Origin of the sequence: Kitasatospora sp. NPDC098652, assembly GCF_044760155.1 — a bacterium.
Classification (GTDB): domain Bacteria; phylum Actinomycetota; class Actinomycetes; order Streptomycetales; family Streptomycetaceae; genus Kitasatospora.
On the sequence record NZ_JBIWAQ010000012.1, the window covers coordinates 111487 to 165626 of the forward strand.

The following is a 54140-nucleotide window of genomic DNA, read 5'->3' on the forward strand; positions in this document are numbered from 1 at the left end:
CGGACGGACCGGAATCGGCTACTGGGGGCGGGCGCCGGTGAGCGGGGGTCGGACGTCGGTCGGTCTGCGCCAGAAGCCGGTGGAGCGGGTTTCGCAGAGCGCGCCGAGGAGGGCCGCGAGGAGGTTGACGATCAGGAGTCCGAGCATCGGTGGTGACCGCCGTCGCGGCTGCGCCTGTACTCGCGGAGGAGCGCGAGGAGGTTGATCAGGGTGCTCGCCGGGACGTTGCCGAAGTTGACGAGCCGACGGCCGGTCAGGTTGGTCTCACCCGGGTGGGCGGACGGCCAGAGGAGGCCGAACTCGCGGCCCTCGGTACGGAGTTCGATGATCAGTTCGGTGAGCTGGCGGCCGGTGAGGTGGAGCAGGGCCGGGTCGGCGGGGTGGATCGGGTGGTGGGCGGCGCTCACGCGGCACCGTCCAGCTCGAACCAGGTCGTCTTGCCGAGCTTCCGGGGTTCGACACCCCAACGGTGGGTGAGGCCCTCAACCAGCCGGAGGCCCCGGCCGGACTCGGAGCAGGGGTCGAAGGGACGCTGCTCGGGGAGGACGGAGGAGCGGTCGGAGACCCCGACCCGGAGGGTGTTGCCACGGAAGAGGATGACGACGACCGGGGCCGGGGTGTCGGCGTGGCGCCAGGAGTTGACGATGAGCTCGACCAGGGCGAGCTGGGCGTCGGCGATGAGCGACGGGGGCCAGTCGAGGCTGGTCAGGGCCTCGTGGAGGGCCTCGCGGGAAACCGCGAGGGAGGGGAAGGGGGAGTTGAGGAGGTTGCGCACAGGGATCTCCCAGAGGGGAACGGGTGAGATCGGAGGATGCGTCGCCGTGAACGAGCCCACTGGACATGGGTGTTCTTCGGAGCCCGAGCGGCGTTACTGACGATCCGTTCGGTGATCGGTGCATCACAGACTGTAGGGCAAGTCTTGGGACTTGTGCCATACGGTTGGGAACATGTCCCCAGAACGAGTGGCTGGACTCTCACCAGCGCCGCGTTAGATGCTTGGCCCCATGCCCCACACCTCGAGCGCACGCAAGCAGCGGATCGGTATCGAGCTGCGGAAGATGCGCGATGCCGCCGGCAAGACCACTGCCGAGGCAGCCGCAGTTCTAGGGTTGAACCGCACAAAGATCACGCTCATCGAACAGGGGATGTACGCGGTCACCGCCGAGCGAGTGATCGCCCTCGCATCCGAGTACGAGGAAGGCGACGCCGCGTACGTCGACGCCCTGGCAGAGATGGCAGAGGACAAGTCGAAGGGATGGTGGGAGTCCCATCGCGGACTCGTTTCGACCGGCCTGCTGGATATCTCAGAGGTCGAACACCATGCGCACGGCATCTCGACCTATCAGATCTGCCACGTGCCCGGCTTGATGCAAACCGAGGACACCGCCCGAGAGATATTTCGCGAGGTCTACCCACCCCTGAGGCCCCTGAACATCGAGGCGCGAGTAGAGAACCGCATGCGCCGCGCGCTGCTCCTCACGCGAGACGCTCCCATGCCCTATGAGGCAATCGTCCACGAGGCGGCCTTGCGAATGATGTTTGGCGGGGCGACTGTTGCTCGCGCCCAGCTCAAGCACCTACTCGGCCTGTCCGAACTCCCCAATGTGACACTGCGCGTACTGGAGTTCCGAGCTGGTGGATTCAAGGGCGCGGGCCAGGCAGTCATGTATGCACGAGGCCCAGTCGCTCGCTTGGACACCGTGCAACTCGACTCGATCGGAACACCCGCGTTCCTGACCGATGTTAACCAACTCAAGAACTATCAGGACGTCATTGCCGCGATGAGAGATCGGGCACTCAGCCCTGAGGATTCGCGCGACCTCGTCTCCCGCATAGTGAAGACCCTGTGAGAGGAACCATCATGGATGAACTCGCCTGGCAAAGGCCCACCGCTTGTGGAGACGGCAACAACTGCCCGGAGGTAGCCGTCACCCCCGACGCCGTCTACGTCCGCAGCAACCTCCTGCCCGAGGCCGTCGCCCAACTCACTCCCAGCGAGTGGCGCGACCTCGTCGCCGCCATCCGCAACGGGGAGTTCGACGTCTGACCTCCGACCGCACCGCCCGGCCGGACCGGTTTTGGATCATGCACTCTGAGCTGCTAACGTTCTTCTCGTCGCAAGGAACACAGTTCCTCGTCAGGCGTCAGCGGTACTACCAGAGTACGTCCTACTTTCAGTAGGAAGAGTCCGTGCAACCCGGGCCTGGCGCTCCACAGTCGGACGGCCCGGCACCTACCACAGGTGCCGGGCCGTCCGCATTCCCCGACAGCAACCGCCGCCCGCTCCCCGATTCGGATCATGGGCGCTGAGCTGCTAATGTTCTTCTCGTCGCGAGGGACATGAATCCTCGTCAGGCGTCAGCGGTACTACCAGAGTACGTCCTACTTTCAGTAGGAAGAGTCCGTGCAACCCGGGCCTGGCGCTCCACAGTCGGACGGCCCGGCACCTACCACAGGTGCCGGGCCGTTCGCATTCCCCGGCGGCAAGCGCGTTCCCGCGCACAACCCGTACTGGGACGGGCACCGGCCGTCAGCCGTCCTCCTTGCTGCCGAGCACCGCCGGACCGAGGCCGGCGGGCAGGTGGGCGACGGCCAGTGCGACGGCCTCCTCCGCCGTCCCGACCTCGGCGATCACCCCGCCGTGGGGGAACCGCTGCACCCGGTACGGGCAGCCGTCCTGCGCGGGAGCGATCGCGATCACCGGATCGGACGGGAAGCCGGTCCGGTCCCGGAGGACGAGCGTCCGGTGGCTGACGACCGGGGACAACTGCCGGAGCCTCGGCTCCGCATCAGCTGCCGCGACCAGCAGGCCGAAGCCGGTGAACTCCGGTTCCTGCAGGGCGCGTTCCCGGATCCAGCTCCACTGCAGCCCGACCACGGCGGCAACCCCGTGCTCATGGGCCTCGGCGAGCTCCGAGGAAGTGAGGAACGGGAACCGTTCGCGCAGCTCCGCGAGGCTCAGACCGCTCCCCCAGGCCACGGCGGCCCTGACGACGTCCCGGAGGTCGGCCGTCCACCCCGTGATCATCTCGGTGCCGAGGCTCCAGCCGGAGACGCCGAAGCACCGCTCCCCGGTGGAAAGGCTGACGTGCAACGGCCCCCGCCGGCCCCTGCTCGCGGGGCCCGAGGGCACCGTGCCCACCGGGGCGGCGATGCCCGCCGAGGCCGCGTCACCCCACCTTCCCGGCGCCAGGGTGATGTCCACGGCCAGTTCGGCGGCGGCCGACTCCAGTGCGGCGGCGAGGCTCCCGGCGGAGGCCAGGTCAGGGTAGAGATCAGGATTCACCCTCCCAGTCTGACGATACGAATTCCCCGAATCCAGAAAACGGCCTGATCCGATCACTTCCGAACGAACCGTACGGAAGCGGGTTTTCCGCTCTCGAAGGCCGGGGTAGTGCGGAGACGTTCGCACTCCGACGATCCCCGGGACCGAAGCGGCCCCGGGACCGAAGCGGAGGCGAATCCTCGGAATTCTCCCGGAAGGAATTCACATGAACAGGCTCGTCCGCAACGCCCTCGTCACCGTCGTCGCCGCCGGCGCTCTCACCGCCGCCGTCGCACCCGTCGCCATGGCCGCCGACCAGACCCGGACGACCACCGTCGCCCAGGCCCGGCTCGCCAACCCGAAGACGGTCAAGGCCGCCGCCTACAACCAGGCCCGCAGCACCCTCGCCCAGGCGGGCAGCCAGACGGCCGCCAAGTCCCACCCGGCCCACGGCACCAAGGACGTCCCGGTCTCCTACGGCACCAGCCTGCTCGCCGCCGCCCGCGACGAGTTCCGCGCCGCCGACAAGAACCTTCCGGCCGGCCAGAAGAAGTCCGACATGTCGATCCCGCACTACAACGCCATCCACAGCGCGGCGGCCACCATGGGCATCACCGTCTGGTGACCCCCGGCGGCCCCGCCGCCCCCGGCACCATCCGGCAATGCCCCGGCCGGCCCGGGCTGACGAGCGGTCCGCGCGCTCAGGCCCCCCTGAGCGCGCGGAGCCGCGTCGACGCACCGGTACCGGTCCGTACGGAGGAAGACCCGGCGCAGCGGGGCCGCGGTGACGAAGACGAACAGCCCAGGGGGGCGGTTGATCGCCCTCGGGGGGCAGTTGACGACCCTCGGGTCTAGGACCCGGCTCCGGCGGGCTCCGGCTTGGGGAGAACCCGGGGCTCGCCCGGGCTGCCGTCGGGGAGGATGTCGAAGACGGTGAGGGAGGTGCGGCCGGTGACGGTGATCCGGTCCGGCCCGGTCCAGTCGACCCGGATGAAGTCGCCGTCCCGGGTGTCCCAGGTGCCCATGCTCCAGTGGCGGGTGGACCAGCCGGTGCCGGCCTCCAACTCCACCTGGTAGACCGGGTCGATGGAGAAGCCGGAGACGTTGGTGACGCTCAGGATCCGGTCCGGGCGGTTCGGGCTGACGAAACGCTCCTCCCGGCCTCCGTCACCGCTGAACACGAAGGACAGGAACAGCACCGGCACCCCGGCGACGACGAGCGGAGCCAGCAGGGCCGCGCAGCCGATCTGCGAGAACCAGGTGCGGAAGTCCAGCTGGACCACCAGCGAGACCACGACCAGCACCACCGCCGACCCGATCAGCAGCACCGGCCGGTTGCACCAGTGCTCGACCACCACCAACCCGCCCGAACGGGAGGCGTGCCAGCCCGGCAGGTACACCAGCAACGCGGCGAGGGCCAGACCTCTGAGCACCCACGCGATCTGCTTGCGACGCCTCGCCGCCATCCGTCCCCCCGCGCGGTCCTTTGCCGAGCTTTGCGCGGACTTTACTACAGGGGTCCGGCGGCGGAGCGGGGCCGGAAACGCCACGGCGGCCCGGGCGGCGGGTGTCCCCGCGGCCCGGGCCGTCCGACGGCTACCGGCCGTACCCCCGTCACCGCCGGTAGAAGACGCTCCGCGACCAGAAGTAGCCGAGCAGCGTCAGCCCGGTGCACCAGGCGAGGGCGATCCAGCCGCTGTTGCCGATGGCGGTGCCCATCAGCAGGCCGCGCAGGGTCTCGATGATCGGGGTGAAGGGCTGGTACTCGGCGAACCAGCGCAGCACGGTCGGCATCGAGTCCGGTGGCACGATCGCGCTGCCGATGAAGGGCAGGAAGGTCAGCGGCAGCGGCGTGTTGCTCGCGCTCTCCGGCGTCTTGGAGACCAGCCCGATCCCCGCCGATATCCAGGTCAGCGTGAGGGTCACGAACAGCAGCAGGCCTGCCGCCGCCAGCCACTCCAGCGGCCCGGCGCTGGACCGGAACCCCATGGCGAAGGCCGCGCCGATCACCATCACCAGCGCGACGACCGTCTGGATCACGCTTCCGACCACGTGGCCGGTCAGGAACGCCGACCGCGAGATCGGCATCGTGCGGAACCGGTTGACGATCCCCTCGGTCATGTCGACGCAGACGCCGACCGCCGTGGCGACCGAACCCGCCGTCGCCGTCATCAGGACGATCCCCGGCGTCACGTAGTCGATGTAGCTCCCGCCCCCGATGCCGGCTCCCAACGCGCCCCCGAAGGCGTAGTTGAAGAGCAGCAGCATCATCACCGGCATCACCACGACCGAGAAGGTCATCGCCGGGTACCGCTGCGCGCGCTTGAGGTTCCGCCGCAGCATGGTCAGCGAGTCGCTGACCACGTACGTCGCCGTCGCCGTGCTCATCGTGCACCCTCTCCGGTGAGTTGCAGGAAGACGTCGTCCAGGTCGGCCGTCTCCACGACCAGTGACTCGGCCCGTACCGAGGCGTTGTCGAGCGTGTCCAGCACGGCCTTCACGGTGAGCACGGAGTTGTCCCCCGGGATGTCCAGCCGCAGGGCCTCCGCGTCGGCGGTGGCGTAGTCGAACAGCGCTGCGGCGGCGGCGAGTCGGTCGCCGTCCGAGAACTGGAGCCGGATCCGCCCGCCGGGGACGATCCGCTTCAACTCCTCGGCCGTGCCCTCGGCGACGATCCGGCCACCGTCCAGGACGGCGATGCGGTCGGCGAGTTGGTCGGCCTCCTCCAGGTACTGGGTGGTGAGGAAGATCGTCACCCCGTGGTCGGTGACCAGCCCCCGGATGATCTCCCACATGGTGCGCCGACTCCGCGGGTCCAGCCCGGTGGTGGGCTCGTCCAGGAAGATCACCTCGGGGTTGCCGACCAGGGTCATCGCCAGGTCGAGCTTGCGCCGCATGCCCCCGGAGAAGGTGACGGCGGGCTTGCGCGCGGCTTCGGTGAGCTCGAAGCGTCGCAGCAGTCCCTCGGCCCGCCTCCGCCCCTCCCGACGGGGGAGGTGGTTGAGGTCGGCCATCAGCATCAGGTTCTCCTCGGCGGTGAGGAGGTTGTCCACCGCCGAGAACTGGCCGGTGACCCCGATCGCCCTCCGCACGCCGTCGGCCTGGCGGACCACGTCGTGCCCGGCCACCCGGGCCGCGCCTCCGTCGGCGGGGATGAGGGTGGAGAGGATCTCCACCGTGGTGGTCTTGCCCGCGCCGTTCGGGCCGAGCAGGGCGAACACGCTGCCCGCCGGGATGGACAGGTCGACGCCTCTGAGCACCGCCTTGTCCCCGTAGCTCTTGGTCAGCCCGGCCACCGAGATCGCCGCGGTGCTCGCGAGCGGGGCCGTTGCCGGGTTCGTCGTCGCCATCAGGCCCTCCGGATGAGGATGCTGCCGACCTGGGTGGCGCCGCGGATCTCGACCGTCTCCCGGGCCTCACCCGGACCGGCCGCCGTGTCGAGGGCGTTGCGGACGGCGCCGAACTTGCTGTGCACGTCGAGCCAGGCCGCCGTACCCTCCGCGATGCCGACCTCGATGTCCCCGACGCCGGACTGGAGGCCGACCTTGCCGCGGACGACCTGGCCGACCCGGATGTGGCCGTTCGCCGTCTTGGCCTCGACGTCCCCCTCGGCGAGGCCGATGTGGATCCGGCCGTTGGAGGCGTTGGCCGTCAGCACGCCGTGCACCTCGTCGATCTCGGTGTCGCCGTTGCTGTTCTTGACCGTCAGCCGGCCGCCGACGGCGCCGACCTCGATCCGGCCGGAACCCGTCACCTCGGCGTCCCCGGAGACGGTGCCGAGCCGGATGTCGCCCATGTCGGTCTTGAGTCGGGCGCCCACGGCCCGGTCGACCTGGATCCGCCCCATGGAGGTCTTGATCCGGCAGTCGCCGAGCGGGCCCTCGGTGACGAAGTCCGCCATCGGGGAGTCGGCGTGCACCTCGGAGCCGGCGGGCAGCTCGACCGTGAGGTCGATCGAGCCCTTCTTGCTGGAGAACACCGTCCGCTGCTTGGGACCCTTGACGGTGAGCCGGCCGCCGGAGAAGTCGACCTGGGTCAGCTCGGCGGCCTTGACGTCCGCGTCCTTGGCGGCGCTGGTGGGCCGGACCTCGACGACCGTGTCGGTGCGCTTGGTCGCCCGGATCCACACCGAGCCGATTTCGAATTCCAGGGAGACGGAGATCTGTCCGTCGGTCTCGTACGTGGGCATGGCTGTGCCGTCCTCTTGACTCGTGTGAGTGTCCCCGCTGGTCGGAGCGGGGGTGACGTTGCAGGGGCGATCGGTCTGGCGGTACTGCGAGGCGCTACTGGACCCAGCCGGTGAAGCCCTGGCCGCCGACGCCGCGAACGGTGCGGGAACCGAGCTCGGCAGCCGGGCGGGCGGCCCGGGCGCCGCCGTCGACCGCACCGGCGACGGCCCGGACCAGCCAGGCGTTGAGCGAGAGGCCCTCCTGCCCGGCGGCCTCCTCCGCCCTGGCCTTGAGGTGCGCGGGCAGGCGCAGGTTGATCCGGGCGGTGCCGCTCTCGTCCGACTCCGACGTTGCAGCCGGGGGCGCCGACGGCGTTATCGGTGGCACCACGGGCGGCACCACCGGTGGCACCACGGGCGGCAGCGCATCCGGCAGCGCGGGCGACTCGTCACCGTGGAAGCCGCCGGAGCCCGGTGGCGCCGTCACCACGAACTCGGGATCGAGGCCGCGCAGTCGCACGTCCACCGAGCCCGGGGCGAGGTCGCGGGTGACTTCACCCATGGCGGCGGAGAGGGCGTTGAGCAGGGTGAGCCGCACGGCCGACTCCAGCGGGAGCGTCAGCCGGTCGGCCAGCGCCCGCGCTTCGTCCCCGCCGGTGGCGGCGGCCACCGCGAGCTCGTTCCGGAGGTTTTCGACGTACGGCGTGAGGTCCATGGCTAGAGCATGGCACAGCACTGGCGCCATGTCGAGCCATTTGTGGCACCACTTTGGCGCCACGCCCGGACGATCCGGCGCCAGGAACGGCGCCAGGAACGGAACCGCCCCGCCGACCAGGGGTCGACGGGGCGGTTGACCTGTGGGAACGTCAGCGCTGCTGCTGCCAGCCCGCCAGGTAGGAGTCGATCTCGCCGACCAGCCGCGCCTTGCCCGCCTGCTCCAGGAACGAGGCCTCGACCGCGTTGCGGGCCAGCGCCGCCACCCCGGTCTCGTCCAGCCCCAGCAGCCGCGCCGCCACCGCGTACTCGGTGTTGAGGTCGGTGCCGAACATCGGCGGGTCGTCGCTGTTGACGGTGACCAGCAGCCCGGCGTCCACCATCCGCTTGATCGGGTGGTCCTCGATCCGCTCGACCGCCCGGGTGGCGATGTTGGAGGTCGGGCAGACCTCCAGCGGAATGCGGTGCTCGCCCAGGTGGTCGACCAGCGCCGGGTCCAGCACCGCCTGGGTGCCGTGCCCGATGCGCTCGGCGCCGAGCTCACGGATGGCGTCCCAGACCGTCTCCGGCCCGGTGGTCTCACCGGCGTGCGGGACGGAGCGCAGGCCGGCCGCCCGGGCCCGGTCGAAGTACGGCTTGAACTGGGGCCGCGGCACGCCGATCTCCGGGCCGCCCAAGCCGAAGCTGACCAGGCCCTCGGGGGCCAGGTCGGTGGCCAGCCGGGCGGTGATCTCGGCGGCCTCCAGGCCGGCCTCGCCCGGGATGTCGAAGCACCAGCGCAGCACCACGCCGAGGTCCTTCTCGGCGCGCAGCCGGGCGTCCTCGATCGCCTCCATGAAGGCCACGTCGGGGATGCCGCGCCTGACCGAGGAGTACGGGGTGAGGGTCAGCTCGGCGTAGCGGATGTTCTGCCGGGCCATGTCCTCGGCCACGCCGTAGGTGAGCGCCCGGACGTCCTCTGCGTCACGGACGAGGTCCACCACGCTCAGGTAGACCTCGATGAAGTGCGCGAAGTCGGTGAAGGTGAAGTACTCGGCGAGCGCCGCCGGGTCCGTCGGCACCTTGGACTGCCCGGCGTACCGGGAGGCCAGGTCGGCGACGATCCGCGGCGAGGCCGAGCCGACGTGGTGGACGTGCAGTTCCGCCTTGGGCATCCCGGCGATGAACGCCTCGATGCTCCGGTCACCCAGGTTCCCGATCCGACTTCCGTCCGGCTGGACCACGGTCGTTGCCTCTTCTCTTCTACGCGCGTACCGAGTGGTGCTGGCAAGGATAGGCCGAGGCCCGGTTCACCCGCCGAGGGCCACCGCCACGGTGTGGATCAGCAGCCCGGCCAGGGCGCCGACCACGGTGCCGTTGATCCGGATGAACTGGAGGTCCCGCCCGACGTTGGCCTCGATCTTGCGCGAGGCCTCGTCGGCGTCCCAGCCCGCCACCGTCTCGGAGATCAGCGAGGTGATCTCGGTCCGGTAGGTGTCGACCAGGTACTGGGCGGCGTCCTGCAGCCAGCCGTCGACCTTGGCCTGGAGCTTGGGGTCGGTGGCCAGGCGCTCGCCGAAGCGGCGCACGCCGTCGCGGATGCGCCGGCGCAGTTCGCTGTCCTCGTCCTCGGCCGCGCCCATCACCAGGGTGCGCACGGCGGCCCAGGTGGAGTTGATCAGGTCCTGCACCTCGGGGCGGGCCAGCAGCTCGCCCTTGGCGCGCTCGACCCGGGCGATGGTCTCGGGGTCGTTCTGCAGCTCGGTGGCGAAGTCGGCGAGGAAGTTGTCGATCGCGCCGCGAGCCGGGTGGTCGGGGTCGTCCCGGATGTCGGTGACGAAGCGCAGCAGTTCCTTGTAGACCCGCTCGCCGACCTGGTGGTCGAGGAACTTCGGGGTCCAGCCCGGGGTCTTCTGGGTGACCTTGCGGACCACGTCCTCGTGGTTGTCGGTCAGCCAGCCGTGCGCCCGGACGGCGACCAGGTCCACCACGCCGTGGTGCCCGCCGTCCGCGACCACCTTGCCCAGCATCCGGCCCATCGGCTCGGCCACCGAGGTCGCGGCGGCCCGCCTGGTCACCGCCTCGGCGACCACCGCCCGCACGTCGTCGTCGCGCAGCACCGCGAGCAGCCCGCGCAGCGCCGCCGAGGCCTCCTTGGTGACCCGCTCGGCGCTCCCGGGTGCGGCCAGCCACTCCCCCAGCCGGCGGCCGACGCCGAGCGCGGCCAGCCGGCCGCGCACCACGTGGCCGGCCAGGAAGTTGTCGCCGACGAAGTCGCCGAGCGAGCGCCCGAAGGCGTCCTTCTTGGTCGGGATGATCGCGGTGTGCGGGATCGGCAGGCCGAAGGGGCGGCGGAACAGCGCCGTCACGGCGAACCAGTCGGCCAGCGCGCCGACCATGCCCGCCTCGGCGGCGGCCGCCACGTACCCGGCCCAGGGGCCGGCGCCGGCCGCCTTGGCCCAGGTGGCGAGGGCGAAGACCAGGGTCGCGAAGGCCAGCAGGCCGGTCGCGATGGTCTTCATCCGGCGGACGCCGTGTCTCTTCTGCTCGTCGGCCGCGGTGAACCGGACCCCGGGGCCGGTCCCGCTGAAGGCTTCGTCACTCACCCCGCCAGTCTGCCCGCTGACCGGCGCGGACGGGGGCGTGCCCCACGATCACACGCCCCCGGAGGCCGTACGCGCCCGGGCCGACACGCCTCCGCCCCCTCACGCCTCCGCCCCCCTCACGCCCCGCCCAGCACGATCCGCCGCACCCCCGCCCCCGCCCACCGCGCCGGATCCGTGCACCGCCGCCCGTCCAGCAGCACCCGCACCCCCGGCAGCTCCGCCGGCCCCAGCTCCCGGTACTCCGGGTGGTCCGCCTGCAACACCGCCGCCACCACCGGCTCCCCGCCGTACGGGGGCAGCCCGAGCGCCGCCAGCTCCGCCGCCCGGTACAGCGGATCGGCGACGTACGGCCGGGCCCCGGCCGCCTCCAGCGCCGCCACCAGCGGGAACACCCCCGAGTACGCCGTCTCCTTGACCCCGCCCCGGTACGAGGCCCCCAGCACCAGCACCCCCCGCCCGGCGATGCCCCCCGGCACCGCACCCGCCAGCACCCCGACCGCGTACCCGGGCACCTCCAGGTTGGCCTCCCGGGCCGCCCTGACCACCGTCGCCGCCGGGTCGTTCCACAGGTACAGCCGCGGGTACACCGGGATGCAGTGCCCGCCGACGGCGATGCCCGGCCGGTGCAGGTGGCTGTACGGCTGCGAGTTGCAGGCGTCGGCGACCTCCGCGAAGTCCACCCCGACCCGGTCCGCGTACCGGGCGAACTGGTTGGCCAGCGCGATGTTGACGTCCCGGTACGTGGTCTCGGCGAGCTTGGCGAACTCGGCCGCCTCCACCGAGGCCAGCTCCCACACCCCGTTGGGCCGGGGCAGGTCCGGGCGCGGGTCGAAGTCCAGCACCGCCCGGTAGAACTCGGCGCCCCGCCGCAGCGAGGCGGCGTCCAGCCCGCCGACCAGCTTGGGGTAGCGCCGCAGGTCGGCGAAGACCCGCCCGGTGCGCACCCGCTCCGGGCTGAACACCAGCGCGAAGTCCGCCCCGGGCGCCAGCCCGGAGCCGGCCGCCAGCCGGGGCGCCCAGCGCTCCCGGGTGGTGCCGACCGGCAGCGTGGTCTCGTAGCTGACCAGCGCACCGCGGCGCAGCCCGGCCGCGACGGCGTCGGTGGCCGCGTCGAGCAGGGCGAAGTCCGGGGTGCCGTCGGCGGCGGTGACCAGCGGGACGACCAGGACGACGGCCTGCGAGGCGGCCGCCGCGGCCGTGGTGTCGGTGGTGGCGCGCAGCCGGCCCTCGGCGACCACCCGCTTGAGCGCCTCGTCCAGCCCCTCCTCCCGGGGGAACGGCGGCACGCCCAGGTTGACGCTCTCCACCACCCGGGGCGCGATGTCCGCGCCGAGGACCCGGTGGCCCTTCGACGCGAACTGCACGGCCAGCGGCAGGCCCAGCTTACCGAGGCCGACCACGCAGACGTCCGGTCCGCGCTCGTCCGGACTCACCTCCGGGCCGACGTCGGGACTCACCTCCGGGCCGACGTCGGGACTCATCCGCGGCCCCCGTTCACCGAGTTGGCGAGCCTGCGCCAGGCCGGACGGCGCCGCAGCCCGCGCCGCACCTGCTCCGGCACGACGCCGCGCCACAGCTGCTGGGCGAGGTTGAGCGGCGGCGCGGCGACCGGCGGCGGCTCCTCGCCCAGCAGGAACAGCCCGTCGGGCAGGCCGAGCCGGGCGTCCCGGAACGCCGGGTAGCCCGCGTAGCGCCGCCGGCCGGCCACCACCACCGGCGGGTCGCCGTGCGCGGCCTCGTAGCGGATCTGGTCGCGCAGCGCCTCCGGCCGTACGGCGGCGGCGAGTTCGAGCCGCAGCCGGGCGGTGACCGGCAGCCGGTCGTACACCGCGCGGGCGCCGAAACGCTCGATCATCCGGCCGACCTCGGCGCACACCCGCCGTTGCAGCCCGTCGTCCAGCAGCAGGAAGCCGTCCTGGAGCAGCCGGGGCACGTCCCAGGCGAAGCTGCGCACCCGGATGGCGTCCAACTCCTCGCCGGGACCGGCCAGTTCGACGGCCACCTGCTGGAGGGCGGTGATCCCGCGCAGCCGGTCGAGCACCGAGGCCCGCTCCGTGACGTTGCCCCGGTCCTCGCGCAGCACCAGGAAGTAGTAGTCGTAGTCGGCGAGGACGGACACCCGGGTGGCCCGCAGGCAGGCCTCCAGGGTGAACGGCTGGTCCGAGAAGACCTTCAACTCCTCGTTGCGGCGCAGCCCGTGGCGCCGGACGAGGTCCGTCCGGAACAGCTTGGTGTCGGACAGCGCCCAGGCCAGCGCCGAGTCGGCGAAGCCGACCGACTCGGCGTCGGCGTGGAAGATGCCCTGCGGCACCAGCCGCCCGTTCACCCCGACCTGCTTGGGCACCACCACGTCCGAGCCCCAGGCGTCGGCGGCCGCGACCAGCCGCTCCAGTGCCTCCTCGCCGAGCCAGTCGTCGGCGCCGAGGAACAGCACGTACCGCCCGCGGGCCAGGTCCGTGCCGCGGTTGGTGGGGCCCGCCGGGCCGCCCGAGTTGGGCTGGTGGACCACCCGGAACAGCCCGGGGTGCCGGGCCGCGTACTCGTCCAGCAGCACCTCGCCGCCGTCCGTGGAGCCGTCGTCGACGACCACCACCTCCAGCCGCCCCGGTCCCAGGGACTGCCCGACCAGCGAGTCCAGACAGGCGGTGAGGTACGGCATGGTGTTGTGGACCGCGACCACCACGGTCACGTCGGGTACGGTCATCGGGCGGCGGGCCTCCGGGGCAGTGGTGGTTCACCGGCGCGCTGACCGGCGGAGATGCACCGTCCAACTCGGCCACCCGCCGGGGAGTCACGTGCCCTCCCCGGACGGGTGACCGGAACCGAACGCCCGCCCGAACCGTCAACCGGCCGCCCCGCACGCCCCGGGCCCAGCGCCCCCGCGCCCCGCCCCCGCACGCCCCGGCTCCGCCCCCGCGCGCCCCGGGCCCAGCGCCCCCGCCTCAGCCGATCGCCACCTCCGCGTACATCCGCGCGATCACGTCCTCGATGGCCGGCTCACGCACCGAGAGGTCCACCAGCGGGTACCGCGCCGCGACCGCCGCCACGATCGGCGCCGCGCTCTCCTGCGCCGGGAAGGCCAGCCACTGGCGCGGCCCCTCGACCTTCACCACCCGCGCCCCGGCCACCTCGATCGGCGGCCGGGCCTCGGCCAGGTCGACCACCAGGGTCCGCTCGCTGCGCCCGGCGGCGTGCAGCCCGTCCAGCCCGCCGTCGTGGACGACCCGGCCGTGGTCGATCACCATCACCCGGCCGCAGAGCTGCTCGATGTCGGTGAGGTCGTGGGTGGTGAGCAGCACGGTGGTGCCGCGGTCCCGGTTGACCTCGCGCAGGAACTCGCGCACCCGGCCCTTGCTGACCACGTCCAGGCCGATGGTCGGCTCGTCCAGGTAGAGCACCTGGGGGTCGTGCAGCAGGGCCGCCGCGAGGTCGCCGCGCATCCGCTGGCCGAGCGAGAGCTGCCGTACGGGGGTGTCCAACAGGCCGCCCAGGTCGAGCAGTTCGACGCAGCGGCCGAGGTTCTCGCGGTACCGCCGGTCGGGGATCCGGTAGATCCGGCGGGCGAGTTCGAAGGAGTCGCGCAGCGGGAGGTCCCACCACAGGGTGGTGCGCTGCCCGAAGACGACGCCGATCCGGCGGGCCAGCGCGACCCGTTCGCGGGCCGGGTCGACCCCGGCGACGCGCAGCCGGCCGGAGCTGGGGACGAGGATGCCGGTGAGCATCTTGATGGTGGTCGACTTCCCGGCCCCGTTGGGCCCGATGTAGCCGACGCACTCGCCGGCCTCGACGGTGAAGCCGAGGCCGTCCACCGCGCGAACCTCGCGCTTGACCCGGCTGAACCGGCCGGTGCGGGCCCGCACGGTGAAGGTGCGGTGGACGTCCTGGAGTTCGATCAGTGCCATGGGTGCTCCTTGCGTTGCGGGGAGGGTCAGCTGCCGGTGCCCCGGTAGGCGCGCAGTCCGGCCCGCCAGGCCAGCCCGGCGGCGGCGACGCAGAGCGCGGCGGCGACCGGGGAGGCGTACTGGAAGGCCGTGGGCAGCCCGAGCGGGTCGGGCCGGTCGAGGATGCGCAGGGTGGGCAGCCAGTTGACGAAGGCCAGCGGGACGCCGAAGACCACCCCGGCGACCAGTTCCTTGGCGAAGACCGTCGGCGGGTAGTGCAGCAGGGTCGCGCCGCCGTAGGTGAAGGAGTTCTGGATCTCCTTGGACTCGCCCCACCAGAACTGGACGGTGGCGCCGCCGACGTAGATCGCGCCGAAGATCACGCTGCCGCACACCAGCAGGACGGGCACCAGCAGCACCCGGTCCCAGGTCCAGTGCACGTCCAGGGCGGCCAGCGACCAGCCGAGCACGATCACCGCCTGGAGCGGGCGGCCGAGCCGGCGCAGGCTGAACCGCTCGGCGCACAGCTGGGAGAGCGCGGGCGCGGGGCGGACCAGCATGGTGTCCAGCGAACCGTTCATGATCCGTACGCCGAGGCCGTCGGCCGAGCCGACCAGCAGGTTGGCGACGCCGAGCGAGAAGGTCGCGGTGGCGTAGAGGAAGGCGATCTCCGGCAGGCGCCAGCCGCCGAGCTGGTCGGTGTGCCGGAACATGATCACCAGCACGACGAAGTCGAGCGAGTGGGTGACCAGGCTGGCCAGCAGGTTGAGCAGGAAGGACGCCCGGTAGGCCATCATCGAGCGCATCCACATCCGGGCGCAGAGCCACCAGGAGCGGACCGCCCAGGAGCTCCGGGCGAGGAGCGGCTCAGCCACCCTGCACCACCACCCGGCGGGTCGCCAGCCACTGCGCGCCCCGGCCCGCGGCCAGCAGCGCGCCCGCCCAGCCGAGCTGGAAGCCGAGCGCCCGCAGCAGCCCGGCGCCGCCCGCCCGCTCCAGGAAGACGTCGGTCGGCACCTTGACCAGGGCCGCCCAGGGCAGCACCCGGGCGAGGTCGCCGAGCCAGCCGGGGAAGAGCGCGATCGGCAGCAGCATCCCGGAGAAGAACATCGACACCACCAGGGTCACCGCGCGCACCCCCTCCGAGTCGTGCAGCCAGAAGCCGGTGATCGAGACCAGGAACCGCACGCCGAAGCTGACCAGCAGCGCGAGCAGCACCGAGAGCAGGAAGAACACCCAGGTCAGCGGCCGCTCGGGCATCCGGGTGCGGAACACCAGGGCGCCGAACAGCATCGGCACGGTGCCGCGGACCAGCGCCTGGAAGCCGGCCCGGCCGAGGTCGGTGGCCAGCCACCAGCCCTGGAAGTCGACCGGACGGTAGAGGTCGACGGCGATGTCCCCGCTGCGGAAGCGGTCCTGGACCTCGTCCTGGAAGCCCCCGCCCCAGACCGCGACGGTGACCAGCAGGCCCTGGCTGACCCAGATGTAGGTGACGGCCTGGCCCTGGTCGTAGCCGCCGAGGTTGGGGCGGGCCTGCCAGAGGGCGAGGAAGGAGGAGGCCAGGATGACCCCGAAGACGGTGTTGGTGAAGGTCCCGGCCAGGGTGGCGGCCCGGTAGGTGGAGTAGCGGCGGAAGGCGCCGCGGGCGACGGCGGCGTACAGCCCGAGGGAGGCGTACAGCCCGGCGGCGAACAGCCCGGGGGCGGACAGCCCGGCGGCGTTACCGGTATCGGGAGGCCTCGCCTCCGCGGTGGAAGCTCCGTGCATATTGTCTCCTTATCGACATTTACCGGCGCAGACGGGCGCCGCGAGACGTCGGCGCACGCTCCAGCGGCCCCGACCGACCGCCCCCGGGGGTACCGGGCCGGACGTGCGGAGCTGCCGAAGTGGACGCGCTATGCGATTTGCACCTTTCACCGTACCGCCGGCCCCCACGGCCCGCACCCGGATTTCCGGCGCACCCCGGGGCGCACGGACCGGCACGCGCAACCACGCAGTTCAGGCCCCCGCCGCCGCTGAACCCACGTCAAATAGCAGATAATCCCGCCATGACGTTGAGCACCCGCCGCCAGGCCAAACGGGCCGCCCGCCGCGAAGCCCGCCGCGCCCTCCCCCTCTGGCGCCGGCTCCTGCCCACCTGGCGAATCACCCTCGGCGCCCTCACCGCCCTGCTACTGCTCGCCGTCGGCGCCTTCGCCGTGCTCTACGTCATCGTCCCGGTGCCCGACCCCAACGCCCACGCCACCGCTCAGAACAACATCTACCTCTACGCCGACGGCACCACCGAGATCGCCCGCACCGGAGCCGTCAACCGCACCGACGTCACCATCGAGCAGATCCCCCTGCAGACCCAGCAGGCCGTCGTCTCCGCCGAGGACCGCACCTTCTACCAGAACCGCGGCATCGACCTGAAAGGCATGGCCCGGGCCGGCTGGAACACCCTGCTCGGCAAGGGCATGCAGGGCGGCTCCACCATCACCCAGCAGTACGTCAAGAACTACTACCTGACCCAGGATCAGACCTTCGAACGCAAGGGCCGCGAACTCTTCATCGCCCTCAAGGTCGACCAGCAGCGCAGCAAGAACGAGATCCTCGCCGGCTACCTCAACAGCAGCTACTTCGGCCGCGGCGCCTACGGCGTCCAGAGCGCCGCCCACGCCTACTACGGCGTCGACGTCTCCCAACTCACCCTCGGCCAGGGCGCCTACCTAGCCTCCCTGCTCCAGGCCCCCAGCCTCTACGACGTCAGGACCGCCACCCCCGCCAACCGCGAGAAGGCCCTCGCCCGCTGGAACTACGCCCTCGACGGCATGGTCCAACTCGGCTTCCTCACCAGCACCGACCGCACCGCCACCACCTTCCCCGAACCCATCGACCCCCAGCCCGCCACCGGACTCGCCGGCCAGGCCGGCTACCTGGTCGGCGTCGCCGACGACTACCTCATCTCCTCCGGCACCATCGACGCCGCCACCCTCAAGGCCGGCGGCTGGCGGATCACCACCACCTTCGACAAGCCCCGGCAGGACGCCTTCGTCAAGGCCGTCCAGTCCGAACTCACCAGCGAACTCGACCCCAAGGCCCGCCCCACCACCGACACCGACGTCCGGGTCGCCGGCGCCTCCGTCGAACCCGCCACCGGCCGGGTCGTCGCCGTCTACGGCGGCCCCGACTACGCCAAGCAGCCCTTCAACGACGCCCTGCGCCAGGACAACCAGATCGGCTCCACCTTCAAACCGGTCGACCTCGCCGCCGGCCTGATCGCCCAACACACCGTCGACGGCCGCCCGATCACCACCGAGACCCGCTACGACGGCACCAGCGAACGCCCCGTCACCGGCGGCCCCACCCCGTACGCCCCGCCCAACGAGGACGACGTCGACTACGGCAACATCACCCTGCGCTACGCCATGGTCAAGTCCGTCAACTCCGTCTACGCCCAGGAAGGCGTCGACGCCGGACTCGGCCGCGTCCGCGACACCGCCGTCAAACTCGGCATCCCCGACAGCGTCCGCGGCATGGACCCGGCCAACACCTCGATGACCCTCGGCACCGCCACCCCCAGCGCCCTCGACCTGGCCGGCGCCTACGCCACCCTCGCCAACCACGGCCAGGCACACACCCCCTGGTCCGTCCAGAAACTCGAACGGGTCAACCCCGGCGGCGCGATCGACGTCCCCAAGATGCCCGACCACAAGGCCACCGACGCCGTCGGCCGCACCGTCGCCGACTCCGTCACCGACGTCCTGCGCGACGTCGTCAGCCCCCGCGGCACCGGCGCCGCCGCCCTCGACCTGGGCCGCCCCGCCGCCGGCAAGACCGGCACCACCGACGCCAACCTCTCCGCCTGGTTCGCCGGCTACACCCCCGAACTCACCACCACCGTCGGCCTGTTCCGCGAGAACCCGAAGACCCACGCCAAGGAGCCGCTGGCCGGCACCGCAGGCCTCACCCGGGTCAACGGTGGCGCCTTCCCCACCCGGATCTGGACCGACTACATGACCGCCGCCCTGAACGGCACCCCCACCCAGCAGTTCGACCTCCAGACCGGCCGCGGCGACCAGGGCCCCGACACCTGGACCCCCACCGGCACCCCCAGCACCAGCACCTCCCCCACCGGCACCCCCAGCGCCGCCGCCACCACCGGTGCCCCCGCACCCACCGCGCCCGGCCACGCCCCCGGCGCCCCCAGCGCCCCCGCCGCCACCGAACAGCCCGGCCCCGACGCCCCCAGCCCGCAGAACCCCCGGCCCACCCCCAGCCAGGACCAGCCCACCCCCAGCACCCGGCCCACCCCGACCCGGCCCGCCCGCCCCAGCAACCCGCCCACCGCCACCACCGCGCCCACCGGGACGGCCACCCCCGCGGCCCAGTGAACCGGGGCGCCGGCGCGGAGACCCACGCCGGGGGCCCGCCCCGCTCCCGCTACGCCACCGACACCCGCTACGCCACCAACTCCCGCTCCAGCGGCGTACGGAAGCGCGGCGTCACCCGCACCTCCCCCAGCCACCCCGCCAACCGCCCCGCCTCCGCCGCGACCGCCCGCTCCGCCTCCGCCCCCACGTCCCGGAACAGCCGCCACACCAGCTCACCGTCCGCCCGCTGCGCCCAGCCGCCGACCACCTCGCCGCACCACCACACCGTCGGCCCCGCGTTCCCCGCCCGGTCGAACAGCGCCGGCACGTCCTGCGGCCGCAGGTACCAGTCCCGCCCGCGCCAACCCATCACCGCCGGGTCCAGCGCCGGCAACAGCGCCGCCCACGGCTCCGGGGCCGCCACCGGCCCCTCGTCCCCCGGCAGCACCACGGCCGCCGCGCCGCCCGCCAGCGCCACCGCCCGCGCATCCACGTCCGCCAGCGCCCGCCGGACGTCCCCCAGCGTCCAGCCCGTCCACCACTTCACGTCCTCGACCGTGCCCGGCCCGTACGCCGCCAGCCAGCGCCGCACCACCTCCGCCTTCGCCTCCCGCACCGGCACGTCCGGCCACTGCGGCACCAGCGCCCACGGATAGCTGCTGCTCAACCAGGACCCGCGCGGACGGCACCGGCGCACGTGCCCGTCCGAGGCCAGCAGCCGCAGCAGCCGGCTGCCCACGCTCTGCTTCGCCGCGTACGCCTTGCCCGCCGACATCAGCATCGTCTCCCGCAACTGCGGTACGTCTTCGCCGAGTTCCTTGGTCGTCGCCTCGCCGCGCACGGCCAGCGCGGCCAGCACCGCACGCTCCGCCTCCGCCAGCCGGGCCTCGTCCCAGCCCTCGGCGTGGTCGCGCAGGTGCTTGAGCAGCGTCGCCCGCTCCTTCGCCGCGATCGCCCGCGCCGCCCCCGAACTCACGTACGGGGCCAGGCCCTCCGTCACCGCGAAGATCGTCCGCCGCATCGACAGCAGCTTCACCAGCGAGACGTCCTCGTACAGCGCCCGGTCCACCTCCGCCGCCGAGGGCTCCGCCAGCCGCGCGCACGCGGACAGGTACACCGTCGCCGCGTCCGTGGCGTGCAGCCCGACCACCGCGTCCGCCACGTCCTCCACCCGCGCCGCCCGCACCGAGGGCGCCAACAACTGCCGACGCCCCAACCGGGCCCGCCGCTCCACCTCATCGATCACCGGGACGCTCATGCCCGGACCCTAGCGGCTACCACCGACAGAACCGAGCTGCTCCGCCGCGGACCCGGCCGACCCGGCCGACTCGGCCGACTCGGCCAATTCGGCGAACTCCGCCAGCAGCGGCGACGTCCGCCCCGCCGCCCAGGCCAGGCACACCCGGTGCGGCGCGAGGTCCGACACCGGCACGTGCACGACGTCCGCGCGGGTGTAGAAGGCCGCCATCGACAACGGCAGCACCACCATCCCCTCCCCCGCCGCCACGTACTCCAGCTTCTCCTCCACCGTGTCCACCCGCGGCCGCGACCGCTCCGGCCGCCGCCCCGCAGCTGCGCCCCGGCGGCTCGATCACCCTCACCTCCGGCACCGCCGGCCTGCGCCCGGTACCGGGCTGGAGCGTCGCCGCGAGCGTCTGCGGCGCGGTCGAAGCCCTCGTCCGGGCGCTGGCCGTGGAACTCGCCCCGATCCGGGTCAACGCCGTCCGGGCCGGGATGATCCGCACCCCGCTCTGGTCCGGCCTGCCCGAGGCCGACCGCGAGCAGCTGTACGCGCAGACCGCCGCCGCCCTGCCCCTCGGCCGGATCGGCGACCCCGAGGACACCGCCGAGGCCTACGCGTACCTGATGGAACAGCGCTTCGCCACCGGTACCGTCCTCACCGTCGACGGCGGCGGGCTGCTCGCGTAGGACGCCCGGGCACGGGCCGGCCGGTCACAGGTACGGGCCGGTCACAGGTACAGCCCGGTCGAACCCTCCGTGTCACCGAAGCGGCTCGCCGCCACCGCGTGCAGGTCCCGCTCGCGCAGCAGCACGTAGGTGGCGCCGCGGACCTCCACCTCCAGCTTGTCCTCCGGGTCGTACAGCACGCGGTCACCGGGCTCCACCGAGCGCACGCTCTGCCCCACCGCCACGGCCTCCGCCCAGGTGCAGCGCTTCGAGAGCTCCGCCGTCGCCGGGATCAGGATGCCGCCGGTCGAGCGGCGCTCGCCCTCGCTGCCCTCGATGCGCACCAGCACGCGGTCGTGCAGCATCCGGATCGGCAGCTTCTCGCCCAGCCGGTCGTGCCGCACCGCGTCGTGCTCGTGATCGGAATGGGTCGGTTCGTCGTTCGTACTCACGGTCCCGAAGGTACCGCCCCCGGGCGCGGCGCGTGACGCTGGCCCGGCATGCGGAAGGGCCGGGCCGCCCGACGGCGGCCCGGCCCTCCGGAGGTCCCGCTCGATCCGCCGATCAGTCCTCGCGGCGCTTGCGCGAGGAGGACAGCAGCACCACCAGGCCGAGGCCGACCAGTGCGACCGGGACGATCCGCTCCTTGCGCGGCTGCCCCTTCTCGTCCAGGAACTGCGCCTTGACCTTCTCCACCAGGCCGCTCGCGGCCACGTACGCCCGGGCCGTCTTCTCCTCGACGGTGGCCATCGCCTTCGCCTTGACCTGCGCGGAGATGGTGCTCGGGTGGATCCGCACGGCCAGCTCGTCCAGGTTCGACGCCAGCCGGTCACGGGTGCGCTCGATGTCCGCCTCGATCTGCGCAGCCGTCCGCGCCGGCTTGTCCTGCGTGCTCGCGTCGCCCACTCGGGCCACCCCATTCACTTGCCGATGTAGTCCTGTCGTCCTCTGCGACCAACCCAGTTTGTCAGCTGCCACGCACGGGCGCGCGGCCCCACCCACCAACGGAGGTAAGTTTGCCGTGGTACGACCGTCCGTCCCAGCCCCCAGGAGAGTACGACCGTGACTGAGCGTCTCCAGCCCGGCGACACCGCGCCCGCATTCAGCCTGTCCGACGCCGACGGCAACCAGGTCTCGCTCGCCGACCACCTGGGCCGCAAGGTCATCGTCTACTTCTACCCGTCCGCCCTCACCCCCGGCTGCACCAAGCAGGCATGCGACTTCACCGACAACCTGGCGGTCTTCGAGGGCGCCGGCTACGACGTCATCGGCATCTCCCCGGACCAGCCGGAGAAGCTCGGCAAGTTCCGCGAGAAGGAGGACCTCAAGGTCACCCTGCTCTCCGACCCGGACCACCAGGTGCTGGAGGCCTACGCCGCCTACGGCGAGAAGCAGAACTACGGCCGCACCTACCAGGGCGTGATCCGCTCCACGATCATCGTGGACGAGCAGGGCAAGGTCGAGCGCGCCCTCTACAACGTCAAGGCCACCGGGCACGTCGCCAAGCTGCTGCGGGACCTCAAGGTCGAGGCCTGAGCCTCCGGAACAAACTCTGAATGAACTGAACGAACTGAACGAAGCGGTGGCGGCCCACCCCCCGACCGGGTGTGCCGCCACCGCCGTTCCTCACCTCGGGTGACTGCCGTCAACCGTCAGCCGTCGGGCTCAGCAGGCCCCGAGGTCGTTCCAGACGCCCCAGGCACCACTGGCGGACGGGTCGTCGCCCTTGGTCCACCACTTGTTCTGGTAGTAGTGGCCCTTCCAGGACACCTTGGTCGGCGTCGCGTAGGTGGTGCCCGCGTCCCAGCCCGGGGCGGCCGTGCAGGCGCCGGAGGTCGGGGTCGCGGTCGGGGTCGGCGTACCGGTGGGCGTGCCCGTCGGGGTGCCGGTCGGGGTCGCGGTCGGCGTGCCCGTCGGAGTCGGGGTAGGCGTCGGCGTCGGAGTCGGCGTGCCGCCGTCCACCGCGCCCCGGGTCAGGTCGCCCTTGAGCCCGTACAGCGTGCCGCCCACGTTGACCGTCCAGTTCGACGGCGTGGACACCGGCAGGTAGTAGACGAAGTCGATGTCGACCGAGGCGCCCGGCGCCAGCGACTGCCAGCCCGGCAGCTTGACCGACACCCGGTTGTAGGTGCCCTTCAACCCGCCGACGTTGCCCGGGCCCGGGTTGTCCTGCCGGATCACCTGGAGCCCGAAGCCGGACTGGTCCTTGGCGTTGCCCGGCGCCGAGTTGCTGTAGTCGAACTGGAACTCGGTGCCGCCCGGCAGGGTCAGCGTCGAGTTGTTGACGATGTGCAGCTTCGGGTTGATCGGGTAGTTGGAGTCGCCCAGCGCGAAGTTGGTGAACGACACGTCGACCGGCAGGGTCTGCTGCGGCAGCGCCACCGTCGAGCGGACCGCACCGTAAGGGCTCGCCGCCTTGAACATGTCGTACATCAGCGAGGTCAGCGTCGAACCGGGCACGTACTCGCCCTTGCCGCCGTTGGCGGTGGCGTCCCAGCGGTAGTCGCCCGCGAGCTCCCAGATCATCGCGCCGCCGGCGCCCTGGTTGACGATGTAGTCCGCCTTGGCGCCCACCGACTGCTCGTCCTCGGTGGACAGGAACACCTTCTTGGTGTCGTTCCACAGCCACGGCGCCACCAGCGAGGAGCTGTAGTTGCGGGTGTAGCTGCCCTGGAGGGCGGTGTCCGTCACCCCGTACTTGGCCAGGTAGTCGGGCAGGACGCCCTTCTCCAGGTTCTTCGCGTGCCACATCGGGTTCGACCCGGCCGGGGACTCCTTGCCCGCGTCGTCCTTGTCGTTCCAGATGTTGTCGATCCCGACCGCGCCGTCACCGCAGGAGGTCAGCCCGGACCCTGCCGGGCAGCTGGTCGCGGAGGCGGTGCCCCAGAGCCCGTTGGTGCCGCCCTGGACGTTCTTGAAGCCGCGGGTGTAGTACGGCAGGCCGACGTTGATCCGGCCGGCCGGCAGCGCACCGCGGAAGTAGTGGTACGACCAGTCGGCGTTCAGGTAGCCGATGCCGCCGTACTGGCCGGTGCCGTACACGTTGGCGGCGGCCAACTCGCCGTCCTTGCCGTCGTCGTAGAGCGAGGCGTTCGGGCCGACGTACTTGTTCCAGGCGCCGTGCAGGTCGTACGACATGATGTTGACGTAGTCCAGGTACTGGGCGACCTGGAAGGTCTCCATGCCGCGCAGCAGGTACCCGGAGGACGGCGCCGCGACCGACAGCAGGTAGTGCCTGCCGTCGGCGGCGCCCGCCCGGTCCAGGTTCTCCCGCAGGGTCTTCATCAGCGCCGCGTAGCCCTTGGCCAGCGACCCGCGCTTGGCGTTGGCGAGCTGCCAGTCCAGCGGGTTGCCGGCGTCCTTCATCGAGGTCGGGTACTCGTAGTCGATGTCGACGCCGTTGAAGCCGTACTTGCGGATGAAGTCGACGGACGAGGCGGCGAAGGTGTCGATGCCGGCCTGGTTGACGCTGCCGTCCGGGTTGACCGTCATCGAGTAGAAGCCGCCGGAGCCGACCCGCTTGCCGTCGTCCCCGAAGTAGCCGCCGGTCTCGGTCCAACCGCCCACGGAGATCAGGGTCTTGACGTTCGGGTACTGCTTCTTGAACTTCGTCAGCAGATTGAAGTGGCCCTTGTACGGCAGCGTCGGGTCCAGTTCCGCACCCGGCACGCCCGGGAAGGAGATCCCGGTGGCCTCGTTGGTCGGCCCGTCCGTGCCGACCGACAGCTTGTTGTCGCCGCCGACGTGCCCGAAGGCGTAGTTGAGGTGGGTGACCTTGTCCCAGGGGATGTCGCTCACCAGGTAGGGCTGGTCGCTGTTCTTGCCGGTGCGCCAGCCGGTGAAGTACCCGATGATGCGGCGCTGGTGGTCCGCGCCCATCTTCTCGCGCCCGCTGGTGTCGTAGACCGAGCAGTACGGGACGTCCACCCCGGGCGTCTGGTACAGCCCGTCCGGGCGACAGGCCGCGTTGTCGACGGCCGCCGACGCCTGCGAGGGCGCCGCACCCAGCGTCGCCATCAACAGCCCCGCCAGCGACACCGCCGCCAACGACGCCACGCCCGCCCGGGCACTCTTGCGGCGGATCGCAGCGGTGGGACGCCGCTCCGCCGTACTACGGATCAACACTCGGTCCTCCAGGAGAGAGTGTCGGCGCGTACCTGTGGGGGAGCACGCACGTGGGGGATTCAATTGGCGCCGAAGCTATGTGGTCTGAACCACATAGGTCAATAGGTCTGTACCAATTGGTCATCACTCGGCAAACCCCGGCCAGCCCGTGACCAAAACCAGCCCAGGTCGTTCGCATACCGATGAATGGGGCACGAGCCCTGCGAGGAGTGCGGCACCGGCCCCGAACGGCGAGGACGAGCGATGACCCTGGAAGTCGACCACATCAGCGGCGACTGGTCGGACAACCGGCCGGACAACCTCCGACTGCTCTGCCCCAACTGCCACGCCACCACAGATACCTACTGCGGGCGGAACAGGAATCGGGCCACCAGGACGCATGGCACCCGGTAGGCTGACTCTGACGTGCGCCCGTACTCCAGCGGTAGAGAGGAGCGGTTTAGGTCCGCTTTGTCGTGGGTTCGAATCCCTCCGGGCGTACTGAGTCAAATGGCCCGCTCCCCTTCGAATCGAAGGGGAGCGGGCCGTGTTTGTTCCCGTGCCCTGTCAGCCGATGAGGTCCTTGACCACCGGCGCCAAGGCCCGGAAGGCCTGGCCGCGGTGGCTGATGGCGTTCTTCTCGTCCGCCGTCATCTCCGCGCAGGTGCGGGTCTCGCCGAGGGGCTGGAGGATCGGGTCGTAGCCGAAGCCGCCGTCGCCCGCCGGGGCGGTCCGGAGCGTCCCCAGCAGCCGTCCCTCGACGACGCGTTCGGTGCCGTCGGGCAGGGCGAGGGCGGCGGCGCAGAAGAAGTGGGCGCCGCGGTGGGGTTCGGCGATGTCGGAGAGCTGGGCGAGCAGCAGGTTGAGGTTGGCGAGGTCGTCGCCGTGCTTGCCGGCCCAGCGGGCGGAGAAGATGCCGGGGGCGCCGTTGAGGACGTCGACGCAGAGGCCGGAGTCGTCGGCGACGGCGGGCAGTCCGGTGGCGCGGGCGAGGGCGTGGGCCTTGAGGAGGGCGTTCTCGGCGAAGGTGACGCCGGTCTCGGGGACGTCCGGGATCTCGGGGTAGGCGTCGGCGCCGACGAGTTCGACGTCCAGGCCGGCGTCGGTGAGGATGGCGCGCAGCTCGGCGACCTTGTGCTGGTTGCGGGTGGCGAGGATCAGGCGGGTGGACATATCGCCCACCCTATCGAGATCCGGCGGACGGTCAGCCGGTGCAGACCGAGGTGAGGTTGCCGGCCGCGTCGCCGAGCGGCTTGAGGTCGGGGGCCTGCTTCCTGTCGACGGCCTGCTGGACCTTGTCGGCCTGCTTCTGGAGGTCGGTGACGGCCTTGGCGACGTCGGTGTTCTTCGAGTTCTTGCCGATCTGGTCGAGGTCGCCCTTGAGCTTCTGGAGCGCCTTGCCGGCGGCGGCCGAGTCGTTGCTGGAGTTGTCGTAGGCCTTGGTGAGGTCGGCGAGGTCGCCGGTGACCTTGACGGCGGTGTTGCCGCAGTCGATGGCCTTCTGGGCGGCGGAGCAACTCACCATGCTGAGCGGGAGGATCGCGATCAGTGCGGCCACGGCGAGGGCGGCGGGGCGGGCGATGCTCGACGAGGCCATCCGGTCCTCCTGGGGCGCGGGTTCCGTGGGGGAGGACGCGCGCGGACGGGGCGCGGTTCCCGCAGCGGGGTGCTGCGGGAACCGTACGGGCTGCGGGCCGCGCGTGTACAGCGGTCCGGGCCCGGTTCACTCCGGGGGTCGGTTCACTCCGGGGGGAGGTTCAGCCTTCGAGTGCCTTGCGCTGGATCTGGTCGAGTTCGGCGCAGCCGAGGGTGCCGAGGTCGAGCAGCTGGTCGAGCAGGGCGCGGTCGAAGGGGGCGCCTTCGGCGGTGCCCTGGACCTCGACGAAGCGGCCGTCGGAGGTGCAGACGATGTTCATGTCGGTCTCGGCGCGGACGTCCTCCTCGTACTGGAGGTCGAGCATGGGGACGCCGTCGATGATGCCGACGCTGACGGCGCTGACGCCGCCGGTGATGGGCTGTCCCTTGGCGCGCAGGAGCTTGCGGTCGCGGGCCCAGGAGACGGCGTCGACGAGGGCGACGTAGGCGCCGGTGATGGCGGCGGTGCGGGTGCCGCCGTCGGCCTGGAGGACGTCGCAGTCGAGGACGATGGTGTTCTCGGCGAGGGCGCGGTGGTCGATGACGGCGCGCAGCGAGCGGCCGATGAGTCGGCTGATCTCGTGGGTGCGGCCGCCGATGCGGCCCTTGACGGATTCGCGGTCGCCGCGGGTGTTGGTGGCGCGCGGGAGCATGGAGTATTCGGCGGTGACCCAGCCTTCGCCGCTGCCCTTGCGCCAGCGCGGGACGCCTTCGGTGACGCTGGCGGTGCACAGCACCTTGGTGTCGCCGTAGGAGACGAGGACGGAGCCTTCGGCGTGCTTGCTCCAGCCCCGTTCGATGGTGATGGGGCGGAGCTGGTCGGGGGTGCGGCCGTCGATACGTGACATAGCCACTGAGCGTAGCTGTTGCGAACGCCGGTTCCGGATGCGCCTCGGCCCGCCGTCCGCGTGGGCGGGTCGGCGGGCCGTTGGTGGTGGAGCCTGGGTGGCTCAGCTCACATCATGTCCTCGATGTCGGCGGCGATCGGGTCGGCGTCGGTGCCGATGACGACCTGGATCGCGGTGCCCATCTTGACGACGCCGTGGGCGCCGGCCGCCTTGAGGGCGGCCTCGTCGACGAGGGAGGCGTCCCTGACCTCGGTGCGCAGGCGGGTGATGCAGCCTTCGACCTCTTCGATGTTGTCGATGCCGCCCAGACCGGCGACGATCTTCTCAGCCTTGCTGGCCATGTGGTTTCTCCCTCTGTCTCGGCTCTTCGGCGGCTCTGCCGGGTGCCGTCCTGCGCTGTGCTGGGGTTCGGTCCTCGGCCGTCGGGTGGCGAGGTCCGTGCCGGTGGCTGACGCGGGTTCAGCTGGGGTCGCGCTGCCGGGCAGCGCGACCAGCATGACCCGAGCAGGTCCGGTCTGCCACGTTAGTCCACTTTTGGCCCATTCCGGCGCGCAGGCTCCGGGCCGCCACCCGAGGATGACGATCAGCGGGGCTCGCGTCCCGGCGTCCGGCCTGCGTCCCAAAGTGGTCTACACCAATATATGTGTACTCCGATGAACGCAGGAAGGACCCCGGGTGTTCCTGACCCCCGCCCGAGGGTCCCGCAGGGGCCCGCCAATCGGCAACTGCGCTCGGAGGGCGAAGGATGAGTTCGGCAGGCGCCACGGCCCCGCAGAACCTGTGGTGGCACACCTTCTACGGCGGCCTCCAGAAGATGGGCCGCTCCCTCCAGCTCCCGGTCGCGGTGCTGCCCGCGGCGGGCATCCTCAACCGGCTCGGCCAGCCGGACGTGTTCGGCAAGGACGGCCTGGGCTGGAACAACGTCGCCAAGGTCTTCGCGGCGGCCGGCGGCGCACTGCTCGACTCCTCGCTCGGCCTGCCGCTGCTGTTCTGCATCGGCGTGGCGATCGGCATGGCGAAGAAGGCGGACGGTTCGACGGCGCTCGCGGCCGTGGTCGGCTTCCTCGTCTACTACAAGGTGCTGCACGCATTCCCGGAGCACTGCAAGGCCGGTACTGTCCAGATCCCCGACGCATGGACCGCCCAGTGCGTGGACTACAGCTCGGCCAAGGTCGCGGCCGCGACGTACCAGAACCCGGGGGTGCTGGGCGGCATCCTGATCGGCCTGATGTCGGCCTGGCTGTGGGTCCGGTTCCACCGCGTCAGACTGGTCGACTGGCTGGGCTTCTTCAACGGCCGCCGCCTCGTCCCGATGATCACCGCCGTGGTGGGCCTGGCCACCGCCTGCATCGCCCTGTGGGTCTGGCCGCCGATCGGCCGCGGCCTGAACGACTTCTCGCAGAACCTCGCCGATCTCGGGGCGGGCGGTGCGGGCATCTTCGGCCTGTTCAACCGCGCGCTGCTGCTGATCGGTATGCACCAACTGCTCAACACCTTCGTCTGGTTCCAGTTCGGCGAGTTCACGAAGGCCGACGGCAGCATCGTGCACGGCGACATCCCGCGTTTCCTCGCGGGCGACCCGACGGCGGGGCAGTTCCAGTCCGGATTCTTCCCGATCATGATGTTCGCGCTGCCCGCCGCGGCGCTCGCGATCGCGCACTCGGCCAAGCCGCACCGCCGCAAGGAGATCTACGGCCTGATGCTCTCGGTCGGCCTGACCTCCTTCGTCACCGGCGTCACCGAGCCGATCGAGTACTCCTTCGCCTACATCGCCCCGGCCCTGTACGCCGTGCACGCGCTGCTGACCGGCGCCTCGATGGCGGTCACCTGGGGGCTGGGGGTGCACGACGGTTTCAGCTTCTCGGCCGGTCTGATCGACTACGTGATCAACTGGGGGCTCGCCACCAAACCGTGGCTGATCATCGTCATCGGGCTCTGCTTCGCCGCGGTGTACTACGCGCTGTTCCGGTTCATCATCGTCAAATTCGATCTGAAAACACCGGGGCGCGAGGACGAGACCGAGGTCGAGGACGTCACCAAGGCCTGATTCCCCGACCGTACGGAACAAATCCCGGAGCACCGCCCCACAAAGGCCCTCGGACCCACCGGTCCGGGGGCCTTCGGCATTTCACCGAAGGACGGAATTCCCTACCCGCGGGTCACCGAAATGGTAATTCGGTCGCGATCCGGCCGGCCGGACGGCGGTCGGGACGGGTGCCGAGCACAGGCGGGGGCGCCCCGCCGGGCACGTCCGCGACCCTCCGGTCACTCTCAGCAGCCGTGGCGCACGCCCGGGAGCGGCCGGATCGCCCGGGAGCGACCCCGCCGGCGACCGCGGGACCCGCCGCGACCCGGGCGCCGCACGGGATCGGCGCTTTTTGTTGCGCAAATAGCCAAAATCACAATCGCGACTGAAATCATGATCACCGCTCCGGATCCAGGTTTCGATTTCATAGCGCTTGTCGACAACCCTGCTATCCGGGCTTCCCCGACTTCTCCACCCGTGCTACAAAACTGGTCTACACCACGTGTGGTGTAGACCAGTTCGCGGTTCGGCCCCCGTGCCTTCCCCCCGACCGACCGCCATGCCGTTAGGAACCCACCCCCATGAGTCAGTCTGCGCAGGCACCGGCGCCCGCCAAGGCTCCGGCGCCGATCAAGAAGTTCGGCAATGCCGTCCTCCCCGGTCTCCAGAAGGTCGGTCGCAGCCTCCAGCTGCCGATCGCCGTGCTGCCGGCGGCCGGTCTGCTGGCGCGTCTGGGCCAGCCCGACGTCCATGAGAAGTGGCACTTCCCCGCGAAGCTCGTCGAGGTCTTCGGCGCCGCGGGTACCGCCATCACCGGCGCGCTGCCGCTGCTGTTCTGCGTCGGCATCGCGATCGGCTACGCCAAGAAGGCGGACGGTTCCACGGCGCTGGCGGCGCTGGTCGGTTACCTCGTGTTCAAGAACGTGCTGACCGCCTTCCCGGCGGACGGCACCGTCACGGCCGCCCTCCCCGCGGGCAAGCCGCAGGACCCGGGTGTCCTCGGCGGCATCGTGGTCGGTCTGCTCGCGGCCATCCTGTGGCAGCGGTTCCACCGCACCAAGCTGGTCGACTGGCTGGGCTTCTTCAACGGCCGCCGACTCGTCCCGATCATCATGGCCTTCGTCGGCACCGGCCTGGGGGTCCTGTTCGGCCTCGGCTGGCAGCCCGTCGGCGACGCGATCTCGCACGTCAACAACAGCCTGGTGGGCGCGGGCGCGGTCGGCGCGGGCATCTTCGGCCTGGTCAACCGCGCGCTGATCCCGATCGGCATGCACCAGTTCGTCAACACCTACGCCTGGTTCCAGACCGGCGACTTCACCAAGCCGGACGGCACCGTCGTGCACGGCGACATCAACCGCTTCCTGGCGGGCGACCCGACGGCCGGCCAGTTCCAGGCGGGCTTCTTCCCGATCATGATGTTCGCACTGCCGGCCGCCGCCCTCGCGATCGCCCACTGCGCCCGCCCCGAGCGCCGCAAGGCCGTCATGGGCATGATGATCTCGATCGCGCTGACCAGCTTCGTCACCGGTGTGACCGAGCCGATCGAGTTCACCTTCCTCTTCATCGCCCCGGTCCTGTACGCGATCCACGCGGTGCTGACCGCCGTCTCGATGGCCGTCACCTGGGGCCTCGGCATCCACCACGGATTCAGCTTCTCGGCCGGTCTGATCGACTACACGATCAACTTCAGCCTGGCCAAGAACCCGCTGCTGATCATCCCGATCGGCCTGGTCTTCGCGGCGATCTACTACTTCACGTTCCGCTTCGCGATCACCAAGTTCAACCTCAAGACCCCCGGTCGCGAGGACGACAGCGAGATCGAGGACGTGACCAAGGCCTGACGCCCGTCCCGTCCGCCCCGAAGGCCCCGCCCACCGCCGCTCCCCCGGCGGCCGGCGGGGCCTTCGGCGTGTCGGGGTGTCCTCACCCGGTTCCACCGTACGGAAACGGCGGTTGACGAACCGCCGGAGGCCCTGGTCAACTGAACCGGTGAACGCCTCGTGCCCGCTGGTGACCCGCAGCCACATCGACTTCGGTCGCGTGTGGTCGGCGGCGTGTCGCGGCTGAGCCGACCCTTCGCCCCGCCGCCGCCCGGCTGAGTCCCCGCCCGGCGCCGGCCGTCCTCCTCCCCCGCCCGTCGCGGGCCTCCGCCTGCCCACGGGCCGCCACCGCGCAGCCGCGCCGCGCGCGACCGCAGCCCCGTACCCGTACGGGCCGCCGTCCGCACGCGTCCGCGCACCTCCGCGCACCCCGCACGAGGAAAGCCAGGCCCGCCATGCCCCGCCAGTTGCACCTCTCCGCCGCCATCGACAGTCCCGACCACCTCGACGCCGCCCACTACGCCGGCCTCGCCCTGCTCGCCGAACGCGCCGGCCTGGACTTCGTCACCCTCGACGACTCCTTCGCCCCCGAGCCACGCCGCCCCGACGCACTCGCCACCCTCGCCCGGATCGCCCCGCTGACCTCGCGGATCGGCCTGGTCCCCACCGTCACCACCACCCACACCGAGCCCTTCCACACCTCCATCTCGCTCAACACCCTCGACTGGGTGAGCGCCGGCCGGGCCGGCTGGCTGGTCGGCGTCTCCGGCACCGAGGCCGAGACCAGGGCCTTCGGCCGCCGCCCGGTCGCCCCCGAGGACGAGCTGTGGGCCGAGGCGGCCGACGCCGCCGAGGTCGCCGCCCGGCTCTGGGACAGTTGGGAGGACGACGCGGAGATCCGCGACACCGCCACCGGCCGGTTCGTCGACCGCGACAAGCTGCACTACATCGACTTCGAGGGCCGGCACTTCTCGGTCCGCGGCCCCTCCATCACCCCGCGCCCGCCGCAGGGCCGCCCGGTGGTCGTGGTGCCGGTGGCCGCCGCCGACCTCGCCCCGGACGCCTCCCCCGGCGGGCGGGCCCGGGTCGCCACCGCGATCCGGTACGCCGACGTCGTCGTCCTGGACGCCCCCGACCGGGCCGCCCGGCTGACCGCCGCCACCGAGCTGCGGCTGCGCTCCGGCGAACAGCTGCGCATCCTCGCCCGGCTCGACGCCGCCCTGCCCGACCGGGCCGCCGAGCAGCGGCTGCTCGCCGAACTCAGTGCCACCGGCACCGGCGTGGACGGCTTCCACCTCGTCCCCACCGAGCCCGCGCGCGACCTGGCCGCGCTCGCCGAGCGGACCGCCCCGGCCCTGCGCGCCGCCGGACTGCTGCGCGCCGGCCACTCCGGCCGCACCCTGCGCGACCACCTCGGCCTGTCCCGCCCGGCCAGCCGCTACGCCGCCCCCGCGGCGAGCGCCACCACCGACTCCCCCGCCGACTCCCCCACCACCGCCTCCCCCACCACCGACTCCCCCGCCCTCGCCGAGGTGACCCGATGACGGACCGTCCGCTCAAGCAGATCCACCTCGCCGCCCACTTCCCCGGCGTCAACAACACCACGGTGTGGAGCGACCCGGCCTCCGGCAGCCACATCGAGTTCGACTCCTTCCGCCACCTCGCGCAGACCGCCGAACGCGGGAAGTTCGACTTCTTCTTCCTCGCCGAGGGCCTGCGGCTGCGCGAGACCAACGGCCGCATCCACGACCTGGACGTGGTCGGCCGCCCCGAGTCGATCACCGTGCTGAACGCCCTGGCCGCCGTCACCGAACGGATCGGCCTGGCGGCCACGGTGAACGCCACCTTCAACGAGCCGTACGAACTCGCTCGCCGCTTCGCCTCCCTGGACCACCTCTCCGGTGGCCGGGCGGCCTGGAACGTGGTCACCTCCTCGGACGCCTTCACCGGGGAGAACTTCCGCCGCGGCGGCTACCTGGACCGTGCCGACCGCTACACCCGGGCCGCCGAATTCGTCGAACTGGCACGGGAGTTCTGGGACGCCGGGGCGGCCGGGGTGCGGCACTCCGGGCCGCAGTTCGAGGTCGAGGGCCGGCTCTCCCTGCCCCGCCCGCCGCAGGGCCACCCGGTGGTCATCCAGGCCGGGGACTCCGACGAGGGGCGCGAGTTCGCCGCGTCCGCCGCCGACGTCATCTTCAGCCGCCATTCCACCCTCGCCGACGGCCAGGCCTTCCACCGCGACGTCAAACGGCGACTGGCCGCCTACGGCCGCAAGCCGGACGAGTTGAAGATCCTGCCCGCGGCCACCTTCGTCCTCGGCGACACCGACGCCGACGCGGCCGAGCGCGCCGCCGAGGTCCGCCGGGCCCAGGTCGGGCCGCAGACCACGATCAACTACCTGGAGCAGGTCTGGGGCGTCGACCTGTCCGACCACGACCCGGACGGGCCGCTGCCGAGCGTCGACCCCGACCCGGACAGCGCGCTGGTCCAGGGCCGGGTCCGGATCCCGGACCCGGTGGGCACCGCCGCACGCTGGCGGGCGCTGGCCGCGGAGAAGAACCTGACCAGCCGTGAACTGGTCATCGAGGTGACCGGCCGGCAGTCCTTCATCGGCTCCCCCGCCACCGTCGCCGGGCAGATCGACCACTTCGTACAGAACGATGCGGCCGACGGCTACATCCTCGTCCCCCATCTCACCCCGGGCGGCCTGGACGAGTTCGTCGACCGGGTCGTCCCGCTGCTCCAGGAACGTGGGGTGTTCCGCACCGACTACACCGGCCCGACCCTGCGCGACCACCTCGGCCTGCCGGTGCCCGGCCGGCGCTGAGCCGCGGCCCGGGCGGCCCGGGCGGCCCGGGCGGGTCAGATCTCGTACACCGCGCCGGCCCGGGCCAGCTCCACCGGGCCGGGGTACGCGGCGGCGGCGTCGCGGCGGTTGCGCTCGGCGTCGGTCCACGGCGGGATGTGGGTGAGCACGAGCCGGTGCGCCCCGGCGGCGGCCGCGTGCTCACCGGCCTCCCGGCCGTTGAGGTGGACGGCCTGGTAGGTGTCGCGGCCGTCCAGGTAGGCGGCCTCGCAGAGGAACAGGTCGGCGCCACGGGCGAGTTCGACCAGCTCGGGGCACTCACCGGTGTCACCGGAGTAGACCAGCGAGCGGCCGCCGTGCTCCAGCCGGAAGGCGAAGGCGTCCACCGGGTGGTTGACCTGCGCGACGGAGACCCAGAACGGGCCGAGCTCGAAGCTGCCCGGGGTGAGCGTGCGGAACTCGAACACCTCCTTCATTCCGGGGTTCTCCGGCATGTCGTACGCCCGGGCGAGCCGCTCGGCGGTGCCGGCCGGACCGTACACCGGGAGCAGGTCGGGGCAGCCCTCGGCGCGGTAGTTACGGGCGACCCAGTAGGCGCACAGGTCGACGCAGTGGTCCGCGTGCAGGTGGCTGAGCAGGACGGCGTCGACCTCGTAGAGGCCGGTGTACTTCTGCAGCGCGCCGAGCGCGCCGTTGCCGAGGTCCAGCACCACGCGGTAGCCGTCGGCCTCGACCAGGTAGCTGGAGCACGGCGAGTCGGCGGACGGGAAGCTCCCCGAGCACCCCACCACGGTCAGTTTCATCCGAGCCCCTCCGCCCCGACACGGTCCTGGCTGCTGTTGGCGTACGACATGGAAACAGCATGGAAAACAGCATGGAAAACGGCAGGCCGGGCCGGTGGACCGGCCGGTAGCACTGCGTTGGTGTGTCGAGGGTAAGGGCGGAGCAGCACTTTGCCCCCGTCCCCGTGCCGGGCTGTGGCTGGAATCACCCAGACCGCCGGGGCGGGGGCCGCGGTGCGGAATCAGCGGTGCCGGGGGCGGTTGCGGGCCCAGGTGCGGATGGTCTCGGGGTACCAGCGGGGGTGTCCGCTGCCGTCGATCACGTCCGGCTCGGGCAGCAGGCCGTGCCGCCGGTAGTTGCGGACGGTCTCGGGCTGGACGTTGATGTGCCGGGCGATCTCGGCGTACGACCACAGTGCGTCGCTGTTCACGAAGGCACCTCCGGGGGGACGGGGGCGGACGTTCGTGGGGCAGCCTCTCCGGACGGCACCGGGACGCAGGCCGCAGAACGGGCGTCGTGGCGGATCCGTGACGAACCGGGAGCAACGTACGGACAAATGCTCAACTGTCACGGCCGCCACGGTGGTGGCGTTCACCGGCGGCCCGGTACGGTTCGCGGCATGACTGGCATCTGGATCGTTGTCCTGCTGGCGGGCGTCGCCGTGCTGGCCGCCGTCGCGGCGGCGCTGGTCAGGCGCACCCGCCCGGCGTCCCGGCCGACCGCGCCGACCCGCCCGCGGCCGCGTCCGCGCACCGGGGCCGGGGCCGGGCCGGAGCCGCAGGAGATCTGGTGGGCCGAGGTGCCGTTCGAGGACGGCCCGGGCGCCAAGGACCGCCCCTGCCTGGTGCTGCGGGTGCACGGCCGGACCGCCACCGTCGCGAAGATCACCAGCAAGCACCACGCCGAGCGCCCGGGCGTGCTGCCGCTGCCGCCCGGTTCGGTGGGCGACCGGCAGGGCCGGACCAGCTGGCTGGAGACCGACGAGCTGCGCGAGGTGCCGCTCTCGGCCTTCCGCCGCCGGGCCGGCACCGTGGACCGCCAGGTCTGGTCCCGGGCCCAGCGGGCGCTCTCAGGTCACTAACTGATCGTTTCAGAATACCTGACTCCACGGCTCCGCATCCGCTACGAACGTCGAGCCGACCTCCACCAAGGGCTGCTCGAACTTGCCTGCAGCATCATCTGCTTGCGTCGACTCCACAGAGGTCTCCCTGAAGCGATCAGCACGGCCGTATCGCACTCGTGAGGAGCCCCAGAACAGAGAATTCGGCGGTCAGGATTTCAGCCTCTGCCGGAGTGACCCGTAGGCCTGGTCCGAGTAGGTCACGCAGCATTCCGGTAGCCTCGGCAACCGTCCCGCTATAGGTCTGGCGGAGGATACGAAGCACATGGACCCAGGCGGGTTCCTCGGCAACAACGCTAAGCACAGCGCCCCCGTGGCCCACAGGACAGCATCCCGAAGCCATGCCGGCCCCATTCCCTCAAAGCCCTCGTCCGAGCACTCGTAGCAAATCCGGCTGTCTCTCCAGTAGAACCGTCCGTCCCGGACGACCTGCTCGGGCACGCTTGCGGAGGGGCGTCGGCAGTACCAGCAACAGCCCTCATCGACCCTACTCATGCGCGGTATCCCTGAGCGTGGCGGCGTAGGGCCTGGAGAGTTCGGCCCAATGTCACGACCATCACGTTAAGACCCGGGTTTTACGTTCACCACCACATTCTGACGCAGCAGTCCAGGCAGTCGCCGCCCGATTGCCGAGGCTGCCGACCTGCTCGACATTCTGAAACGATCAGTTACTCACCCAGCCGTCCACGAGGAAGCACAGGTGCCGGTCTGTTTCGCGAACGTGGTTCTCGATTCGACTCTGAGCAGCTTGGGTGCGGCCAGCCCGGATGTAGGCACCGGGCCAAGAAAGGGCAATGCGTAGATCCGATGTCCTGGCGCCTCCAAGACACTTCCGGACTCGCGGATTCGAGTCCAGGCGTCCCGTTCGACCAGGACGATGTCCTCTACGGTCAGCTCATCGGGTATCGGCTGCTCGATCGCCATCTGCTCAAGAGTCCGCCGAGCCGCTGGCAGCGCATCCACGCCGGTCGTCAAATCGCCGGCCAAGTTGGGCATCGTTGAGCCTCGTCTGACAGGTAGCCACTCTTCAGTCTCGCCACGGCAGTTTCACTGGCATCACAGCCGCGGTCGAGGGCGGCCGATGCCGATCTCGGTGAACGCGTAGGTCGATCGCGACGGGTGCCCGGAGACAGCGCACGCCGGGACAGAACGTGGACGACACAGGGCTGGCGCACTTCAGAAGCAGGACAAAGGCCTTGTTTGACTAGAACGAGACTAATCATCTGATATCGGATGAGTATCTAAGCGGATAGAGATCGGCCGATCACCGAAATAGGTTTCCCTCTGACCGAAGGTTGTCGGGAGGGGAAAAGCAGTGGGCGATCTCAAGGTTGATCCGGGTGAGATCTACATATCCGCGGGTATGGCGCGGGCCATCGCCGAGGACTTCGCGAAGCCTTGTCAGGCGGTCGCCACTGCCAGCCAGACGGCTGTCAGTGGGCTGACGGGTTGGTCGGTGGCCACGCGACTCGGTCAGGTGGCGAGTGGCTGGGCGCCCGTGCTGGAGGGTGTCGGCGACCGCCTCAAGAAGACGGCCGACAACCTCACCGCCACGGCGCAGGCCTACAGGAACAACGAGCACGCCAACGTCGACGTCTGGCGGAAGCACAAGATCGGCGAGGCGTGGGAGAAGCCGGGCCAATGAGCAACCTCTACGAGCTGCTGCTCAGCTTCGACCCCGCCGGGCTGCATGACGCTGCCAAGGCGTGGCGCGCATTGTCCAGCGGAGCCCAGTCCGCCGACAACAGGCACCGCAACCAGGTCAACGGACCGCTGCGGCAATCGCACTGGGATGGAGACGACGCGAAACAGGCGTTCTCCACCTTGGGCCGGACCGAACAGATCCTAGAGATCGTGCGAGTCGAGTCCGCCACCGTCGCGCTCGCCCTCGACACTGTCGCCGACCGGATCTATCAGGCACAGACCAATCTGAAGAACGCCGTTCACCGCGCCGAGGAGTGGGGCCTCACCGTCGGCTCCGACGGAACGGTGAGTCTGCCACCGCTGAGCAAGAGCGAGCAGAATGACCCTGAGGCCAGATCTGACCCCGAACGCAAGGCACTGGCCACCCTGTGTACAGATGCCCAGGAGCGGATCAACAAGGCGCTGGCCGATGCGAAAGAGGCGAACGACAAGGGCGAGCATGCCCTCAGCCGCCTCGACGCCGACATCCTGACCCGCATTCGGGTGTTCGGCTCCGTCGGCGAGACCGCCGCGGACGTGAAGGACGTGGCGAAAGATCTCGGGCTCACCGATCCGTACGTCCCTGACAACAAGGACCCGCAGAAGTCCGCCGACTGGTGGAAGTCGCTGACCCCGGAGCAGCAAAGCAGTTACCTCGCGCTCTATCCCGACCGGATCGGACAGCTGGACGGCCTGCCCGCTACCGCCCGGGACGAGGCGAACCGGCTCGCTCTCGACCAGGAGTTGGACTCTATGCAGGCCGGCAACGCGCGCGGAAGCGGCATGACGGCCGGGGAGTACAACGCCCGCGAACACAATCTGATTACGCTCAAGGATCAGCTCGCCGAGCACGACAGCGCAGCCGAGGACAAGCAGTTGTTCCTACTCGGGTTTGATCCCAAGGCCAACGACGGTCACGGTAAGACGGTCATCGCCATGGGGAACCCCGACACCGCCGACCACACCGCCGTCCTGGTGCCGGGGACGGGAACGACGATCGACAGTACGGGCGGGAACCTCGCACGTGTCAGCAGTATGCAGGAGGCCGCGAAGCAGTGGTCGAAGGGGACAAATCAGAAGGTGTCGGTGGTCTACTGGCAAGATTACGACGCCCCCCAGATCCCGGTCATGCAAACGGCAGACTTCGACGTCGCCGACACCGGCCGGGCCGAGGGTGGGGCTGAGGCTTTGCGTCGGTTCACCCAGGGCACTCGGGTCGCCCAGGGCGACCACCACTCTCACCTCTCGGTCTTCGGTCACAGCTACGGGACGACGGTTGTCGGCGCGGCCGCGGCAGGTGGGAACGGACTGGGCGCCGACGACATCGTTGCCATCGCGAGTCCCGGAATGACCGTCCAGCGCGCCGACCAGCTCCACATCGACCCGAGCCACTTCTGGACCGGCAGGGCGACGGACGACAACATCTCGCTCGCCGCCGGCCTCACCCTCGGCGAAGACCCGATGCTTGACCGGTTCGGTGGGAACAACTTTGTGACCGACACCTCCGGACACAGCGGTTATTGGGACCCGAGGGCAGATGGCACGCCCAGTCAAAGCCTGTTGAACCAGGGCCGCATCATTGTCGGGAAGGCGCCGACCACGGTTCCCAAGGAGTACGGCCCGCCTTCCCCGTGATCACCCGAGTCGGACCGGCCACGGCCAGCCCGGCTGTTCCGGTTGTTCACCCCGTCCCGGCCGCAAGGAACTTCACTGTGCCGTTCCCCCTTCCACGACTAGCCGCACGCCGCGTCGGAGCCCGACGCCTCGGCGCTGCCGCGATAGCGCTCTGCCTGCCCCTGATCCTCGGAGGATGCATGTCCACGCCCGGCCCCAACGATCCCATCCCCGTCAAGGCCCGGCAGGACGCCCAGGACTGGGCCAAACACATGACCGAATACATGGCGCAGGCCGCCGGAGTCACCCTCACCCCCGGCAGCGCGGAACCGTTCTTCAACGTCTGCGTCGGCAAACACGACGAGGTCGCCAAGGACGGCCGGTACACGATGTCGTACGCGGTCTACAGCTCCGCCCCGCTCGAACAGCACCCGGAGGCCGTCCGCAAGGTCCGCGCGATGCTCGAACAACAGGGCTTCAAAGTCGACGGCTACCGGGAGACCACCAACGGCAAGGTGGACACAGTCCTCGACGCCACCCAAGCGTCGAGCCGATACCTCGTCAGCGTCGGGACCACAACCGGAGGACTTCTTCTCTTCCAGGTCAACACCCCCTGCCTGATGCCCCCCACAACAACAGAGACTCCTCACTGACTGATCGTCTCAGGACGAAGTGGTCCTGGGGGTCCTCAGGTCATTAGGGGGGTGCCCCACCCTAGGCCGGACTTTGACGGCTAGCCGCAATGCCCTGACTTTGCGGCCCACCAGAGCCTTTTGGCATCGCCATCACCGCAGATCAACGGCTTGTGGGTGCGGTTAAGTCAGTGGCATTGCGGCTAGGCCCAGAGCTGGCCCTGCAGCGCCTCGACGGCCGCCTCGGTGGACTCGGCGGTGTAGATGCCGGTGGAGAGGTACTTCCAGCCGCCGTCCGCGACCACGAAGACGACGTCCGCGCGCTCCCCGGCGGCCGCCGCCTTGCGGCCGACGCCGATCGCGGCGTGCAGGATGGCGCCGGTGGACACGCCCGCGAAGATGCCCTCCTGCTGGAGGAGTTCGCGGGTGCGGCGGACGGCGTCGGCGGAGCCGACCGAGAAGCGGGTGGTGAGCACCTCGGCGTCGTACAGCTCGGGGACGAAGCCCTCGTCGAGGTTGCGCAGCCCGTACACCAGGTCGTCGTAGCGCGGTTCGGCGGCGACGATCCGCACGCCGGGGACCTTCTCCCGCAGGTAGCGGCCGACGCCCATCAGGGTGCCGGTGGTGCCGAGGCCGGCCACGAAGTGGGTGACGGTGGGGAGGTCGGCGAGGATCTCGGGGCCGGTGGTGGCGTAGTGGGCGCCCGCGTTGTCGGGGTTGCCGTACTGGTAGAGCATCACCCAGTCGGGGTGCTCGGCGGCGATCTCCTTGGCGATCCGCACGGCGGTGTTGGAGCCGCCGGCGGCCGGGGAGGCGATGATCTCGGCGCCCCACATCCGGAGCAGTTCGCGCCGTTCCTCGCTGGTGTTCTCGGGCATCACGCAGACCATCCGGTAGCCCTTGAGCTTGGCGGCCATGGCGAGCGAGATGCCGGTGTTGCCGCTGGTGGGCTCCAGGATGGTGCAGCCGGGGGTGAGCCGGCCGGCGGCCTCGGCGCGCTCGATCATGTGCAGCGCCGGGCGGTCCTTGATGGAGCCGGTGGGGTTGCGGTCCTCCAGCTTGGCCCAGAGGGTCACCAGGCCGCCGTCGTTGCCGGGGACGGCGGCGGACAGCCGCGGCAGGCGGACCAGCGGGGTGTTGCCGACGGCTTCGAGCGGACTGTCGTATCGCAAGGGAGGCCTCCGGCCACGGCGGTGAGGGTGAAGTGGGGCGGTTCCCCCGGCCCCGACCCCGACCCCGGACCCGTAACGGGCAGGGGCGGGGGCAGCGCCGGGGGAACCGGGAGGTCAGCGGGCGCCGCCGGCCACGGCGGGCAGGATGGTGACGCTGTCGCCGTCGGCGAGGGCGGTGGAGATGCCCTCCAGGAAGCGGACGTCCTCGTCGTTCAGGTAGACGTTGACGAAGCGGCGCAGTTCGCCGCCGTCGACCAGGCGGGCGGCGATGCCCGGGTGGCGGGCGTCGAGGTCGGTGAAGAGTTCCGCGAGGTTGCTGCCGTTGCCCTCGACGGCCTTGGCGCCGTCGGTGTAGGTGCGGAGGATGGTCGGGATGCGGACCTCGATGGCCATGGGTGCGCTCCTGTGCGAGTCGTGTGAGGTGGGTGGGCCGCAGCGGGCGCGGCGGGGCGGAGGGTGCCCGGGGCTCGGCGTCGCCGGGGAGGCGGCGGGGCCCGGGTGGGGCGGGGCGGCTCTCAGCGCGAGCGCGCGGGCGTGCCGGGACAGATCGCACCGGCGTGCCGGCACAGGTCGATGTGCAGGCGCGCCACGAGGCGGGTGCCCGGGGCCTGGTTGCTCACATCGACGGAACGCATGGGCTCATCGTATAGATTCCCGGGCCCGCTCCGACATGCCCGTCCCGCGATCCGGATGCTTTCGTTTCCTATGCTGAGATTCCTCGGGGACGACAGGGGCCCGCCGACCGCTCGGGGCGGGTCGGCGGGCCGGGTCCAGGTGGGTGCCGGTCAGGCCGGGTAGGCCTCGACGACCTGGACGTCTTCCTCTGTGATCTCGCCGTCCACGATGCGGAACGAGCGGAACTGGTAGGGGTCGTCCTCGGCGGTTCCCTCGGCGGTGGAGACGAGGACGTAGTGGGCGAACGGCTCGGAGGCGTAGCTCACGTCGGTGCGGGAGGGGTAGGCCTCGGTGGCGGTGTGCGAGTGGTAGACGATCACCGGCTCCTCGTCCAGGTCGTCCATCTCGCGGTAGAGCTTGAGCAGGTCGCCCGAGTCGAACTCGTAGAAGGTGGGCGAGCGGGCCGCGTTGAGCATCGGGATGAACCGCTCGGGCCGGCCGCTGCCGGCCGGTCCGGCGACCACGCCGCAGGCCTCGTCCGGGTGGTCGGCGCGGGCGTGGGCCACGATCCGGTCGCGGATTTCTCGGGTGATGGTCAGCATGTCGGTCAGGATGCCACGCCCCGGCCGATGCCCGCCGGGGCGTCCGAGGCCCGGTCGCCGGGTGTCCGCCACCCGGTCGCGGGCCCGCGGACGCCCGGCCGTGCCGGGGGTGTCAGCCGCCGTTGCGGGCGTGCAGGTGGTCGTGGGCGACGCCGTGGACGGACTCCGGGTTGCGGCGCTTGAGCACCTGGTAGCCGATCACCAGCACCAGCGCCCAGCCGGGGAAGACGTACAGCGAGATCCGGTTGTCGGCGTCCAGGGCGATCAGCACCACGACCATGGCGAGGAAGGCGAGGGCGGCCCAGCTGGCCCAGGCGCCGCCGGGGGCCTTGAAGGTGGGCGGCGGCAGGTGGCCGGCCTGCCAGGCCTTGCGGTAGCGGATCTGGGAGATCAGGATCATCGCCCAGGTCCACAGCCCGCAGACCGTGGCGACCGAGGTGATGTACTCGAACGCCCGTGCCGGGACGAGGTAGTTGAGCACCACGCCGGCGCCCATCAGCAGGCAGGAGACGGTGATCGCGAAGGCCGGGGTGCGGCGGCTGTTGAGCTTGGTGAGCTGACCGGGGGCCTGGCCGCGCAGGGCGAGGTCGCGCAGCATCCGGCCGGTGGAGTACATCCCGGAGTTGCAGGAGGACAGCGCCGCGGTGAGCACCACGAAGTTGATGATGCCGGCCGCGGCGGGGATGCCGATCTTGCCGAAGGCGGCGACGAACGGGCTGACGCCGGGCTGGAACTCCCGCCACGGCACCAGCGAGAGGATGACCACCAGGGCGCCGATGTAGAACAGCGCGATGCGCCAGGGCAGGGTGTTGATGGCGCGCGGCAGGGTCTTCTCGGGGTTCTCGCTCTCGCCCGCGGTGACGCCGACGAGTTCGACGCCCAGATAGGCGAACATGACGATCTGCAGGGTCATCACGGTGGCGCCGATGCCCTTGGGGAAGAAGCCGCCGTCCTGCCACAGGTGGGTGATCGACGCGGTGTCACCGGCCTTGCTGAACCCCAGGGTGAGCACGCCGATGCCGATCAGGATCATGCCGATGATGGCGGTGACCTTGACCATGGAGAACCAGAACTCGATCTCGCCGAACAGCTTCACCGAGATCAGGTTGGCCGCGTAGAGGATGACCAGGAAGGTCAACGCGCTGGCCCACTGCGGGATGTCGGGCGCCCAGAACTTGACGTACACGGCGGCGGCGGTGGTCTCGGCCATGCCGGTGACGACCCAGAACAGCCAGTACGTCCAGCCGGTGACGTAGCCCGCGAAGGGGCCGAGGAACTCCCGGGCGTACTCGGCGAAACTGCCGGAGACCGGGCGGTAGGTGAGCAGTTCGCCGAGGGCGCGCATGATCACGAAGATCACCAGGCCGGCCACCGCGTAGGAGAGGATCAGGCTCGGCCCGGACTTGGAGATCGCGGTGCCGGCGCCGAGGAAGAGGCCGGTGCCGATCGCGCCGCCGATCGCGATCATCTGGATCTGGCGGCTGCCGAGCCCCCGCTCGTAGCCCTCTTCGTCCGGTTTCCCGTCGACCACCTGGTCGTAGATCTGCTCGGCCATGGTCACCCGTCCTGGTGGGTCTCGTTTGTGGGGAGAAGTCGTACCACGCCCGATCCGGATACCGGTGTTCATCTGAGCGATATTTGAGCATGCCCTGCTAGGTTTTGCCCGATTTATGCGAAAATGCCCCGGCCGCTCGTCCACATACTGGACGGAACGGCCGGGGCTTGCCCGAAAGCGGGCAGGATCGCCGGGCGGAGCGGAGGAAATCGCTCCACGGTCGGTCGGCGATCGCCTCTCCACGGCCAGGCGGCGATCGCCTTTCCACGGTCAGTCGGTGATCGCCTCCAGCAGCGACTCCTGGAGCGCCCCGAGCCAGAGGTAGGCCATCACCAGCGGCTTGCGCTCGTCGCCGTCCGGCAGTCCGTAGAGGCCCTGTTCGTCCTCCTCGGTGATCTCCAGCCGCGCCCCGAGGGTCAGCCGCAGGTCGTTGAGCGCACCCAGCCAGTGCAGGCAGTCGGGGGCCGCCAGCTTGAGCACCCCGCCACCGCCGAGGCCGTCCAGCGACCGGACCACCGCCAGCGCGTCGTCCCGCTTGCGGGCCCGCAGGTCGAGCTCGGTGTAGCGGCGGAACTCGGCGGAGGCGGCCTGCGCCTCGGTGTCGGCCGGCGCGGCCGGGTCGCCGTAGGCGTCCGGGAACAGCCGGGCCAACGCCGGGTCGGCGGGCGCCTCGCTCGGCCCCTCGGCGAACAGCGCCGCCAGCGGATCGTCGCTCTCCCCGCCCGGGCCGGGGCCGATCAGCTCCAGCATCTGCACTTCCAGCGAGCGCAGGATGGAGGCCTCCACCTCGTCCAGCGCGATCGCCGCGCCACCATCGCCGGTGCTCTCGAACAACCCAGCCATCTGTATCGGTCAGCCCGTCTTCGTCGTCTTCGGCCGCACCGCCGGGGAGGCGGGCGGTCAGTCGGTCGCCCGGTCGGTCGGGCGCCGGAGGGGAGGTCAGTCGTGCTGCAGCGTCGCCCACAGGCCGTAGCCGTGCATCGCCTGGACGTCCCGCTCCATCTCCTCGCGGGAGCCGCTGGAGACCACTGCCCGACCCTTGGTGTGCACGTCCATCATCAGCTTCCGGGCCTTGTCCTTCGGGTAGCCGAAGTAGGCCTGGAAGACGTACTGGACGTAGCTCATGAGGTTGACCGGGTCGTTGTGCACGATGGTCACCCAGGGCGTGTCCGGCTCCGTCACCGGCTGTCCTTCGACCTCCGGGCGCTCGATCTCCACGGGCGCGACACTCACCGGCAGGCCTCCTCGTTGCACACTCGTCCGTGACTCCTCACGCCCCATGCTGCCATCCGGGGGACACCCGGGCGATTCCGCCCCGGGTCGGGTCGAGAGAAATCGTCACTCTGACGCTAAGTGGTAGTAGCATCATCCTCATGGACGCCACATCAGTGCGCGCGGCCGGCTCGACCGCGCTGCTCACCGACCGCTACGAGCTCACCATGCTGCAGGCCGCCCTGCGCAGCGGGGCCGCGCACCGCCGCTCCGTCTTCGAGGTGTTCACCCGACGCCTCCCCAGCGGCCGCCGCTACGGCGTGATGGCCGGCACCGGCCGGGTGCTGGACGCCGTCGAGAACTTCCGCTTCGACACCGCCCAGCTGGACTGGCTGTCCGAGCAGGGCGTCGTGGACGAGGACACCCTGCGGTTCCTGGCCGACTACCGCTTCCGCGGCGACATCCACGGCTACCCCGAGGGCGAGGTCTACTTCCCCGGCTCGCCGCTGCTCACCGTCGAGGGCAGCTTCGCCGAGACGGTGATCCTGGAGACGGTCATCCTCTCCATCCTCAACTTCGACTCCGCCGTCGCGGCGGCCGCCTCCCGGATGACCGCCGCGGCCGGCGGCCGACCGGTGATCGAACTGGGCGCCCGCCGGGCCCACGAGCAGGCCGCCGTCGCCGCCGCCCGGGCCGCCTACGTGGCCGGCTTCGCCGCCACCTCGGACCTGGAGGCGGGCTACCTGCACGGCATCCCCACCACCGGCACCTCCGCACACGCCTTCACCCTGGTGCACGACAGCGAACGCGACGCCTTCCGGGCCCAGATCGAGTCGATGGGCCGGGGCACCACCCTGCTGATCGACACCTTCGACCTGCACGAGGCCGTCCGCACCGCCGTCGAGGTGGCCGGGCCCGAACTCGGCGCGGTCCGGATCGACTCCGGCGACCTCATCCTGGCCGCCCACCGGGTCCGCCGTCAGCTCGACGAGCTCGGCGCCGAGAAGACCCGGATCATCGTCACCTCGGACCTCGACGAGTACGCCATCGCCGCCCTCGCCGCCGCCCCGGTGGACGGCTACGGGGTCGGCACCAGCCTGGTCACCGGCAGCGGCCACCCGACCTGCGCCATGGTCTACAAGCTGGTCGCCCGCGCCCGGACCCCGGACGGCCCGCTCGTCCCGGTCGCCAAGCGCGCGGCCGGCGGCAAGACCAGCATCGGCGGCCGCAAGTGGGCCGCCCGCCGACCCGACGCCGAGGGCGTCGCCGAGGCCGAGGTGGTCGGTACCGGACCGGTCCCGGAGGAACTGCGGCCCCACCTCGTCCAGGTGCCGCTGGTGCTGGCCGGCGAGACCGTCGGCCGCGAGCCGCTGACCGCCGCCCGCGACCGGCACGTCCGGGCCCGGGCCGCGCTGCCCCTGTCGGCCACCCAGCTGTCCAAGGGCGACCCGGTCATCCCCACCGAGCTGATCGACCGACCGACCTGATCGGCTGCCCGAGCTGATCGACTGCCCGTCTTCGGGCTCCGGCCCGTGGGCCGGAGCCCGAAGACGGGCCCCAAGCCTTCCGCCGCCGCGCGCCACTCCCTAGAGTCAGCCGTAGAGTTCCCCTGGAGTTCCTCCCCGGCCGTCCGGCGTTCGCGAGGAACCCGCCACCGGGGCGCACCCGCCCCCACATCCGAGGATGCGAGCCATGCACCGGGCACTGATCGTCGTCGACGTGCAGAACGACTTCTGCGAGGGCGGCAGCCTGGCCGTCGCGGGCGGCGCCGAGGTGGCCGCCGCCATCACCGACCTGATCGCCGAGTCCTCCGCCGGCTACCACCACATCCTCGCCACCCGCGACCACCACATCGACCCGGGCGCGCACTTCTCCGCCGAGCCGGACTACGTCTCCAGCTGGCCGGTGCACTGCGTGGCCGGGACCGAAGGCGTGGGCTTCCACCCCAACTTCGCGCCCGCGGTGATCTCCGGCGCGGTCGAGGCGGTCTTCGACAAGGGCGCCTACTCGGCGGCCTACAGCGGCTTCGAGGGGCTGGACGAGAACAACCGCGGCCCGGTGGAGTGGCTGCGCGAACGGCAGGTCGACGAGATCGACGTGGTCGGCATCGCCACCGACCACTGCGTCCGGGCCACCGCCCTGGACGCCGCCCGGGCCGGTTTCACCACCCGGGTGCTGCTCGACCTCACCGCCGGGGTGGCGCCGGAGACCACCGCCGCGGCGCTGGCGGAGCTGGAGGCGGCCGGGGTCGAGCTGGTCGGCGTGCCGGTGGTCCGGCCGGCGTGAGGCGGGCGTACTGAACCGGGCGTACTGGGCCCGGCGTACTGAGCCCGGCCGCTGGGCCCGGCCCGGGCCCGATCGGGGCCCAGGGGGCCGGGTGCGCGGCCGGTGCTCAGACCACCATCAGCTCCACCACGTCCGTCCCGCCCGCCCGGTAGGCCTCGCGCAGCTCGCCGCCGACCGCCTCCGGATCCGCGGCCAGCCGGGCGCCGGAGACGTACACCACCCGGATCCCCAGGTACTCCATCCGGTGCTGGCCGCCGCGCACCCAGGCGGCCTCGCCCTCGCTGACACAGCGCAGGTCCGAGTCCACCTCCACCGCGACGCCCTGCTCCGGCCAGTAGAGGTCCGGGACACCGATGTAGGTGCCGCCGCGCATCCGCAGCTCCGGGGCGACCAGCGGGGCGGGCAGCAGCCACTCGTCCACCAGCCGGTCGACCTGCTCCAGCACGAAGTCCCGTTCGGCGGCGAGGAGTTCGTCCAGCGCGGCGCGCACCCGGGGCTCCCCGGTCAGCCCCGACTCGATCAGCTCGGCGGCCAACTCCCGTACCGTGCAACGGTTCTCCGGGCGGGCGACGGCCTCCCGGAGCACCTCGCGCACCGGCACCGGGGCGTCCACCGGGAGCCCGTCCGCCGTCCACTCGACCAGCGCGTCGGAGACCGCCCGGGCCACCGGCGCGCAGGCCAGGCCGTGCACCGAGCGGGCCACCAACTCCCGTTCGGTGCGCCGGATCCGCACCTCGCCGGCGTCCTTGAGCCGACGCTGGCGGGGCACCAGGACGTCCACCCCGGTCACCGCGGGCAGCCGGGGCACGGCGGCGAAGCCGTACAGCGCCAGCGCGGCCGCCCCGGTGATCACCGCGCCCTCCCGGCGGCCCTCCTCCCGACCGTTCTGCGCCGCGTACAGCAGCGCGGCCCACATCCGCTGCTCCGGGGTGGGCTCGCCGGACTGGAGCAGGTAGACCCTGGGCAGCAGCCGCTGCCAGGGGCCGCCGTGGCGGCAGTGCTCGGTGATGACCCGGGCCGGCACGCCCCGGGCGCGCAGCTGGCTCGCGGTGACGACGTTCTGCTGACGCTTCGCCAGCTCCTCCAGGGACGGCGGCGGCGAGGGGATCCGGTAGTTCATGCGCGCCCCTCGACGAATCGCTCACTACGTTCGCTCATGCGCCCACCATCCCCAACCGCCACGCCCCCCGTGCCACTGCCTGACGCACTGTTACTCAACCGTCGCGAAACCGGGACCAGCCTGCACTAAAGTCCTCATACCCTCACTCATTTGGAGTAAATGACGTTCATATGGCTATCGGGTTTGATCGAAAAGGATCACCCACCTGGCCGTCTGACCCAGAGTGATCAAGGGCATACGGCGAGGGACCCCCGGGGCGTCAAACGCGCTTCCGGGATTGCCTAGGCTTACGTCATGTCACGTGACGAGACCGCCGGCCTCCGCGCGGCCCAGCTCCGCCTCGGCCGTCTGCCCGGGTACGTCCGCCGCCCGGATCCGGCCCGCCGCAGCGGCGAGAAGGGCCATACGTACAAGAAGGGCTGGGAGGTCCGCTTCACCGCCCGGAGCGAGGCCGAGATAGCAGAGATCCGCGACCTCGTGGTCGCCGCCGGGTTCGCCCCGGCCAGACCCTTCTTCAAGGGCCACCAGCTCATCCAGCCGGTCTACGGCATGGCCGCCGTCCAGGCCTACCTGGCCGCTAGACAGGCGGCCGAGGAACACGCCGAGCGGGTCGAGCTCGGGCGCCGACGACGGGCGGCGGGGGCGCGCACGGGCGCGACGCACGCCGGAGGGGCGCACGCCGCCGGGCAGCACGCCGTCGGCCACGCGGCGAACGGGCATCCGGCAGGCGGACACCCGGCGAACGGACATCAGGCCAACGGACACCAGGTCGGCGGGCATCCGGCGGGCGCACACGCCGCAGCCGGTCACCCCTCGGCCGCGCACGCCGCAGCCGGTCACCCCTCGGCCGCGCACGCCACCTCCGCGCACGCCACCGCCGCGCCCGGCACCCACCGGTGCGAGCGCGAGGCGGCCGCCGCCGGCGCGGCCGCTGCTGCCGCGGCAGCGGCCGCGACGGCCGCCCAGCTGGCCCGGCGCCGGGCCGTCGAGTCCTTCCCCGCCCAGGTCGAGCGCGGCAACACCGCCGACGACCTGACCGCCCCCACGGAGGCCCGACCGAACCCCTGACCGGGCGGCACCTCCCCGCCCCGATCCGCGCCCCGGTCGCCGCAGGCCGCCGGGGCGCTTTCGACGCACCCGCCGCCACCCGGCCCGGCGCAACCCCCCGTCGTGAGTGCGGTTGCGCAGACGGTTGTGCGGTCCCGGCTTCGCGCCCTGGGCGTGGACGCCGGACCCGGCAGGCCCTACGGTGGCACCTCAACTGCCGTGCGACCCCTGCCGTCCCGTACCACCTGACCAGCTACGACACGCTCGCACCCACGTCCCCCGCAGCACTGTGCAGCACTCCCTCCCGACCGGGCCCCGGCGGCCCCGGTCGACCCACCACCGGCCCTCGATCGGCCCGCCACCGGCCTCCACCGACAGTACCGCCGCCGCGCCGCACCGCCCGTCACCGGATCCGGACGCGCCGCAGCGGGTTCCAGGCATTCCATCGGATTGGTCACCCAGCGCACCGAGGGCCTACCGTAGAGTGAGCACAGATGATCGACCATCAGAAACCCATCTCCCCTTCCGAGAAGACGAGATGACCAACCGTCACACGAGCGCCGCCGAGCCACCCCCGGGGTCCGGCGAACCGGAGGACGTACCGCTGGAGTTCGCGGCCTTCTGCGAACTCCACCGCCCCCGGTACCTCAGCTACGCCCGGGTGTGGCTGACCGAGCACGCCGACGCGGCCACCGCCGTCCAGCAGGCGTTCGCCGAAATCGCCGTTCAGTGGCGGGAGTTGCTCACCAGCCCCAACCCGACCGCGCTCGCCTGGCAGATCCTGCGCGGCACCGTCGCCGAACACACCCCGCAGGAGACCCCCGTCCCCGACCGCCACCCCGCCGACGACGACCTGGCGATCCTGCACTACGTCGTCGGCCTCGCCGCCCCCGAGATCGCCGACGTCATCGGCACCGACACCGCCAGCGTCGCCGGCCGGCTCCGGCGCACCATGCTCCGCGAGGCCTCCGGCTGGTGAACCGCGGCGACCGGGTCAGACCCGCTCGCCCGTCACGTCGAACAGGTGGTGCACCGGGTCGTGGATCAGGTAGCGGGCGAAGGACTCGACAGTGAAGCGCGCCCCGTCGCTACGGCTCCCGGTCCGACCCCACTGCTCCCCCGACACCGCCCCGAACGCCGCCGCCAACGCCTCCGCGGCCTCCGCCAGCTCCCCGGACACCACCTCCGGCCGCTGCTCCCGGTAGCGCTCGGCGACCGCCGTCTCGTCCTGGTCCCAGTTCGCGAAGAGCGGGCCGTCCTGGTCGAGCATCAGGTCCAGCCGGACCAGGAACAGCCGGAAGACGTCCCGGACGTGGCAGGCGTACTCCAGGTCCGACCACACCCCCGGGGCCGGCCGACGGCGCAGCCCATCCTCGTCCTTCGTCAGCACCGCCAGCCAGGCCGCGGCGTTCGCCCGGACCATCGCGGCGACGTCCGTCGGGGCCACCGCCGGAGTGTCCAACCCGCAGTCGGGGCAGGCGCGTTCGAGCACCCAGGTCCAGTCCTTGGTGTCGGGGACGAGGGCGTCGGGGACGAGGGTGCCGGTGGGGCTCGCGTCGGCGGGGTTCGCGTCGGTGGGGTTCGCGAGGTGTTGGTCAGAAGTGCTCATGGGCCCAGCATGGCCGCCCCGCACCCCGCCCCACCAGCGGCAATGCCGCCAGCGACCGCCGAAATGCTGCCAGCCCCGGCGCGCTCGGATCAGCCGCTGGCGAGCCGGATCAGCCCCCGGCGCGCTCGTACTCCAGCCGGGCCGCCAGCAGGCTGCCCAGGTTCTCCCGGCTCCACGCGCACACCGCGTCCATCGGCCCCAGCAGCGTCCGCCCCAACGGCGTCAGCGCGTACTCGACCCGCGGCGGATTCTCCGCGTACTCGGTCCGGACCACCGCGCCGTCCTGCTCCATCGACCGCAGCGACTCCGTCAGCACCTTCGCCGTGATGCCCGCCAACGGCACCCGCAGCTCCGAGAACCGGCGCGGCCCGCCCTCCAGACAACGGATGATCCGCCAGGCCCACTTGCGGCTGCCCAGCACCGGCACCGACTGCACCGTGCAGTCGGCCGGGAAGAAGTCCGCCGGCAACGGCGCCGGCCCCGTCTGCGTCATGCCCCGACCGTACCCGCCGGGCCGGCTCCGCGGCAGCCCGTCCCCGGCCGTCGGCGCCGGTTCCGTTGAAGTAACCGGCACCCCCCGGTCTACCGTCACTGCACCGGCGAGCCCCAACGGCCCGCCACCGACCCGACGGAGGCCCCCATGACCACCACCACGCCCCGGCAGCAGCACCGCGCGGACATCATCGTCTACGGCGCGGGCGGGCAGGTCGGCCGCGCCGTGATCACCGAGGCCCGCCGCCGAGGCCTCACCGTCACCGCCGCCGTCCGCGACCCCGAGCGCCACGCCGACCTCGCCCGCGAGGGCGTCACCCTGGTGCGCTGCGACGTCACCGACCCGGCCGCGGTCGCCGCCACCGCCCCCGGACACCCCGCCGCCGTCAGCTCCGTCTACACCCCCGACGTCCCGTCCACCGAGTTCTACCGCGCCGCCACCAGCGCCCTCGTCGACGGCCTCGGCCGCGCCGGCGTCCCGCGGCTGCTCAGTGTCGGCGTCGCCACCACCCTGCAGACCGCCCCCGGCGTCGCCGTCCACGACGACCCCGCGTTCCCCGAGGCCCACCGCACCTTCTCCCTCGGCCACTCCGCCGCCCTCGACCTGCTCCACGCCTCCCCCGCCACCCTCGACTGGGTCGTCGTCACCCCGCCCATGGACCTCGACCGCACCGCCCCCGGCACCGGCCGCTACCGGGTCGGCGGCCCCCACGTCCTCGGCCCCCGGATCGCCCAGGCCGACCTGGCCCTCGCCCTCGTCGACGAACTCACCACCCCCACCCACCACCGGCAGCAGATCGCCGTCGCCGAATAGGCCCCGCACCGAAAATCCCGGCACGAACCGGCCCCGCCGGGCATCCTGGGCAGCATGGCCACGGACCTCTCAGCCCTCGCGGTGAAACCCACCCTGCACGGCCCCACCATCCGCCTCGTTCCCCTGGCGGCCCGGCACACCGACCCACTGTGGGCGCACTGCACCGACCAGGGGACCAACCGCCTCACCGGCACCCGCACCGCCTTCACCCGCGACCAGATCGCCCAGTGGTGCGCCACCCGCGCCGACCGGCCCGACCGGCTCGACCTCGCCGTCGAGGACCCGACCACCGGCCGCTTCCTCGGCGACACCGCCCTCACCAACGTCGACCCGGACAACAACTCCGCCGACTACCGGATCGCTCTCACCCCCGACAGCGTCGGCCGCGGCATCGGCACCGAGACCACCATCCTGGTCCTCCGCCACGCCTTCGCCACCGTCGGCCTCCACCGCGTCCACCTCGACGTCTTCGAGTACAACGAACGCGCCGCCCGCGCCTACACCAAGGCCGGCTTCGTCCTCGAAGGCCGCGCCCGCCAGGCTCACCACTGGGACGGCCGCTACTGGGACGTCCTCCACATGGCCGCCCTACGCGACGACTGGCTCAGCACTCACTGACGCCTCCGCCGTCGCACCACCAGCCCCGCCACCACCGCGGCCCCCACCACCACCACGACCCCGGCGACGACCACCGGGCCGGTGACGTCGCTGCCACCTGACGTGGCCTCGGGCACCACGGGCGCCACGGACGGCGCGTCCGTGGCGTCACTGTCATCGTCGACCGGTGGCGCTCCCTTCGACTCCGGCCGGCTGACCAGCGGGTTCGCCTTCGGCCCGTTGTCCACCGCGGGGTTCGGCTCCAGCGCCTTCGCGGGGTCGAGAAGCCCGTAGCCGTAGTGACTGTTGGGCACCACCGTCCCGTTGGCGGGAGGCGTGGCCGACTTGATCAACCGGTTGATCACCTGCCCGGCGGACAGGTCCGGATACTTGGACCGGATGAGCGCGGCGGTTGCGGAGACGTACGCAGCAGCATCGGACGTGCCGCTGCCGGATCCGTAGCTCGTCGGAGACTTCGCTGCGGCGTGGTAGATCCCCACGCCAGGTGCGACGAGCGTGGTCTCGGGGCCGGAGGTGGACTTCTCCCACACGGCGCCCTTGTTGTCCGCCGCCCCCACAGCCACGACTCCAGGGAAGGCGGCGGGATAGTTGACATCCATGGCCATCCCGGTGTTACCCGCGGCGGCTACCAGGACTACATCCTTGGAGACGGCGTAGCTGACGGCTTTCCGCAGCACCGAGTCGAAGCGGTAGTTCCCTCCGAGGGAGACATTGACGACCTTTGCGCCATGGTCTGCCGCGTAACGGATCGCATCCGCGAACCCGTGTCCCTGAGGAGCGCTGCCGTCGCCGTCGGTCCCGACCCTCAGTGGGAGGATCTTCGCCTTCGGAGCCAAGCCCATGACACCCGCGTCCGTGCCGTGCCCGTGCCCCGCGATCAGGCTCGCCATTCCCGTGCCATGACCGTCAGTGTCAATGCGCCCGTCAGTGTTGCCACCCGAGAAGTCCGCCCCCGGAAGTACCTGTCCTACGAGGTCCTGATGATCTTGATTTACGCCGGTGTCGATCACACCGACGACGACTCCGTCGCCCTGGCTGACCGCCCAAATCTTCG

59 protein-coding genes, 1 tRNA gene and 1 pseudogene (1 of these 61 running past the window's edge) are annotated in these 54140 nt (G+C 71.5%); 22 read left to right on the forward strand and 39 right to left on the reverse strand.

What is annotated here, in order from left to right; all coding sequences use genetic code 11:
• Window positions 1-18 precede the first annotated feature (18 nt).
• Genes ACIQWA_RS24925 through ACIQWA_RS24935 form a run of 3 tightly spaced genes read right to left on the reverse strand, consistent with a single transcriptional unit; the run spans window position 19 to window position 775 of the window.
• The gene (locus ACIQWA_RS24925; protein ID WP_402485935.1) at window positions 19-147 is read right to left on the reverse strand and encodes a hypothetical protein; all 129 of its coding nucleotides are present in this window, start codon (window positions 145-147) and stop codon (window positions 19-21) included.
• Window positions 132-407 carry a hypothetical protein gene (locus ACIQWA_RS24930; protein WP_402485938.1) on the reverse strand — a complete coding sequence of 92 codons (276 nt, stop codon included), beginning with the start codon at window positions 405-407 and terminating at the stop codon, window positions 132-134. Before ACIQWA_RS24930 ends, ACIQWA_RS24925 begins: the two co-directional genes overlap by 16 nt.
• The gene (locus tag ACIQWA_RS24935; RefSeq protein ID WP_402485940.1) at window positions 404-775 is read right to left on the reverse strand and encodes an ATP-binding protein; all 372 of its coding nucleotides are present in this window, start codon (window positions 773-775) and stop codon (window positions 404-406) included. Before ACIQWA_RS24935 ends, ACIQWA_RS24930 begins: the two co-directional genes overlap by 4 nt.
• A gap of 229 nt (window positions 776-1004) precedes the next feature.
• On the opposite strand from ACIQWA_RS24935, the gene ACIQWA_RS24940 reads away from it, so the two are divergent.
• Together ACIQWA_RS24940 and ACIQWA_RS24945 are read left to right on the forward strand one after the other, a co-directional pair.
• Window positions 1005-1850, forward strand: a complete 846-nt coding sequence (locus ACIQWA_RS24940) for a helix-turn-helix domain-containing protein (RefSeq protein WP_402485942.1) — start codon at window positions 1005-1007, stop codon at window positions 1848-1850.
• A gap of 11 nt (window positions 1851-1861) precedes the next feature.
• Window positions 1862-2047: a DUF397 domain-containing protein gene (locus tag ACIQWA_RS24945; protein WP_402485944.1), complete on the forward strand. Its 186-nt coding sequence runs from the start codon at window positions 1862-1864 to the stop codon at window positions 2045-2047.
• 483 nt (window positions 2048-2530) lie between these two features.
• Here the strand turns inward: ACIQWA_RS24945 and ACIQWA_RS24950 are convergent, their stop codons facing one another.
• A complete protein-coding gene (locus ACIQWA_RS24950) occupies window positions 2531-3286 on the reverse strand; it encodes a DUF6193 family natural product biosynthesis protein (protein ID WP_402485948.1) in 756 nt (251 codons plus the stop codon).
• Window positions 3287-3491: 205 nt separating this feature from the next.
• Here ACIQWA_RS24950 and ACIQWA_RS24955 point away from each other — a divergent pair, with 205 nt between their 5' ends.
• Window positions 3492-3890, forward strand: a complete 399-nt coding sequence (locus ACIQWA_RS24955; protein WP_360238891.1) for a hypothetical protein — start codon at window positions 3492-3494, stop codon at window positions 3888-3890.
• A gap of 226 nt (window positions 3891-4116) precedes the next feature.
• Here the strand turns inward: ACIQWA_RS24955 and ACIQWA_RS24960 are convergent, their stop codons facing one another.
• The 12 genes from ACIQWA_RS24960 to ACIQWA_RS25015 form a co-directional block, all read right to left on the reverse strand.
• On the reverse strand, window positions 4117-4698 hold the full coding sequence (locus tag ACIQWA_RS24960) for a hypothetical protein (protein ID WP_402485952.1): 582 nt from the start codon (window positions 4696-4698) through the stop codon (window positions 4117-4119).
• 181 nt (window positions 4699-4879) lie between these two features.
• A complete protein-coding gene (locus tag ACIQWA_RS24965) occupies window positions 4880-5653 on the reverse strand; it encodes an ABC transporter permease (RefSeq protein WP_402485955.1) in 774 nt (257 codons plus the stop codon).
• Window positions 5650-6615: an ATP-binding cassette domain-containing protein gene (locus ACIQWA_RS24970; RefSeq protein ID WP_402485957.1), complete on the reverse strand. Its 966-nt coding sequence runs from the start codon at window positions 6613-6615 to the stop codon at window positions 5650-5652. The genes ACIQWA_RS24965 and ACIQWA_RS24970 overlap by 4 nt, the downstream gene beginning before the upstream one ends.
• Window positions 6615-7454: a DUF4097 family beta strand repeat-containing protein gene (locus ACIQWA_RS24975; protein WP_402485960.1), complete on the reverse strand. Its 840-nt coding sequence runs from the start codon at window positions 7452-7454 to the stop codon at window positions 6615-6617. The genes ACIQWA_RS24970 and ACIQWA_RS24975 overlap by 1 nt, the downstream gene beginning before the upstream one ends.
• 94 nt (window positions 7455-7548) lie before the next feature.
• A complete protein-coding gene (locus tag ACIQWA_RS24980; protein ID WP_402485963.1) occupies window positions 7549-8148 on the reverse strand; it encodes a toxin-antitoxin system HicB family antitoxin in 600 nt (199 codons plus the stop codon).
• A gap of 151 nt (window positions 8149-8299) precedes the next feature.
• Complete coding sequence (locus ACIQWA_RS24985) at window positions 8300-9370, reverse strand: adenosine deaminase (protein ID WP_402485966.1); 1071 nt, start codon at window positions 9368-9370, stop codon at window positions 8300-8302.
• Between the two features lie 66 nt (window positions 9371-9436).
• On the reverse strand, window positions 9437-10732 hold the full coding sequence (locus ACIQWA_RS24990) for a DUF445 domain-containing protein (RefSeq protein WP_360238905.1): 1296 nt from the start codon (window positions 10730-10732) through the stop codon (window positions 9437-9439).
• 116 nt (window positions 10733-10848) lie between these two features.
• The gene (locus tag ACIQWA_RS24995; protein WP_402485969.1) at window positions 10849-12213 is read right to left on the reverse strand and encodes a nucleotide sugar dehydrogenase; all 1365 of its coding nucleotides are present in this window, start codon (window positions 12211-12213) and stop codon (window positions 10849-10851) included.
• Entirely contained in the window at window positions 12210-13436 is a 1227-nt protein-coding gene (locus ACIQWA_RS25000; protein ID WP_402485972.1) for a glycosyltransferase family 2 protein, read from the reverse strand. Before ACIQWA_RS25000 ends, ACIQWA_RS24995 begins: the two co-directional genes overlap by 4 nt.
• Window positions 13437-13674: 238 nt before the next feature.
• The gene (locus ACIQWA_RS25005; protein WP_360238909.1) at window positions 13675-14634 is read right to left on the reverse strand and encodes an ATP-binding cassette domain-containing protein; all 960 of its coding nucleotides are present in this window, start codon (window positions 14632-14634) and stop codon (window positions 13675-13677) included.
• A 26-nt stretch (window positions 14635-14660) separates the two neighbouring features.
• Window positions 14661-15488 carry an ABC transporter permease gene (locus tag ACIQWA_RS25010; RefSeq protein WP_402485975.1) on the reverse strand — a complete coding sequence of 276 codons (828 nt, stop codon included), beginning with the start codon at window positions 15486-15488 and terminating at the stop codon, window positions 14661-14663.
• A complete protein-coding gene (locus ACIQWA_RS25015) occupies window positions 15481-16380 on the reverse strand; it encodes an ABC transporter permease (RefSeq protein ID WP_402485978.1) in 900 nt (299 codons plus the stop codon). The genes ACIQWA_RS25010 and ACIQWA_RS25015 overlap by 8 nt, the downstream gene beginning before the upstream one ends.
• 281 nt (window positions 16381-16661) lie before the next feature.
• On the opposite strand from ACIQWA_RS25015, the gene ACIQWA_RS25020 reads away from it, so the two are divergent.
• Complete coding sequence (locus tag ACIQWA_RS25020; RefSeq protein WP_402485981.1) at window positions 16662-18986, forward strand: transglycosylase domain-containing protein; 2325 nt, start codon at window positions 16662-16664, stop codon at window positions 18984-18986.
• Window positions 18987-19053: 67 nt separating this feature from the next.
• Here the strand turns inward: ACIQWA_RS25020 and ACIQWA_RS25025 are convergent, their stop codons facing one another.
• Complete coding sequence (locus ACIQWA_RS25025; RefSeq protein WP_402485984.1) at window positions 19054-20223, reverse strand: winged helix DNA-binding domain-containing protein; 1170 nt, start codon at window positions 20221-20223, stop codon at window positions 19054-19056.
• Window positions 20224-20232: 9 nt separating this feature from the next.
• Complete coding sequence (locus tag ACIQWA_RS25030; RefSeq protein WP_402485987.1) at window positions 20233-20493, reverse strand: LysR substrate-binding domain-containing protein; 261 nt, start codon at window positions 20491-20493, stop codon at window positions 20233-20235.
• Between the two features lie 62 nt (window positions 20494-20555).
• Between ACIQWA_RS25030 and ACIQWA_RS25035 the strand changes: the two genes are divergently transcribed.
• On the forward strand, window positions 20556-20894 hold the full coding sequence (locus tag ACIQWA_RS25035) for an SDR family oxidoreductase (protein ID WP_402486239.1): 339 nt from the start codon (window positions 20556-20558) through the stop codon (window positions 20892-20894).
• Between the two features lie 41 nt (window positions 20895-20935).
• Here the strand turns inward: ACIQWA_RS25035 and ACIQWA_RS25040 are convergent, their stop codons facing one another.
• Both ACIQWA_RS25040 and ACIQWA_RS25045 read right to left on the reverse strand, forming a co-directional pair.
• A complete protein-coding gene (locus tag ACIQWA_RS25040) occupies window positions 20936-21238 on the reverse strand; it encodes a co-chaperone GroES (protein WP_232543252.1) in 303 nt (100 codons plus the stop codon).
• Between the two features lie 199 nt (window positions 21239-21437).
• Window positions 21438-21779, reverse strand: a complete 342-nt coding sequence (locus ACIQWA_RS25045) for a DUF3618 domain-containing protein (protein ID WP_360238924.1) — start codon at window positions 21777-21779, stop codon at window positions 21438-21440.
• Between the two features lie 156 nt (window positions 21780-21935).
• Here ACIQWA_RS25045 and bcp point away from each other — a divergent pair, with 156 nt between their 5' ends.
• Window positions 21936-22409 (forward strand): thioredoxin-dependent thiol peroxidase, encoded by a 474-nt coding sequence (bcp, locus tag ACIQWA_RS25050; RefSeq protein ID WP_402485990.1) that lies wholly within the window; start codon window positions 21936-21938, stop codon window positions 22407-22409.
• 129 nt (window positions 22410-22538) lie between these two features.
• Here the strand turns inward: bcp and ACIQWA_RS25055 are convergent, their stop codons facing one another.
• A complete protein-coding gene (locus ACIQWA_RS25055; protein WP_402486242.1) occupies window positions 22539-24890 on the reverse strand; it encodes a chitinase C-terminal domain-containing protein in 2352 nt (783 codons plus the stop codon).
• 303 nt (window positions 24891-25193) lie between these two features.
• On the opposite strand from ACIQWA_RS25055, the pseudogene ACIQWA_RS25060 reads away from it, so the two are divergent.
• Both ACIQWA_RS25060 and ACIQWA_RS25065 read left to right on the forward strand, forming a co-directional pair.
• Window positions 25194-25391: pseudogene (locus ACIQWA_RS25060) on the forward strand (HNH endonuclease); the annotation flags it as partial.
• Between the two features lie 14 nt (window positions 25392-25405).
• Window positions 25406-25478 (forward strand) — tRNA-Leu (locus ACIQWA_RS25065).
• A 66-nt stretch (window positions 25479-25544) separates the two neighbouring features.
• Here ACIQWA_RS25065 and rdgB read toward each other — a convergent pair.
• The 4 genes from rdgB to ACIQWA_RS25085 all read right to left on the reverse strand — a co-directional run bounded on the left by rdgB (window position 25545) and on the right by ACIQWA_RS25085 (window position 27801).
• Window positions 25545-26150, reverse strand: a complete 606-nt coding sequence (gene rdgB, locus ACIQWA_RS25070) for an RdgB/HAM1 family non-canonical purine NTP pyrophosphatase (RefSeq protein ID WP_402485993.1) — start codon at window positions 26148-26150, stop codon at window positions 25545-25547.
• Between the two features lie 31 nt (window positions 26151-26181).
• Window positions 26182-26574 carry a hypothetical protein gene (locus ACIQWA_RS25075; protein ID WP_402485996.1) on the reverse strand — a complete coding sequence of 131 codons (393 nt, stop codon included), beginning with the start codon at window positions 26572-26574 and terminating at the stop codon, window positions 26182-26184.
• Window positions 26575-26734: 160 nt separating this feature from the next.
• Window positions 26735-27460, reverse strand: coding sequence for a ribonuclease PH (rph, locus tag ACIQWA_RS25080; RefSeq protein ID WP_402485999.1), 726 nt, complete (start codon window positions 27458-27460; stop codon window positions 26735-26737).
• Between the two features lie 107 nt (window positions 27461-27567).
• Window positions 27568-27801, reverse strand: coding sequence for a glucose PTS transporter subunit EIIB (locus ACIQWA_RS25085; RefSeq protein WP_037619188.1), 234 nt, complete (start codon window positions 27799-27801; stop codon window positions 27568-27570).
• Between the two features lie 404 nt (window positions 27802-28205).
• Here ACIQWA_RS25085 and ACIQWA_RS25090 point away from each other — a divergent pair, with 404 nt between their 5' ends.
• The 4 genes from ACIQWA_RS25090 to ACIQWA_RS25105 all read left to right on the forward strand — a co-directional run bounded on the left by ACIQWA_RS25090 (window position 28206) and on the right by ACIQWA_RS25105 (window position 34133).
• Window positions 28206-29507, forward strand: a complete 1302-nt coding sequence (locus ACIQWA_RS25090) for a PTS transporter subunit EIIC (RefSeq protein WP_402486003.1) — start codon at window positions 28206-28208, stop codon at window positions 29505-29507.
• A gap of 560 nt (window positions 29508-30067) precedes the next feature.
• The gene (locus ACIQWA_RS25095; RefSeq protein WP_360238945.1) at window positions 30068-31327 is read left to right on the forward strand and encodes a PTS transporter subunit EIIC; all 1260 of its coding nucleotides are present in this window, start codon (window positions 30068-30070) and stop codon (window positions 31325-31327) included.
• A 434-nt stretch (window positions 31328-31761) separates the two neighbouring features.
• Window positions 31762-32850, forward strand: coding sequence for an LLM class flavin-dependent oxidoreductase (locus tag ACIQWA_RS25100; protein WP_402486006.1), 1089 nt, complete (start codon window positions 31762-31764; stop codon window positions 32848-32850).
• Entirely contained in the window at window positions 32847-34133 is a 1287-nt protein-coding gene (locus ACIQWA_RS25105) for an LLM class flavin-dependent oxidoreductase (protein WP_402486009.1), read from the forward strand. The genes ACIQWA_RS25100 and ACIQWA_RS25105 overlap by 4 nt, the downstream gene beginning before the upstream one ends.
• A gap of 35 nt (window positions 34134-34168) precedes the next feature.
• Here ACIQWA_RS25105 and ACIQWA_RS25110 read toward each other — a convergent pair whose 3' ends face one another.
• Both ACIQWA_RS25110 and ACIQWA_RS25115 read right to left on the reverse strand, forming a co-directional pair.
• A complete protein-coding gene (locus ACIQWA_RS25110; RefSeq protein WP_402486012.1) occupies window positions 34169-34915 on the reverse strand; it encodes an MBL fold metallo-hydrolase in 747 nt (248 codons plus the stop codon).
• 221 nt (window positions 34916-35136) lie between these two features.
• Window positions 35137-35325, reverse strand: a complete 189-nt coding sequence (locus ACIQWA_RS25115; protein WP_360238957.1) for a MerR family transcriptional regulator — start codon at window positions 35323-35325, stop codon at window positions 35137-35139.
• Between the two features lie 189 nt (window positions 35326-35514).
• On the opposite strand from ACIQWA_RS25115, the gene ACIQWA_RS25120 reads away from it, so the two are divergent.
• Window positions 35515-35976, forward strand: coding sequence for a type II toxin-antitoxin system PemK/MazF family toxin (locus ACIQWA_RS25120; RefSeq protein ID WP_402486015.1), 462 nt, complete (start codon window positions 35515-35517; stop codon window positions 35974-35976).
• 711 nt (window positions 35977-36687) lie between these two features.
• Here ACIQWA_RS25120 and ACIQWA_RS25125 read toward each other — a convergent pair.
• Complete coding sequence (locus ACIQWA_RS25125) at window positions 36688-36939, reverse strand: hypothetical protein (protein WP_402486019.1); 252 nt, start codon at window positions 36937-36939, stop codon at window positions 36688-36690.
• Between the two features lie 391 nt (window positions 36940-37330).
• Between ACIQWA_RS25125 and ACIQWA_RS25130 the strand changes: the two genes are divergently transcribed.
• The 3 genes from ACIQWA_RS25130 to ACIQWA_RS25140 all read left to right on the forward strand — a co-directional run bounded on the left by ACIQWA_RS25130 (window position 37331) and on the right by ACIQWA_RS25140 (window position 39965).
• Window positions 37331-37660 (forward strand): hypothetical protein, encoded by a 330-nt coding sequence (locus tag ACIQWA_RS25130; protein WP_402486022.1) that lies wholly within the window; start codon window positions 37331-37333, stop codon window positions 37658-37660.
• Window positions 37657-39333, forward strand: coding sequence for an alpha/beta hydrolase (locus ACIQWA_RS25135; RefSeq protein WP_402486025.1), 1677 nt, complete (start codon window positions 37657-37659; stop codon window positions 39331-39333). The genes ACIQWA_RS25130 and ACIQWA_RS25135 overlap by 4 nt, the downstream gene beginning before the upstream one ends.
• A gap of 179 nt (window positions 39334-39512) precedes the next feature.
• A complete protein-coding gene (locus tag ACIQWA_RS25140) occupies window positions 39513-39965 on the forward strand; it encodes a hypothetical protein (RefSeq protein ID WP_402486028.1) in 453 nt (150 codons plus the stop codon).
• Between the two features lie 182 nt (window positions 39966-40147).
• Here the strand turns inward: ACIQWA_RS25140 and ACIQWA_RS25145 are convergent, their stop codons facing one another.
• From ACIQWA_RS25145 to clpS, 7 genes are all read right to left on the reverse strand, one after another.
• Window positions 40148-41116: a PLP-dependent cysteine synthase family protein gene (locus tag ACIQWA_RS25145; RefSeq protein ID WP_402486031.1), complete on the reverse strand. Its 969-nt coding sequence runs from the start codon at window positions 41114-41116 to the stop codon at window positions 40148-40150.
• Window positions 41117-41230: 114 nt separating this feature from the next.
• Window positions 41231-41509: a MoaD/ThiS family protein gene (locus ACIQWA_RS25150; RefSeq protein ID WP_097237732.1), complete on the reverse strand. Its 279-nt coding sequence runs from the start codon at window positions 41507-41509 to the stop codon at window positions 41231-41233.
• 122 nt (window positions 41510-41631) lie between these two features.
• A complete protein-coding gene (locus ACIQWA_RS25155; protein ID WP_317621128.1) occupies window positions 41632-41751 on the reverse strand; it encodes a putative leader peptide in 120 nt (39 codons plus the stop codon).
• A gap of 150 nt (window positions 41752-41901) precedes the next feature.
• Window positions 41902-42333, reverse strand: coding sequence for a M67 family metallopeptidase (locus ACIQWA_RS25160; protein WP_360238966.1), 432 nt, complete (start codon window positions 42331-42333; stop codon window positions 41902-41904).
• Window positions 42334-42445: 112 nt separating this feature from the next.
• Window positions 42446-43888, reverse strand: a complete 1443-nt coding sequence (locus ACIQWA_RS25165) for an amino acid permease (protein ID WP_402486035.1) — start codon at window positions 43886-43888, stop codon at window positions 42446-42448.
• A gap of 270 nt (window positions 43889-44158) precedes the next feature.
• Entirely contained in the window at window positions 44159-44731 is a 573-nt protein-coding gene (locus tag ACIQWA_RS25170; protein WP_402486037.1) for a DUF2017 domain-containing protein, read from the reverse strand.
• 96 nt (window positions 44732-44827) lie between these two features.
• Window positions 44828-45121 carry an ATP-dependent Clp protease adapter ClpS gene (gene clpS, locus ACIQWA_RS25175; protein ID WP_030284071.1) on the reverse strand — a complete coding sequence of 98 codons (294 nt, stop codon included), beginning with the start codon at window positions 45119-45121 and terminating at the stop codon, window positions 44828-44830.
• Between the two features lie 140 nt (window positions 45122-45261).
• On the opposite strand from clpS, the gene ACIQWA_RS25180 reads away from it, so the two are divergent.
• Window positions 45262-46587: a nicotinate phosphoribosyltransferase gene (locus tag ACIQWA_RS25180; protein WP_402486040.1), complete on the forward strand. Its 1326-nt coding sequence runs from the start codon at window positions 45262-45264 to the stop codon at window positions 46585-46587.
• A gap of 205 nt (window positions 46588-46792) precedes the next feature.
• Window positions 46793-47386: an isochorismatase family protein gene (locus tag ACIQWA_RS25185; protein WP_402486043.1), complete on the forward strand. Its 594-nt coding sequence runs from the start codon at window positions 46793-46795 to the stop codon at window positions 47384-47386.
• A 106-nt stretch (window positions 47387-47492) separates the two neighbouring features.
• Here ACIQWA_RS25185 and ACIQWA_RS25190 read toward each other — a convergent pair whose 3' ends face one another.
• Complete coding sequence (locus ACIQWA_RS25190) at window positions 47493-48506, reverse strand: hypothetical protein (RefSeq protein ID WP_402486046.1); 1014 nt, start codon at window positions 48504-48506, stop codon at window positions 47493-47495.
• 294 nt (window positions 48507-48800) lie between these two features.
• Between ACIQWA_RS25190 and ACIQWA_RS25195 the strand changes: the two genes are divergently transcribed.
• Window positions 48801-49574, forward strand: a complete 774-nt coding sequence (locus ACIQWA_RS25195) for a hypothetical protein (protein ID WP_402486048.1) — start codon at window positions 48801-48803, stop codon at window positions 49572-49574.
• A gap of 517 nt (window positions 49575-50091) precedes the next feature.
• Entirely contained in the window at window positions 50092-50532 is a 441-nt protein-coding gene (locus tag ACIQWA_RS25200; protein ID WP_360238986.1) for a hypothetical protein, read from the forward strand.
• Window positions 50533-50547: 15 nt separating this feature from the next.
• Here ACIQWA_RS25200 and ACIQWA_RS25205 read toward each other — a convergent pair whose 3' ends face one another.
• Both ACIQWA_RS25205 and ACIQWA_RS25210 read right to left on the reverse strand, forming a co-directional pair.
• On the reverse strand, window positions 50548-51162 hold the full coding sequence (locus tag ACIQWA_RS25205) for a DinB family protein (RefSeq protein WP_402486052.1): 615 nt from the start codon (window positions 51160-51162) through the stop codon (window positions 50548-50550).
• Window positions 51163-51271: 109 nt separating this feature from the next.
• Window positions 51272-51655 (reverse strand): helix-turn-helix domain-containing protein, encoded by a 384-nt coding sequence (locus tag ACIQWA_RS25210; RefSeq protein WP_360238992.1) that lies wholly within the window; start codon window positions 51653-51655, stop codon window positions 51272-51274.
• 147 nt (window positions 51656-51802) lie between these two features.
• On the opposite strand from ACIQWA_RS25210, the gene ACIQWA_RS25215 reads away from it, so the two are divergent.
• Both ACIQWA_RS25215 and ACIQWA_RS25220 read left to right on the forward strand, forming a co-directional pair.
• Entirely contained in the window at window positions 51803-52468 is a 666-nt protein-coding gene (locus ACIQWA_RS25215; RefSeq protein ID WP_402486054.1) for an NAD(P)-dependent oxidoreductase, read from the forward strand.
• Between the two features lie 54 nt (window positions 52469-52522).
• Complete coding sequence (locus ACIQWA_RS25220) at window positions 52523-53086, forward strand: GNAT family protein (protein WP_360238998.1); 564 nt, start codon at window positions 52523-52525, stop codon at window positions 53084-53086.
• On the opposite strand, the gene mycP is transcribed toward ACIQWA_RS25220, so the two are convergent.
• A protein-coding gene (mycP, locus tag ACIQWA_RS25225) for a type VII secretion-associated serine protease mycosin (protein ID WP_402486058.1) crosses the window boundary here: on the reverse strand, window positions 53080-54140 show its 3' portion. Its footprint extends 55 nt past the window's final position; 1061 of the gene's 1116 nt are visible here — the last part of the coding sequence; the start codon falls outside the window, past its right edge — the gene reads right to left on this strand; the stop codon is at window positions 53080-53082. The genes ACIQWA_RS25220 and mycP overlap by 7 nt on opposite strands.

Coding starts and splice junctions, on each gene's coding strand:
- ACIQWA_RS24925 (WP_402485935.1), bottom strand. CDS start 147: ATGCTCGGACTCCTGATCGTCAACCTCCTCGCGGCCCTCCTCGGCGCG.
- ACIQWA_RS24940 (WP_402485942.1), top strand. CDS start 1,005: ATGCCCCACACCTCGAGCGCACGCAAGCAGCGGATCGGTATCGAGCTG.
- ACIQWA_RS24945 (WP_402485944.1), top strand. CDS start 1,862: ATGGATGAACTCGCCTGGCAAAGGCCCACCGCTTGTGGAGACGGCAAC.
- ACIQWA_RS24955 (WP_360238891.1), top strand. CDS start 3,492: ATGAACAGGCTCGTCCGCAACGCCCTCGTCACCGTCGTCGCCGCCGGC.
- ACIQWA_RS24965 (WP_402485955.1), bottom strand. CDS start 5,653: ATGAGCACGGCGACGGCGACGTACGTGGTCAGCGACTCGCTGACCATG.
- ACIQWA_RS24970 (WP_402485957.1), bottom strand. CDS start 6,615: ATGGCGACGACGAACCCGGCAACGGCCCCGCTCGCGAGCACCGCGGCG.
- ACIQWA_RS24975 (WP_402485960.1), bottom strand. CDS start 7,454: ATGCCCACGTACGAGACCGACGGACAGATCTCCGTCTCCCTGGAATTC.
- ACIQWA_RS24980 (WP_402485963.1), bottom strand. CDS start 8,148: ATGGACCTCACGCCGTACGTCGAAAACCTCCGGAACGAGCTCGCGGTG.
- ACIQWA_RS24995 (WP_402485969.1), bottom strand. CDS start 12,213: ATGAGTCCCGACGTCGGCCCGGAGGTGAGTCCCGACGTCGGCCCGGAG.
- ACIQWA_RS25000 (WP_402485972.1), bottom strand. CDS start 13,436: ATGACCGTACCCGACGTGACCGTGGTGGTCGCGGTCCACAACACCATG.
- ACIQWA_RS25005 (WP_360238909.1), bottom strand. CDS start 14,634: ATGGCACTGATCGAACTCCAGGACGTCCACCGCACCTTCACCGTGCGG.
- ACIQWA_RS25015 (WP_402485978.1), bottom strand. CDS start 16,380: ATGCACGGAGCTTCCACCGCGGAGGCGAGGCCTCCCGATACCGGTAAC.
- ACIQWA_RS25020 (WP_402485981.1), top strand. CDS start 16,662: ATGACGTTGAGCACCCGCCGCCAGGCCAAACGGGCCGCCCGCCGCGAA.
- ACIQWA_RS25025 (WP_402485984.1), bottom strand. CDS start 20,223: ATGAGCGTCCCGGTGATCGATGAGGTGGAGCGGCGGGCCCGGTTGGGG.
- ACIQWA_RS25040 (WP_232543252.1), bottom strand. CDS start 21,238: ATGCTGCACGACCGCGTGCTGGTGCGCATCGAGGGCAGCGAGGGCGAG.
- ACIQWA_RS25055 (WP_402486242.1), bottom strand. CDS start 24,890: ATGGCGACGCTGGGTGCGGCGCCCTCGCAGGCGTCGGCGGCCGTCGAC.
- rdgB (WP_402485993.1), bottom strand. CDS start 26,150: ATGTCCACCCGCCTGATCCTCGCCACCCGCAACCAGCACAAGGTCGCC.
- ACIQWA_RS25075 (WP_402485996.1), bottom strand. CDS start 26,574: ATGGCCTCGTCGAGCATCGCCCGCCCCGCCGCCCTCGCCGTGGCCGCA.
- rph (WP_402485999.1), bottom strand. CDS start 27,460: ATGTCACGTATCGACGGCCGCACCCCCGACCAGCTCCGCCCCATCACC.
- ACIQWA_RS25085 (WP_037619188.1), bottom strand. CDS start 27,801: ATGGCCAGCAAGGCTGAGAAGATCGTCGCCGGTCTGGGCGGCATCGAC.
- ACIQWA_RS25090 (WP_402486003.1), top strand. CDS start 28,206: ATGAGTTCGGCAGGCGCCACGGCCCCGCAGAACCTGTGGTGGCACACC.
- ACIQWA_RS25095 (WP_360238945.1), top strand. CDS start 30,068: ATGAGTCAGTCTGCGCAGGCACCGGCGCCCGCCAAGGCTCCGGCGCCG.
- ACIQWA_RS25100 (WP_402486006.1), top strand. CDS start 31,762: ATGCCCCGCCAGTTGCACCTCTCCGCCGCCATCGACAGTCCCGACCAC.
- ACIQWA_RS25105 (WP_402486009.1), top strand. CDS start 32,847: ATGACGGACCGTCCGCTCAAGCAGATCCACCTCGCCGCCCACTTCCCC.
- ACIQWA_RS25110 (WP_402486012.1), bottom strand. CDS start 34,915: ATGAAACTGACCGTGGTGGGGTGCTCGGGGAGCTTCCCGTCCGCCGAC.
- ACIQWA_RS25120 (WP_402486015.1), top strand. CDS start 35,515: ATGACTGGCATCTGGATCGTTGTCCTGCTGGCGGGCGTCGCCGTGCTG.
- ACIQWA_RS25125 (WP_402486019.1), bottom strand. CDS start 36,939: ATGGCGATCGAGCAGCCGATACCCGATGAGCTGACCGTAGAGGACATC.
- ACIQWA_RS25135 (WP_402486025.1), top strand. CDS start 37,657: ATGAGCAACCTCTACGAGCTGCTGCTCAGCTTCGACCCCGCCGGGCTG.
- ACIQWA_RS25140 (WP_402486028.1), top strand. CDS start 39,513: ATGTCCACGCCCGGCCCCAACGATCCCATCCCCGTCAAGGCCCGGCAG.
- ACIQWA_RS25150 (WP_097237732.1), bottom strand. CDS start 41,509: ATGGCCATCGAGGTCCGCATCCCGACCATCCTCCGCACCTACACCGAC.
- ACIQWA_RS25155 (WP_317621128.1), bottom strand. CDS start 41,751: ATGCGTTCCGTCGATGTGAGCAACCAGGCCCCGGGCACCCGCCTCGTG.
- ACIQWA_RS25160 (WP_360238966.1), bottom strand. CDS start 42,333: ATGCTGACCATCACCCGAGAAATCCGCGACCGGATCGTGGCCCACGCC.
- ACIQWA_RS25165 (WP_402486035.1), bottom strand. CDS start 43,888: ATGGCCGAGCAGATCTACGACCAGGTGGTCGACGGGAAACCGGACGAA.
- ACIQWA_RS25170 (WP_402486037.1), bottom strand. CDS start 44,731: ATGGCTGGGTTGTTCGAGAGCACCGGCGATGGTGGCGCGGCGATCGCG.
- ACIQWA_RS25180 (WP_402486040.1), top strand. CDS start 45,262: ATGGACGCCACATCAGTGCGCGCGGCCGGCTCGACCGCGCTGCTCACC.
- ACIQWA_RS25185 (WP_402486043.1), top strand. CDS start 46,793: ATGCACCGGGCACTGATCGTCGTCGACGTGCAGAACGACTTCTGCGAG.
- ACIQWA_RS25190 (WP_402486046.1), bottom strand. CDS start 48,506: ATGAACTACCGGATCCCCTCGCCGCCGCCGTCCCTGGAGGAGCTGGCG.
- ACIQWA_RS25195 (WP_402486048.1), top strand. CDS start 48,801: ATGTCACGTGACGAGACCGCCGGCCTCCGCGCGGCCCAGCTCCGCCTC.
- ACIQWA_RS25200 (WP_360238986.1), top strand. CDS start 50,092: ATGACCAACCGTCACACGAGCGCCGCCGAGCCACCCCCGGGGTCCGGC.
- ACIQWA_RS25205 (WP_402486052.1), bottom strand. CDS start 51,162: ATGAGCACTTCTGACCAACACCTCGCGAACCCCACCGACGCGAACCCC.
- ACIQWA_RS25210 (WP_360238992.1), bottom strand. CDS start 51,655: ATGACGCAGACGGGGCCGGCGCCGTTGCCGGCGGACTTCTTCCCGGCC.
- ACIQWA_RS25215 (WP_402486054.1), top strand. CDS start 51,803: ATGACCACCACCACGCCCCGGCAGCAGCACCGCGCGGACATCATCGTC.
- ACIQWA_RS25220 (WP_360238998.1), top strand. CDS start 52,523: ATGGCCACGGACCTCTCAGCCCTCGCGGTGAAACCCACCCTGCACGGC.